This window comes from Corallococcus silvisoli, from assembly GCF_009909145.1.
GTDB lineage: Bacteria > Myxococcota > Myxococcia > Myxococcales > Myxococcaceae > Corallococcus > Corallococcus silvisoli.
This window is the reverse complement of record NZ_JAAAPJ010000008.1, coordinates 1-57,671: the sequence shown is the minus strand read 5'-3', so window position 1 is coordinate 57,671 and position 57,671 is coordinate 1. Positions and strand designations below refer to the sequence as shown.

General features: G+C 70.9%; 36 protein-coding genes and 1 pseudogene. 20 read left to right on the top strand and 17 right to left on the bottom strand.

Translation table 11 applies throughout. The features are described 5' to 3' along the window. Nucleotides 1-22 precede the first annotated feature (22 nt). Genes GTY96_RS16790 through GTY96_RS16780 form a run of 3 tightly spaced genes read right to left on the bottom strand, consistent with a single transcriptional unit; the run spans nt 23 to nt 8,277 of the window. A complete protein-coding gene (locus GTY96_RS16790) occupies nt 23-1,333 on the bottom strand; it encodes an adenylosuccinate synthase (protein WP_143902001.1) in 1,311 nt (436 codons plus the stop codon). A 12-nt stretch (nt 1,334-1,345) separates the two neighbouring features. Beyond that, entirely contained in the window at nt 1,346-5,035 is a 3,690-nt protein-coding gene (locus tag GTY96_RS16785; protein ID WP_161665271.1) for a UvrD-helicase domain-containing protein, read from the bottom strand. After that, the gene (locus GTY96_RS16780; protein WP_161665270.1) at nt 5,032-8,277 is read right to left on the bottom strand and encodes a PD-(D/E)XK nuclease family protein; all 3,246 of its coding nucleotides are present in this window, start codon (nt 8,275-8,277) and stop codon (nt 5,032-5,034) included. Before GTY96_RS16780 ends, GTY96_RS16785 begins: the two co-directional genes overlap by 4 nt. A gap of 448 nt (nt 8,278-8,725) precedes the next feature. Between GTY96_RS16780 and GTY96_RS16775 the strand changes: the two genes are divergently transcribed. The 4 genes from GTY96_RS16775 (at nt 8,726) to GTY96_RS16760 (ending at nt 15,371) form a co-directional block, all read left to right on the top strand. Further along, a complete protein-coding gene (locus tag GTY96_RS16775) occupies nt 8,726-9,634 on the top strand; it encodes a phosphatase PAP2 family protein (RefSeq protein WP_186001911.1) in 909 nt (302 codons plus the stop codon). 162 nt (nt 9,635-9,796) lie between these two features. Further along, the gene (locus GTY96_RS16770; protein WP_161665269.1) at nt 9,797-13,219 is read left to right on the top strand and encodes a response regulator; all 3,423 of its coding nucleotides are present in this window, start codon (nt 9,797-9,799) and stop codon (nt 13,217-13,219) included. Between the two features lie 8 nt (nt 13,220-13,227). Then, nucleotides 13,228-14,055, top strand: a complete 828-nt coding sequence (locus GTY96_RS16765; protein ID WP_186001925.1) for a CheR family methyltransferase — start codon at nt 13,228-13,230, stop codon at nt 14,053-14,055. A 170-nt stretch (nt 14,056-14,225) separates the two neighbouring features. Beyond that, nucleotides 14,226-15,371: a hybrid sensor histidine kinase/response regulator gene (locus tag GTY96_RS16760; RefSeq protein WP_328700913.1), complete on the top strand. Its 1,146-nt coding sequence runs from the start codon at nt 14,226-14,228 to the stop codon at nt 15,369-15,371. Here the strand turns inward: GTY96_RS16760 and GTY96_RS16755 are convergent. Both GTY96_RS16755 and GTY96_RS16750 read right to left on the bottom strand, forming a co-directional pair. Further along, nucleotides 15,361-16,296 (bottom strand): metallophosphoesterase family protein, encoded by a 936-nt coding sequence (locus tag GTY96_RS16755; protein WP_161665268.1) that lies wholly within the window; start codon nt 16,294-16,296, stop codon nt 15,361-15,363. The two genes, GTY96_RS16760 and GTY96_RS16755, sit on opposite strands and share 11 nt — an antisense overlap. 84 nt (nt 16,297-16,380) lie before the next feature. After that, complete coding sequence (locus tag GTY96_RS16750; protein WP_235685669.1) at nt 16,381-19,305, bottom strand: choice-of-anchor D domain-containing protein; 2,925 nt, start codon at nt 19,303-19,305, stop codon at nt 16,381-16,383. Between the two features lie 437 nt (nt 19,306-19,742). On the opposite strand from GTY96_RS16750, the gene uvrA reads away from it, so the two are divergent. Both uvrA and GTY96_RS16740 read left to right on the top strand, forming a co-directional pair. After that, nucleotides 19,743-22,616 carry an excinuclease ABC subunit UvrA gene (gene uvrA / locus GTY96_RS16745; protein WP_143902014.1) on the top strand — a complete coding sequence of 958 codons (2,874 nt, stop codon included), beginning with the start codon at nt 19,743-19,745 and terminating at the stop codon, nt 22,614-22,616. Nucleotides 22,617-22,639: 23 nt separating this feature from the next. Continuing rightward, entirely contained in the window at nt 22,640-24,085 is a 1,446-nt protein-coding gene (locus tag GTY96_RS16740; protein WP_161665267.1) for a POT-type proton-dependent oligopeptide transporter, read from the top strand. Nucleotides 24,086-25,185: 1,100 nt separating this feature from the next. Here GTY96_RS16740 and GTY96_RS16735 read toward each other — a convergent pair. The 4 genes from GTY96_RS16735 to GTY96_RS16720 all read right to left on the bottom strand — a co-directional run bounded on the left by GTY96_RS16735 (nt 25,186) and on the right by GTY96_RS16720 (nt 32,930). Further along, nucleotides 25,186-26,574 (bottom strand): peptide MFS transporter, encoded by a 1,389-nt coding sequence (locus GTY96_RS16735; protein WP_161665266.1) that lies wholly within the window; start codon nt 26,572-26,574, stop codon nt 25,186-25,188. Between the two features lie 169 nt (nt 26,575-26,743). Next, nucleotides 26,744-29,686 (bottom strand): ATP-binding protein, encoded by a 2,943-nt coding sequence (locus tag GTY96_RS16730; protein ID WP_255442180.1) that lies wholly within the window; start codon nt 29,684-29,686, stop codon nt 26,744-26,746. Further along, a complete protein-coding gene (locus tag GTY96_RS16725) occupies nt 29,683-30,468 on the bottom strand; it encodes a methyltransferase domain-containing protein (RefSeq protein WP_186001913.1) in 786 nt (261 codons plus the stop codon). Before GTY96_RS16725 ends, GTY96_RS16730 begins: the two co-directional genes overlap by 4 nt. Next, a complete protein-coding gene (locus tag GTY96_RS16720) occupies nt 30,468-32,930 on the bottom strand; it encodes a PilZ domain-containing protein (RefSeq protein ID WP_235685668.1) in 2,463 nt (820 codons plus the stop codon). The genes GTY96_RS16725 and GTY96_RS16720 overlap by 1 nt, the downstream gene beginning before the upstream one ends. 373 nt (nt 32,931-33,303) lie before the next feature. Here GTY96_RS16720 and nadA point away from each other — a divergent pair, with 373 nt between their 5' ends. Then, a complete protein-coding gene (nadA, locus tag GTY96_RS16715) occupies nt 33,304-34,236 on the top strand; it encodes a quinolinate synthase NadA (protein ID WP_143902022.1) in 933 nt (310 codons plus the stop codon). An 86-nt stretch (nt 34,237-34,322) separates the two neighbouring features. Continuing rightward, nucleotides 34,323-34,934, top strand: coding sequence for a zinc ribbon domain-containing protein (locus GTY96_RS16710; RefSeq protein ID WP_143902024.1), 612 nt, complete (start codon nt 34,323-34,325; stop codon nt 34,932-34,934). Between the two features lie 51 nt (nt 34,935-34,985). Here GTY96_RS16710 and GTY96_RS16705 read toward each other — a convergent pair whose 3' ends face one another. Continuing rightward, entirely contained in the window at nt 34,986-35,360 is a 375-nt protein-coding gene (locus tag GTY96_RS16705; protein WP_143902026.1) for a metallothionein, read from the bottom strand. A 170-nt stretch (nt 35,361-35,530) separates the two neighbouring features. Here GTY96_RS16705 and GTY96_RS16700 point away from each other — a divergent pair, with 170 nt between their 5' ends. After that, nucleotides 35,531-37,093 carry a hypothetical protein gene (locus tag GTY96_RS16700; protein ID WP_328700911.1) on the top strand — a complete coding sequence of 521 codons (1,563 nt, stop codon included), beginning with the start codon at nt 35,531-35,533 and terminating at the stop codon, nt 37,091-37,093. A gap of 23 nt (nt 37,094-37,116) precedes the next feature. Beyond that, on the top strand, nt 37,117-38,295 hold the full coding sequence (locus GTY96_RS16695) for a hypothetical protein (RefSeq protein WP_161665265.1): 1,179 nt from the start codon (nt 37,117-37,119) through the stop codon (nt 38,293-38,295). A 21-nt stretch (nt 38,296-38,316) separates the two neighbouring features. Here the strand turns inward: GTY96_RS16695 and GTY96_RS16690 are convergent, their stop codons facing one another. The 3 genes from GTY96_RS16690 to GTY96_RS16680 form a co-directional block, all read right to left on the bottom strand. After that, nucleotides 38,317-39,123 (bottom strand): hypothetical protein, encoded by an 807-nt coding sequence (locus tag GTY96_RS16690; protein WP_201756142.1) that lies wholly within the window; start codon nt 39,121-39,123, stop codon nt 38,317-38,319. Nucleotides 39,124-39,281: 158 nt separating this feature from the next. Continuing rightward, the gene (locus GTY96_RS16685; RefSeq protein ID WP_161665264.1) at nt 39,282-42,056 is read right to left on the bottom strand and encodes a serine/threonine-protein kinase; all 2,775 of its coding nucleotides are present in this window, start codon (nt 42,054-42,056) and stop codon (nt 39,282-39,284) included. Nucleotides 42,057-42,293: 237 nt separating this feature from the next. After that, entirely contained in the window at nt 42,294-43,382 is a 1,089-nt protein-coding gene (locus GTY96_RS16680; RefSeq protein ID WP_143902032.1) for a hypothetical protein, read from the bottom strand. Nucleotides 43,383-43,541: 159 nt separating this feature from the next. On the opposite strand from GTY96_RS16680, the gene GTY96_RS16675 reads away from it, so the two are divergent. The 3 genes from GTY96_RS16675 to GTY96_RS16665 are packed head-to-tail and all read left to right on the top strand — an operon-like array spanning nt 43,542 to nt 45,675. Next, nucleotides 43,542-44,360 carry a glycerophosphodiester phosphodiesterase gene (locus GTY96_RS16675; RefSeq protein WP_161665263.1) on the top strand — a complete coding sequence of 273 codons (819 nt, stop codon included), beginning with the start codon at nt 43,542-43,544 and terminating at the stop codon, nt 44,358-44,360. Nucleotides 44,361-44,372: 12 nt separating this feature from the next. Then, nucleotides 44,373-45,122 carry a deoxynucleoside kinase gene (locus tag GTY96_RS16670; RefSeq protein WP_161665262.1) on the top strand — a complete coding sequence of 250 codons (750 nt, stop codon included), beginning with the start codon at nt 44,373-44,375 and terminating at the stop codon, nt 45,120-45,122. 34 nt (nt 45,123-45,156) lie between these two features. After that, nucleotides 45,157-45,675 carry an acyl-CoA thioesterase gene (locus tag GTY96_RS16665; RefSeq protein ID WP_143902038.1) on the top strand — a complete coding sequence of 173 codons (519 nt, stop codon included), beginning with the start codon at nt 45,157-45,159 and terminating at the stop codon, nt 45,673-45,675. A gap of 73 nt (nt 45,676-45,748) precedes the next feature. On the opposite strand, the gene GTY96_RS16660 is transcribed toward GTY96_RS16665, so the two are convergent. Continuing rightward, nucleotides 45,749-46,132, bottom strand: coding sequence for a HesB/IscA family protein (locus tag GTY96_RS16660; protein ID WP_143902040.1), 384 nt, complete (start codon nt 46,130-46,132; stop codon nt 45,749-45,751). Nucleotides 46,133-46,232: 100 nt separating this feature from the next. On the opposite strand from GTY96_RS16660, the gene GTY96_RS16655 reads away from it, so the two are divergent. Next, nucleotides 46,233-46,565, top strand: coding sequence for a rhodanese-like domain-containing protein (locus GTY96_RS16655; protein ID WP_143902042.1), 333 nt, complete (start codon nt 46,233-46,235; stop codon nt 46,563-46,565). Between the two features lie 23 nt (nt 46,566-46,588). On the opposite strand, the gene GTY96_RS16650 is transcribed toward GTY96_RS16655, so the two are convergent. After that, a complete protein-coding gene (locus tag GTY96_RS16650; RefSeq protein ID WP_143902044.1) occupies nt 46,589-48,811 on the bottom strand; it encodes a serine/threonine protein kinase in 2,223 nt (740 codons plus the stop codon). Nucleotides 48,812-48,841: 30 nt separating this feature from the next. Here GTY96_RS16650 and GTY96_RS16645 point away from each other — a divergent pair, with 30 nt between their 5' ends. From GTY96_RS16645 to GTY96_RS16620, 6 genes are all read left to right on the top strand, one after another. Next, entirely contained in the window at nt 48,842-49,711 is an 870-nt protein-coding gene (locus GTY96_RS16645) for a hypothetical protein (RefSeq protein WP_161665261.1), read from the top strand. 225 nt (nt 49,712-49,936) lie between these two features. Continuing rightward, nucleotides 49,937-51,211 (top strand): ICP22 family protein, encoded by a 1,275-nt coding sequence (locus tag GTY96_RS16640; protein ID WP_161665260.1) that lies wholly within the window; start codon nt 49,937-49,939, stop codon nt 51,209-51,211. A 13-nt stretch (nt 51,212-51,224) separates the two neighbouring features. Next, nucleotides 51,225-51,944 carry a VTC domain-containing protein gene (locus tag GTY96_RS16635; protein WP_161665259.1) on the top strand — a complete coding sequence of 240 codons (720 nt, stop codon included), beginning with the start codon at nt 51,225-51,227 and terminating at the stop codon, nt 51,942-51,944. Nucleotides 51,945-51,951: 7 nt separating this feature from the next. Continuing rightward, nucleotides 51,952-53,664, top strand: coding sequence for a dTMP kinase (tmk, locus tag GTY96_RS16630; RefSeq protein WP_161665411.1), 1,713 nt, complete (start codon nt 51,952-51,954; stop codon nt 53,662-53,664). Nucleotides 53,665-53,669: 5 nt separating this feature from the next. Continuing rightward, on the top strand, nt 53,670-54,371 hold the full coding sequence (locus tag GTY96_RS16625; RefSeq protein WP_161665258.1) for a DUF4956 domain-containing protein: 702 nt from the start codon (nt 53,670-53,672) through the stop codon (nt 54,369-54,371). Then, entirely contained in the window at nt 54,368-55,174 is an 807-nt protein-coding gene (locus tag GTY96_RS16620) for a hypothetical protein (RefSeq protein ID WP_161665257.1), read from the top strand. Before GTY96_RS16625 ends, GTY96_RS16620 begins: the two co-directional genes overlap by 4 nt. Nucleotides 55,175-55,568: 394 nt before the next feature. On the opposite strand, the gene GTY96_RS38570 is transcribed toward GTY96_RS16620, so the two are convergent. Further along, entirely contained in the window at nt 55,569-55,940 is a 372-nt protein-coding gene (locus GTY96_RS38570; RefSeq protein ID WP_161665256.1) for a hypothetical protein, read from the bottom strand. Between the two features lie 1,222 nt (nt 55,941-57,162). Continuing rightward, nucleotides 57,163-57,671, bottom strand: a pseudogene (locus GTY96_RS16610) (IS66 family transposase); the annotation flags it as partial.

The window sequence follows — 57,671 nt, the reverse complement described above, 5'->3', positions numbered from 1 at the left end:
CGCCGGGCATCCGCGATCCTTCCTAGCTGCGGAAGGGGTTCTGCAGGAGCACCGTCTCGCCGCGATCCGCGCCCACGGAGACGCACACCACGGGCACACCGCTGACCTCTTCCACCCGGCGCACGTAGCGCTTGGCGGCTTCCGGCAGCTCGTCGAAGGTGCGCACGCCGGCGAGCTTCTCGTCCCAGCCGGGCAGCGACTCGTAGATGGGCTTCACGCGCGCCAGGTCCTCGTAGTCACCGGGCAGCTCCGTGACGCGCTGACCATCCAGCTCGTACGCATTGCAGATGCTGAGCGTCTTGATGCCGCTGAGCACGTCCAGCTTGGTGAGCGCCAGACCCCAGAGGCCGTTGACGCGCACCGCGTAGCGCAGCACCACGCCATCCAGCCAGCCGCAGCGGCGGGGGCGGCCCGTGGTGGCGCCGAACTCGTCGCCCACCTTGCGCAGCCGGTCTCCCAGCTCGTCGCTGAGCTCCGTGGGGAACGGACCTCCGCCGACGCGCGTGGTGTACGCCTTGCTGATGCCCATCACCTTGTCGATGGCCGTGGGCCCCAGGCCCGAGCCCACCGCGGCGTTGCCCGCCACGCAGTTGGAGCTGGTGACGAACGGATAGGTGCCGTGGTCCACGTCCAGCAGCGTGCCCTGCGCCCCCTCGAAGAGGATGCGCGCGCCGCGGCGCACCTGCTCGGAGAGGAAGAGCGACACGTCGTGCACGTAGGGACGCAGCCGCTCGCCCAGGGCGGAGAACTCCGCCAGGACCTGCGGCGTCTCGATGCGCGGCACCTCCACACCCGCCTGGGCGCAGAGCTCCTTGAGCTCATCCAGGGCGGCGGGCAGGCGCTCGTCGATGCGGCGACGCAGGCGCTCCGGGTGGAGCAGGTCGCGCACGCGGATGCCCCGGCGGGCCACCTTGTCCTCGTAGGCCGGACCGATGCCCCGGCCCGTGGTGCCAATGGCGCTGCCCCCGCGCGCCTTCTCGCGGAAGCTGTCCAACAGCTTGTGCCACGGGAAGATGACATGGGCGTTGTCGGAGATGAGCAGCTGGGCGTCATCCTTCAGGAAGCCGCGCGGCTTGAGCGCGTCGATCTCCCCGACAAGGACGGCGGGATCCACCACCACTCCGTTGCCAATGACACACGTCTTGCCCGGGTGAAGGATGCCCGAGGGAATCAGGTGCAGGACGGTCTTCTGTCCCCCGACCACCAGCGTGTGCCCTGCGTTGTTGCCGCCCTGGAAACGGACGACCACCTGGGCATGCTCGGTGAGCAGGTCGACGACCTTGCCCTTCCCTTCATCTCCCCACTGCGCTCCGATGACGACGACGTTCGGCATGGTGCCCGCCGCTTAGCACGCGGGAGGGGCCGGGTGACAGTGTTCCGCGAAGCCGCAGTGGAGGGCCTGGCAGGCCGCTTTGTCCCACCCCGGCCAACCTCCCGTGGATTCCTCCTGGACCAGCGCCCGGACGCCCTGGGCCAACCGCCGCACCGCCCCCGCGTCGGCGGATCCGGCCGGGAGGAATTCCGGTTCCGGAGACGGCTCGCCCAGGAAGGCCACGCCCACCCGCACCGGGACCCCCTCCCGCACCATCCGCGCCGCCGCCAGGGCCAGGACTGTCAGCTCGTGAGCGCACGCGGCCGGCCCCAGGGGGTGGCGAGCACCCGGGCGCAGGAGCACCGCCACGGCCTCGCCTTCGGGTGACTCCCACAACAGGTCGACCGCCCCCTCCACGCTGGCGCCGTCCTCCAGGTCCAGCACGAAGTCCAGGCTCCGGTGGATGGAGGACGCGGGCGTGGCCGCGAGCCGCCGCGCGAAGGCCGTGCCCAGGAAGCCCTCCACCGAGGTCAGGACAGCGGACAGGCCCTCCTCCTCCGGATCCCGCCCCGCGTCGCGCAGCAGACCCTCCAGGTGCGCGCGACGTTCCGCTGCCTCCACCTCCGGCCCCGCGAGCGACAAGTCCACCTCTCGCAGGAGCCGACGGACGAGCTGATCCGGACGCTCCACCGGCAGCCAGCTGTCGGGTTCGACGAAGAGCGGCGCCGCGCTCGCGGGTGACTCCCACGGCTCGGATCCGACCGCGAGCCCCAGTCGGTGGAGATGGTGGTAGCGGCGTGGACACGTGAGGAAGTCCTGCACCGCGCGCATGGAGGCGACCACCGGTGAGCCCTCGCCCGCGGGCTCCACGTGGACCAGCGCGGAGTCCTCGCCCGCCGCGTCCGTGGACAGGCGCTCCAGCGCGGACTCGACGCGCAGCCGCGCCTGCTCCCGCTGTTCGTCGGTGGGGGGCTGCGGATCCGCGGGTGGCGGCAACTGCTCCACGTTCACGTCGACGGCGAGCGCTCGCAGCTCCGGATCCACGTCCAGACGGCGATCCACGCGGTGCCACCACGTGTCGGTGCCCGCGCGCTTCTCCTCGCCTCCCGACAGCACCAGCAGGTCCCTGGCGCGCGTGAGGGCCACGTAGAGCAGGCGCAGGTACTCCGCGTCCTCGCGGGCCTTCAGCTCCGCGCGCACCGCCTCGAAGCGCTCGGAGGTGAAGCTGTCCAGCGAGTCCGGCATCCACGGCCGCAGCGCCACCCCGAACGAACGTTCGAAGGACGCGCGGGCCGACGTGACGCGCCTGCGTCCGCCCATCCCGGGCACCACCACCACCGGCCATTCCAGACCCTTGGCCCGGTGGATGGTCAGCAACTGCACGGCGCGAGGGTCGCCTTCATCCAGCAGGTCCGCCTGCGCCTCGTTGGGGTCGGAGTCCGCCAGCTGGCGCAGCTCCCTGGCGAAGGCCACGCACCCGCCCGTGCCGCGCTCGTCCCGGCGCGACGCCAGCGACAACAGCTTCTCCACGTTCGCGCTCGCCTGCTCCGCGTAGGGCGAACCCGCCAGCGCCTCGCGGTAGCCCGTCGCCTCCAGCGCCGCCTGCAACAGGGCGTGCACCCCCAGCCGATCCCGCTCCCTCCGCAGCACGGGGATGAGCTCCAGGAAGCGCGCCAGCCGTGCCTGCTCCCGCCCGGACATCGCGGCGCGCACGTCCGCGTCCACCAGCCGCGGCGACCCGAGCGACAGGGGCAGGTCCCCCGCGAGCCGGAACAGCGATGCATCCGACAAGCCCACCAGCGGCGAGCGCAGCACCGCGGCGAACGCCAACGCGTCATCCGCGTCCGCGAGCAGCGCCAGCAGCGAGGCGAGGTCCCGCACCTCCTGCGCCCCGTAGAAACCACGGCCGCGCAGCACCCGGTGCGGCACGCCGTGGCGGATCAACGCCTGCCGGTACTCCTCCAGGTGGGTGAAGGTCCGGAAGAGGATGGCCACGTCGCCACCGCGCGCGGGCCGCAGGCCCTTCTTGTCCTCCGCCATCACCGTCGCTGGAGCCCCGGGCGCGAGCATCACCCGCAGCCTGCGGGCCACCGCGTCGGCTTCGTACTCGCGCAGCTCCGGCGCGGTATCCGCCTCCGGCAACGCAAGCCGCTCCACCCCGGGGCCCTCCGCCAGCGCCGGACGCGTGGACGACAGGTCGTCCGTCGCCGCGTCGTAGATGACCTCGAACGGACGGGGCTCCGCGTCGCGCGCCACGAGCAGCCCGGCGAACGCGCGGTTGAGGAAGGTCAGGACGCCCGGCAGCGAACGGTAGTTGTTCTGGAGGAAGCCGCGCGCGCCGCCCTCCGCTTCGATCTTGTCCGCCAGCACCTTGAACACGGACACGTCCGCGCCGCGGAACTCGTAGATGGACTGCTTGCGGTCCCCCACCGCGCATAGGAACGCGGGCTCCAGCGGCAGCGCGGCCACCAGGTCGGCGTCCGGCGTCAGCTCGCGAGGACCGCCTTCGCGCCGCTCCGACAGCAGCAGCACCAGCTCCAGCTGAAGCCGGTTGGTGTCCTGGAACTCGTCCACCAGCAGCGCACCCAGCCGCTCCTGCACCTGCTGGCGGAACTCCGGATGGTCGCGCAGCAGGTCGCGCGCCTTCACCAGCAGCGACGTGAAGTCGAACACGTTGCGCCGCGACAGCTCCGCGTCGTGCCGTGCCTCCACCTGCCCCAGGAGGTCGCGGAAGGTGGCCTCGAAGGGCGCCGTGCGCCACGCGGCGTACGCATCCTCCAGCCGCCGCACCGACCCGTCGCTCTTGCCCTTCACCCTCCAGAGCAGCTCCTTCAGGCACGCGCCCGCGCCCTTGCGCAGATGCGCCAGGTTGCGCGGCTCCGACAGCAGCGCGTTGCGGAGCGAGGGGAAGTGCTCCGGCTTCAGGAACGTGTCCGGCGTCATCCCCACCAGCGCCCGCTCGCATACGGACAGCAGGGAGCTCCACTCGACCTTGAGGTCCTGCGCCCGGGCCTCGGCGCACAGCCGGTGGCAGTCCTGGATGAGCCCTTCGAGCTGTGCCTTGTCCGCCGCGCCGTCGCCCACGCGCGCCGAGGCCGCCTTGAGGCCCTCCTCGCGCAGCTTGCCGTAGACGTCCATCAACGCGGCGACGAGGCCGTCGGAGAACCCGGAGCCGGAGAAGCCCAGCTCCGCGCACAGCTCGCGCACGCGCGCATCACCGCCCTCGAGGGCATCCAGCACCACGCGCTCAGTGACGTCTTCCAGCAGGCCCGCGGACTCCAGCTCGTCCAGCACCTCGAAGGCGGGATCGATGCCCACCGAGGGCGGGGCGCGGCGCAGGAGCTGGCCGCAGAGCGAGTGGAACGTGCCCACCGTCGCGGCGCCCAACTCCTCGCGCACCTTGCGCCAGGCGTCCTGCGTGGGGAACGGACGCTCCAGCCGCGCGAGCGACGCGCGCAGGTCCTTCTCCGCGTCCAGCGGGACGTCCCCCTGGGCCAGCATGTCCAGGCGCTCCCGGACGCGCCTGCGCATCTCCGCCGCGGCCTTGTCCGTGAACGTGAGCATGCACAGCCGCGACGGCCGCAGCGCGGCGACCGCCTCCCGCGCCCCCGCGAACAGGTGCAGCGTCATCGTCACCAGGCTGTACGTCTTGCCCGCGCCCGCGCCCGCCATCAGGGCCAGGTTCTTCTCCAGCGCGAGCATGTGGGGCGCGGTGTCGCTCATCCGCTCCCCTCGTCCGTCACGCGCCGCTCGGTGATGCGGCACACCGCGCGGTAGCCACACCGGCCGCAGTCATTGGGCCGCGCCGGGAAGTCGCCCTTGCGCAGGCGCTGGACCAGCGTCTCCACCGCGTTGGGCAGGTTGAGTCCGGCGGCATCCGCCACGCGCTGGCGCACCTCCGGGTCGGTGGACAGCAGGTCCTCCAGCTCCGCGGGAGGCAGCACGTCCGACAGGTGGATGGCCGCGCCCGTGCGCAGGGAGAACCACGCCGCGTTGCGCGCGCCCACGTGGCCCGCCTCGCGCGCGGCGTAGAGGTACAGCGGGAGCTGGAAGTCCGAGCGCAGCAGGTTCTCCTTCAGCGTGCGCTTGTCCAGGCGGCCTGTCTTGTAATCGATGACGCCCACTTCCACGCCGGCCGTGTCCAGCCGGTCGATCTGCCCTTCGAAGACGATGGCGTCGTCCGCCACCATCAGCTTCACGTCGCTCCAACGCGGATCCTTCGCGGCGGGACCGAACTGCAACTCGAAGCCCTCCGGGACCAGCGGGTCGAACGGCAGGCCCCGCCCCTGATCCGCGAGGATGCGCCGCACCATCGCCTGCGCCTTCTCGCCCGCGAGCTTCCACAGCTCGTGGTGGCCCACGTGGTGGAGCTCCGCGAAGTGCCGGCTGGCCTTCTTGACCGCCTTCTCCAGCACCTCCTCGGGGATGTCCTCCGGCGCCTGCCCCAGGAGCTTCTGGTCCTTGAGCGCCTGGAACACCTCCTCCATCACGCGGTGCCAGAAGGTGCCGCGCCCCCGGGCGTCGAAGTCCTCGCCGGGCACCACGGGCTCGGCCACCTTCAGCCCGTACGCGACGAAGCCCTGGAACCCGCAGTTGCCGAAGCGGGCCAGGGCGCTCGCGGACAGCGGGCGCTCCAGGCCGAAGTGGAAGGTCTCCCGCAGCTTCTTCTCCAGCTCCGGCCCCTGCACCCCACCGGTGAACTCCCCGGGCGGCTCCTCCTCGCGACCGAAGAAGCGCAGGCGCGCGGCCTCCATGTGGGCCAGCTCGCGCGCGGTGCGGAACCAGTCGTCCGTCCCGAACTGCTCCTTGAGCAGGGGGCCCGCCGGATCCGGCTCGGTGACGCGGAGGCTGGGGAAGGACAGGCCCGCCAGCGCCTCCAGCGCCACGGTGCGCCGCAGCTCCGCGCGCGTCAGCACCTCATCCAACGGCAGCACCGGCGGCAGCGTGCGCGTCGCCCACGTGTGGCCCGTGAGCCGCCGCACCTCCTCCAGGAACGCGGAGGGCACCTGCTCCTGTCCGCCCGCGGCCTTCGCCGCGAACGACAGGCTCAACGACCCCTCCGCCGCCGCGAGCGCGCTGGCGAAGAGCAACCGGTCCTCGGTGAGCCGCCACGGCGCGCGGTCGTCGAACTCGCCTCCGGTGAGGCGGAACACGTCCCGGCCCAGGTGCTGGTTGAGCGCCACGCGCTCCGCGTCCCCCAGCAGCGGCGACGGCGGATCGCGCCCGGGAAGCCGGCCCTCCGTGAGCCCCGCGACGAAGAGGTGGCGGAAGGTGCGGCCCGGCACATCGCCCAGGTCCAGCACCTCCACCGCGCCCGTGGCCGAGCCCCGCGCGGGCAGGTGCACGTCCCGCAGCGCGTCCGACAGCCACCGGCCCAGCGTGCGGCGAGGGATGCGCGGCCCACCGCCCGCTGCCCGCAGCGAGCGCAGCAGCGCTTCCACCCGCTGGCGGAACGCCGCGAGCGCCGCGTCGTCCCGGGCCCTGGCGTCCTCGATGCGCGCGCCCAGCACGCCCGGCGCACGCGGCTCCCGCGGCCCGGCGGAGTCCAGCAGCCCCAGCCGCTCCACCACCTTCCACCACGCGGAGATCGACTCCGCGGCCGGGGCCTCGTGGGGGATGTGCCGACATTCGTCGATGAGCCGCATCACCCGGTCGCGCAGCGCGCGCACGGCCATCACCTTGACCGCGTCCTCCTTGCGCTTGCCGCCCTGCGCGGCCATCCGGCGCGCGAGCCCATCCAGCCGCACGTCGTAGGCGCCCTTGCCCCGCGTCGCGCCCAGCCGGTCATCCCGCGCGGCGGCGAGCGCGAAGAGCGCCGCGGGCGCGTCCGGCCCTCCACGCGACAGCGAGGGCACGTAGCGGCTGGAGACGAGCTCCGCCACGCGCTCCGCCGGGAAGCCGTCCTCCGTCAGCACCGGCAGCTCCAGCGCCAGCCGCACCGGCCCCGCGAGCGCGAGCGGTTCCCCCCAGGGCAGCCGCACCGGCACGCCCAGCTCCCCCAGCGCCTCCGCCAGCCACCCGGCCTCCGAGCCCAGGTCGCGGTACGCGATGGCGATGTCGCCCGGCGCGCTGCCCGCCGCGATGAGCCGCCGCACGTCGCGGGCCACCACGCGAGCCTCCTCGCGCGCGGACGTCGCGTTCCACACCGACAGCCCCTCCACCGCGCCCTTCAGCACGTCGCGCGCCGCGCGGGGGGAGAACAGGTGCCGCCCCAGGTCCGTGAAGGGCCGGCCCTCGAAGGTGACGTCCGCCTTGAAGAGGTCCACGTGGGGCATCGTCTCGCCCCGGTTCTCGAAGGCCCGGAACAGCGCCGCGAGCGCCGCGTCCGCCACGGGCGAGCCGCCCACCGGCGTCTCCACGCGCAGCGACACCCGCCGCGCCTCGCACGCCGCCGCCAGGCCCATCAGCAGCTCCAGCTTCGACGGCCGCACGTCATAGACGCCGTGGAGCACCAGCCCCGTCACCCCATCCCAGCCGGCCGGCCACGCGCCCCGGGCCAACGCCTCGCGCGCGCCCCGGAGCACGTCTTCCCGGTCCGCGAGCCCCAGCTCCGCCAGCCGCTGCTCATAGAGGTGGTAGAGCCGGGCCAGGACGCGCGCGCGGGTGCGGCGCTCCGGCGGCAGCACCTCCGCGGCATCTTGAAGCTCGCGCGCGGAGAGCCGGCCCGCCTTCAGGTCCAGCAGCACCTCCGCCGCGGCCCGGGCGAACGCGGGCTCGCGCACGTAGTCGCCGAACGGCGTCGCGCCCAACAGGCTCCCCAGGCCCGCCACCACCGCCCGCGCCGTCATCGCCGGACAGGGGCGCCGGTTGAGTTCGCCCGCCCCACCCAACGCGTGGACGAAGTCGTCCCATGTGAGCAGGTGGGTCCCCACCGAAATCCCCCGCGCACGCCCCTCCGCCCGCAGGGCGGCCTGACGGCGCGCGGCATCGGGGAAGACGTGGAGTGTGCGGCCAGGACGGGACATGCGGGGCGAGGACTCTAGAACGGCCAGGGGCGCCGTTTTCATGCTCCTTTCGCTGCATTCCCACACCCTCACCCGTTGTCCGCCCGCCTGCTGCCCTCTGGAACCCGGGAAGTCCAAGGACGCGGGGCTTCCACCCGACCTGGGACAGCACCGCTCAGCCCGGGGTCCTTCCGCGCAAGGCCCGCTTTTTCAGCGCGCGGAGAGGAACGCGTCCACCTCGCGAGCAAGCAGCGCGGGTGCGCGGACGTGGGCCACATGGGGCGCTGTCCCGCAAGCTCGCGCGAGCCCCTTGGGCGCGGCGCCTTCGTCAAGGCGCGCGGGTTCGCGCCAGGAGCACGTGAGGGCGCTGAGCGCTCAGGAGCACGCGGGTCGGCGTGTCCACGATCGCGCTGGGCGCGGATGTTGAGTCCAGGCATCCGGGATTGCCGGAAAGGGTGGGAGCCCCCTTATGCTCCGGCGCCTCATGCGCGCCTCCTGCCGGACCCTCGTCACTCTCTGCCTGCTGCTCCTGACGCCGCTGTCGCCCGCGTTCGCGCAGGACGCGTCGGACACGCCGCGCGCGCTGCGCTTCGACTGGACGCGGGACGGCATCATCACCGGCACCGCCGGCGTGCTGTGGATCTCCAGCGAGACGGTGTTCAAGGACAGCCTGGCCCCGGCGCGGTGCCACTGGTGCGACCGCGCTCCGGACGGCACCGACACGCTCAACCGGCTGGACCGCTGGGGCCGAGGCATCCGGGGAGGCACCGAGGCGTCGCGCAAGCGGGCGAACACCTGGAGCAACCTCATCGGGTTCGCGGGCCTGCCCCTGGGAATGCTCGGAGCGCAGTACGCCGTGGGCCGCTCCAGCAACGCGTCCGGGGAGCTCTTCGCGCAGGACGCGACCATCATGGTGGAGAGCGCCGTCCTCTCCTCCGTCGTCAACCAGGCGGTGAAGTTCAGCGTCGGCCGCGAGCGCCCCTTCGTCCACGCGCTGCCGGAGGCCGAGAAGGCCCTCACCGCCCACCCCAACGACAACAACCTGTCCTTCTACAGCGGACACACCAACCTGGCCTTCTCCCTGGTGGTGTCCGCGGGCACCGTCGCCGCGATGCGCGGCTACAAGCACCAGGGCCTCATCTGGGGCGTGGGGCTCCCGCTGGCCGCGTCCGTGGGCGCGTTGCGCATGGCCGCGGACAAGCACTACCTCACCGACGTGCTCACCGGCGCGGTGGTGGGCTCCGCGTTCGGCGTCGCCGTGCCCTTGCTCCTGCACGGCCGCACGGACGACGCCTCCTCGTCCGCCGCGCGGCGGTCCTCGCTGTCGCTCAACCCGGCCATCGGCCGGCAGATGGTGGGCCTGACGGGCTCGTTCTAGGCCCGCAGGGCCGCCGGCCGCGCACAAGCCGACACTTCGGCCTCCACGCCCCCTGGAGGCACGCGGCCGGCATGGTAGGCGATCCGTTCACCTTCGTCGGACGGGTCCCTCCGTGCGCTCCATCCTGATCGTCCTCCCTCCGTGCTCCTCGGGGCGGTGCCCATGAGCCCGTCCCACGCGAAGGACGCACCGCGCTTCGGGCCGGCCCTGCCCCCATCCACGTTCGCGGGCTTCGCGGTGGCGGCGGTGGCCATCCTCGCCATCGCCTTCCTCTCCTACCGCACCCTCCAATCGCGCGCGGTCGCGGGCGAGCTGGTGACGCACACCCTCTCGGTCGTGGAGCAACTGGAGGGCCTGCTGTCCGCGATGAAGGACGCGGAGACCGGCCAGCGCGGCTTCCTCCTCACCGGCGCGGAGAGCTACCTGGAGCCCTACCTGGGCGCGAAGAAGTCGCTGCCGGGCCGGTTGGAGCGCCTGCGCGAGCTGACCCGCGACAACGGCCTCCAACAGCAGCGCCTGGAGGCCCTGGAGCGCGCCGTCACGGAGAAGCTCGCGGAGCTCCAGCAGACCATCGACCTGCAACGGCGGGGAGAGAGCCGCGCGGCCATCGCCGTCGTGAAGGAGGACCGCGGCATCGCCGCGATGAACGCCCTCCGCGCCGTCGTCCGGCAGATGGCGACCGAGGAGCAGCAGCTGCTCGCGGAGCGCACCGCCGAACTCCAGGCCTCCGCCACGCTGTCCCTCGTCGTCACCTGGGCCGGCTCCGCCCTGCTGTTCGCGCTGATTGGCATGGCGGCGTACATCGCGTCGCGCGACTTCCGGGCCCGGAGCATCGAGGCGTGGGTCCAGGCCGGGCACAACGCGCTCGCCACGCGCATGCAGGGTGAGCAGCGCCTGGACCAGCTGGGCGACAACATCCTGCGCGTCCTCGCCGACACGCTGGATGCCCAGGTGGGCGCGCTCTACCTCGCGGACGCCACGAGCCGCTTCCGCCGCGTCGCCAGCCACGCGCTGCCCGCTGACTTCGCGACGAAGCACGCCACCCTGAGCCCCGGCGAGGGTCTGGCCGGACAGGCCCTCAAGGACGGGCGCGCCATCCACCTGCGCGACGTCCCCGAAGGCTACCTGCCCATCGCCTCCAGCCTGGGCCACGGACGACCACGCCATGTCCTCATCGCCCCCGCCCAGGTGGACGGGCAGGTCAACGCGGTGGTGGAGCTGGGCTTCCTGCACCCGGTGTACCCGTCGGACCTGGAGCTGCTCCGACGCGTGTCCGACTCCATTGGCGTGGCGGTGCGCGCCTCGCATGATCGCACCCGCCTGGAACAACTCCTGGAGGAGACGCGGCGGCAGGCCGAGGAGCTGCAGGCCCAGCAGGAGGAGCTGCGCGTCTCCAACGAGGAGATCGAGGAGCAGAGCCGCATCCTCAAGGAATCCCAGACGCGGATGATGACCCAGCAGGCGGAGCTGGAGCAGACCAACGCCCAGCTGGAGGAACAGGCACGCCTGCTGGAGACCCAGCGCGATGACCTGGCCCTGGCGCAGGTGACGCTCACCCAGAAGGCCACGGAGCTGGAGCGCACCAACCGCTACAAGTCCGAGTTCCTGGCCAACATGAGCCATGAGCTGCGCACGCCGCTCAACAGCTCGCTCATCCTCGCGAAGCTGCTGGCGGACAACAAGGAGGGCAACCTCACCGCCGAACAGGTGACGTTCGCGCGGACCATCGGCTCCGCGGGCGACGACCTCCTGGCCCTCATCAACGACATCCTGGACCTGTCGCGCATCGAGGCGGGCAAGGTGGAGGTGCGGCCGGAGCCGGTCGCGATCCAGCGCCTCGTCGAGAGCCTGGGCCGCACCTTCGAGCCCGTGGCGAAGCAGAAGGACCTGCACTTCTCCTTCACCGTCGCACCGGACGTGCCCCCCACCCTGGAGACGGATCCGCAGCGGCTGGGGCAGGTGCTCAAGAACCTGTTGTCCAACGCCTTCAAGTTCACCGAAGCCGGCGAGGTGGCCTTCACCATCGCCACCGCGGGCCCGGGGCTCGTGGGCTTCTCCGTGCGCGACTCCGGCATCGGCATCCCCCGCGAGCTGCACGACGCCATCTTCGAGGCCTTCCGGCAGGCCGACGGCAGCACGCACCGCAAGTACGGCGGCACCGGCCTGGGCCTGTCCATCTCGCGCGACCTGGCGCGCCTGATGGGCGGTGACGTCACCGTGCGCAGCACCCCAGGCGAGGGCAGCACCTTCACCCTCACCCTGCCCCTGCGCCCGGGCGCCGCCATCCCGGTCCGAGACGCGGCGGCCTCCGCCCGCCCGGCGCCTCGAGCCTCCGCCCCGCTGCCGCCCCCTCCCGCCGGCCTGGAGGACGACCGCGAGCACCTCACGCCCGGCTCGCGCGTGCTGCTGGTGGTGGAGGACGACGCGCGCTTCGCCCGCATCCTGCGCGACGAGGCGCACGAGCTGGGCTTCCAGTGCCTCCTGGCCTCCACCGCCACGGAGGGCCTCGAGGCCGCCGTCGGCCACCAGCCCCACGCCATCCTGCTGGACATGAACCTGCCGGACCACTCCGGCCTCTCCGTGTTGGATCAACTCAAGCGCAACCCGCGCACGCGCCACATCCCGGTGCACGTGCTGTCCGTGGAGGACCAGACGCGCGAGGCCCTGGAGCTGGGCGCGGTGGGCTTCGCGCTCAAGCCCGTGCAGCGCGAACAGCTGCTGGACGTCTTCCGCAAGCTGGAGACGAAGTTCACGCCCGGGACCCGCCGGGTGCTGGTGCTGGAGGACGACGCCCGCCAGCGCGAGAGCATCCAGAAGCTGCTGGAGACCGAGGACGTGGAGGTGGAGGGCGTGGCCACCGCGAATGACGCGCTCCAGCGGCTGCGCGAGCGCACCTTCGAGTGCATGGTGATGGACCTGCACCTGCCCGACCTGAGCGGCCACGAGTTCCTGGAGCGGATGGCCGCCGAGGAGGGCGTGTCCTTCCCCCCCGTCATCGTCTACACCGGGCGCACGCTCAGCCGCGACGAGGAGCAGCGCCTGCGCCGCTTCTCCCGCTCCATCATCATCAAGGGCGTGCGCTCCCCGGAGCGGCTCCTGGATGAGGTGACGCTGTTCCTGCACCAGGTGGAGTCGCGCCTCCCGCCGGATCGCCAGCGCATGCTCCAGGCCGCGCGCGACCGCGAGTCCGCGCTGGAGGGCCGCCGCATCCTGGTGGTGGAGGACGACGTGCGGAACATCTTCGCCCTCTCCAGCGTGCTGGAGCCGCGGGGCGCGAAGGTGGAGATCGCCCGCAACGGCCGGGAGGCCCTGGCGCTGCTCACGAAGAGCCTGGCCCAGCCGCAGCTCGCGGTGGACCTGGTGCTGATGGACATCATGATGCCGGAGATGGACGGGCTCACCGCCACGCGAGAGATCCGCAAGCGCACGGAGTGGAAGAAGCTGCCCATCATCGCCCTCACCGCGAAGGCCATGCGCGATGACCAGGAGCAGTGCCTCCAGGCCGGCGCCAACGACTCCATCGCCAAGCCGCTGGACGTGGAGAAGCTCCTGTCGCTGCTGCGCGTGTGGATGCCCAAGGCATGAGGACGGGCATGCTCGACGTGGCCTCGAAGGACTTCGACATCGAGCTGCGGCTGCTGCTCGAAGCGCTCTACCTCAAATACCACCACGACTTCCGTGGCTACGCGGTGTCGTCGCTCAAGCGACGGCTGGCCCAGGCCGCGGAGCACTTCGGCTGCGCCACGCTGTCCCAGCTCCAGGACCGGGTCCTGCACGAGCCCCCGCTCTTCCCCGCCCTGCTCGACTACCTCACCGTGCAGGTGAGCGAGCTGTTCCGGGACCCGTCCTACTACCGCGCCCTGCGCGAGCAGGTCGTGCCCGTGCTGCGCACCTACCCGTCACTCAAGGTGTGGATCGCCGGGTGCAGCACGGGAGAGGAGGCCTGGTCGCTGGCCATCCTGCTGCGCGAGGAGGGGCTGCTGGAGCGCACGCTCCTCTACGCCACGGACATCAACCCCACCGCCCTCCAGCGCGCGGAAGCCGGCGTGTACGCGGTGGACCGCATCGCGTCCTTCACCCAGAACCACCGGCTGTCGGGCGCGCGCACGTCGCTGTCGGACTACTACACGGCCGCGTACGGCGGCGCGGTGTTCGACCGCTCGCTCAAGGCCCACATCGTCTTCTCGGACCACAGCCTGGCCACCGACAGCGTCTTCGCGGAGGTGCAGCTGCTGTCGTGCCGCAACGTGCTCATCTACTTCAACCGCGAGCTGCAAGAGCGCGCGCTGGGCCTGTTCACGGAGTCGCTCTGCCACAAGGGCTTCCTGGGCCTGGGGGCCCGCGAATCCCTGCGCTTCTCCTCGCACGAGTCCGCGTTCGCCCCCCTCGTCCCCGAGGACCGGCTCTACCAGAAGCGCTAGGAGGAGCCCTTCGTCCATGAGCCCCCCGAGCCACCGCTCCGAGCATCCCCCGGGCCGCGTCGACGCCATGGCCGTGGGCGCGTCCGCGAGGACGCCAGCGGACGCCGTGCTTCCTCTTGAACAGATGCCCGACGTCCTTCAGGCAGGGGGAGCGGGTGGTGCTATCTGACGTGTCCGTCCTCAGCAAGGAGTCGCGGCCCGTGGCCTCCCGGGTGAAGTGCCTGGTCGTCGATGACCTGGAGGAGAACCTCCTCGCGCTGTCCGCCGTGTTGCGGGGCGACGACGTGGAGGTGCACTGCGCGCGGTCCGGCGCCGAGGCGCTGGAGCTGCTGCTGCGGCACGAGTTCGCGCTCGCGCTGCTGGACGTGCAGATGCCGGAGATGGATGGCTTTGAACTCGCGGAGCTGATGCGCGGCTCGGAGCGCACCCGCGACGTGCCCATCATCTTCGTCACCGCGGGCACGGGCGACCCCCGGCGCGTCTTCAAGGGCTACGAGGCCGGCGCGGTGGACTTCCTCTACAAGCCGCTGGAGGCGCACGTCCTGCGCGGCAAGGCGGGCGTCTTCTTCCAGATGCACCGGCAGAAGCAGCAGCTGGCCCAGCAGCTGGACACGCTCGCGGAGACCCTGCGCCTCAACGAGATGTTCACCGCGGTGCTGGGCCACGACCTGCGCAACCCGCTCTCCGCCATCCTCACCGCGGCGGACCTGCTCCAGCGCCGCTCGGAGGACGAGGCCGTGAAGAAGACGGCCACGCGGATGCTCGCCGCGGGCAAGCGCATGGGCCGGATGATTGAAGACGTGCTGGACCTGGCCCGCGCGCGGCTCGCGGGCGGCATCCCCCTGAGCCGGGGCGAGACGGACTTCGGGCAGCTGCTGCAGCGCATGGTGCAGGAGCACCAGACGGCGTGGCCCCGGCACCGCATCGAGGTGCAGCAGGACGGCGACCTCGTGGGGGACTGGGACGCGGACCGGCTGGCGCAGGTGGCCTCCAACCTCATCGGCAACGCGCTCCAGCACGGCGACGCCACGGAGCCCGTGCGCATCCGCGTGGACGGCACGCGCGACGACGCCCTGCGCTTCACCGTCACCAACGCGGGCGTCATCCCGCCCGGCCTGCTGCCCTTCCTCTTCGATCCCTTCCGGGGAGGCCAGCAGCAGCGGGGGCGCAAGGGCGGGCTGGGCCTGGGCCTCTACATCGTCCAGCAGATCATCCAGGCCCACCAGGGCGGCGTGGAGGTGCACTCCGGCACCGGGCCCTACACGGAGTTCCGCGTGGAGCTGCCGCGCAAGGGCGTGGACGTCGTCAAGCTGTAGCGCCGTCGCCCCGGGGCTCGCTGTCCGTCCCGTTGCCGGGCCCGGACTCCGGCACTCCCGGGGGCAGCGTGTGCAGCCCCCAGCGCTGCCCCGCCTCCCAGGCGGTGACGCCCGTGATGCCCCAGCCGGCACGCTGGGCCTCGCGGCGCTCGAACTCCAGCCAGAACACGGAGGTGTCCGGCCGGGACGCCTGGTCCATGCAGGCCACGCGCGACGGCGCGCGCCCGTGCGACTCCAGCGACACGGCGAAGGGCTTGTGGGAGTGCCCGCAGAGCACCCACTTCGGTTGCACCGCGTCCACCAGCTTGCGCGTCACCGAGTTGCCAATCCACGGCGACGGCAGGGGGCGCGGCGGCGAGGGCGGCTCGTCGCGGGCCTTCTGCACGATGCCTCGGGGCCACTCGTGGACGAGCAGCAGGTCCACGTCGCGCGCGGCGGACACCCGCTCCACCTCGGACGCGCGGAAGTAGCCCGCCTGCTTCGAGGTATCCAGCGACGTGGGGCGCCGCAGCGGCTGATCGATGAACCGCGGCGCGTGGATGCCGGACAGGTACGCCACCCGCAGGCCGTCCAGCTCCCGCAGGCCCGCGCGGCCCAGGTAGTGGACGTCCGGGGCCAGGTCTCCGCCGTCCTGCAGGTCGTGCAGCGCCTCGAAGTCCTCGTTGTTGCCGCCAATGAAGTACAGCGGCCGCTTCACGCGGCGCAGGCCGTCCGCGTACTCGGCGAACTCCGCGGGCATGGAGCGCTTGGCGGCCTTGCGCCGGTGGTCGTCCGCGCGCCGGAAGGCCTCCACGTCCCCCACCGCCAGCACCAGGTCCACCCGGCGTCCGCGCGCCTGCTCGAGCGCGTCCAGCCAGGCCTCCACCCGGTGGAAGCGTCCGTGGATGTCACCCAGCGCGGCGACGAGGAGGGAGTCCTGCGGCATGCCCTTCACTCAAGGCCCCCCGCCGCGCGCTGTCGAGTCATCCCCCGCCGTGTCTTTCCAATGACGGACGATAGGCCGTCCAGGCTACGGGCATCCCAGCGGATAGGTGATTTCCACCAGGGCCCCGGGGGCCGGCGCGCGCGACCGGTCGAAGATGACGGCGTTCGCGCGCCCGTCGTAGGACCACCCGCCCGTCGCCGGGACGCCGTCCACCCGGACGGAGATGGCGCCCGGGTTCGCGGGCGACTCCGACAGGGGGAAGGTGCGGTTGGGGCCGAAGGCGCTCTCCGACAGCTTCTCCAGCGACGTGGCCCAGTTGGGCGTGCAGATGCTGTCCACCACGCCGCCCAGCTTCCGGGCGAGCTCCATGTAGCGGGTGCCGGAGCTGCTGGAGGTGGGGCAGGTGGACAGGTCCTCCGGGCCCACCACGGCGTTGAAGGTCACCTTGGAGGGGTCGTTCCCCTTCAGGGCCAGGAAGTACGTCTCGTAGAAGTCCACCGGCTGCGAGCTGAAGTCCTCCTCGTCCGACAGCGCGATGATGGCCAGCTTCGCGTCCTCGCGCAGGAAGCCGCCGTTGCCGTCGTTCGGCTGGGGCGTGCGCGGGTCGTCCAGGTTGTAGAGCAGCGGCTCCGACAGGGCGCGGTACGCGGCGTCCAGGCCCTGCTCGTTCCAGTGGCACACGCCCACGTGCGTGTTGTTGGCGAAGACCTGCGCCGCGTTGGGCGTCTGCGGCGTGATGATGCGCGGGCTGGAGTTGTCCACCGGGAACAGGCGCCCGTTCTCACCGCCCTGGGCGCCGCCGGGGCACTCGGACCAGCCGCCCGGAGAGGGATCCAGGCCGGTGGTCGTCACGCCGATGCGGTAGTCCACGTGCGCGGCGGAGGCCGCGGTCAGGAAGGCCGCGAAGTTCTCCCCCAGGCTCTGCTGCTCCTCCATCATGGAGCCCGAGTTGTCGACGACGAAGAGCACGTCCACGCGCGCCTCCGCGTCCTGGATGAAGCGGTCCGTCTGGTTCGTCTTCGCGAGCCCCCGCCCCACGAGCCCCGCGTTGAAGACGGAGCCATCCTTGAGCGTGAAGCGCACCGTGGCCGCGTCGTCCCCCTCCTCCGCGGGCGTGTACTTCGCCGTGAGCTTCGCGCGCCCGCCCGCCGGAATCGTGGCGGGCAGCGGCCCCGCCACCGAGAACTCTCCGCCGGGCTGCGACAGCGTCATGCCCGCCACCGTCACGGCGTCCGTGCACTGGTTGTAGGCCACCAGCTCGCGGGTGCGCGCACCGCACGCCAGCCGGGCGGTGCCGAAGTCCACCGTGGTGGGCTGCACGGAGAAGCACCCGTGCACGCCCTGGCCTGACAGGTTCACCAGCGGGTGGCCCCGCGTGGGGTGGCTCACCCAGCCCTCCGCCAGCCCCTGGAAGTCCCCGTCCGCGGGGGGCTGGAAGCGCACGACGAGCGTCGCCTTCTTGCCGGGCGCCAGCACGCCGTTCGCCACGGGCTCCGCGCGGAACGCGGGGTCCGACCCGGACGCGAGCTGGAGGGCCGACAGGTAGCAGGGCTCCACGCCCGTGTTGCGCAACGTCACGCCCAGCGCCATCTCCGACCCCACCGGCACCCGGCCGAAGTCCAGCGACGCGGGCAGCAGGTACTCACACGGAGGGAAGGTGCGCCCCTCCCCGGACAGCGTCACCCCATCCGTGGCGCTGGAGCCACCCTGATGGGTGGTGACGGCCAGCTGACCGCCGCTCGCGCCCGTGACGCCCTCGCGCGGGCTGAAGGTGATGCCCACCTTGAGGTTGGCGCCGGGCGCCAGGGGCTGGCTCGCCGGCGGCTGCGCGAGCGTGAAGTAGCCCCCCGTGTGCGTGGTGAGCACCAGCTGGCTGACGGCGACCTCCTCGCGGCAGCGGTTGTGCACGGTGACGTTGCGCGTGGCCGTCATCCCGAAGGCCACCTGCCCGAAGGACAGGTGCGCGGGCGTCACCTCCACGCACGACGCGCCGCCCTCCCCCGTCAGCGAGACCTTGGGGCCCGGCGTCGTCGTGGACGGCTTGCGCACGGCCACCTCCACGCGGCCGTCGCGCACCCGGCCCGTCGCCACGGGCTTGAAGGCCACGCGCAGCTCCACCATGGCCCCTGGCAGGAGCGCGTCGTTGGGGAGCACCGGCGCGCTCACCACCTGGAACACGCCCGACGGATCCTCCAGCAGCGACGCGCCTTGATAGCGCAGCATCTCATTGCCCTGGTTGCGCACGGTGATGCGCGCCTCGGCGGTGGCGCCCACCGCCACCCGGCCGAAGTCCACGCGCAGCGGCGTCACCTCCAGCATGCTGGCGACCCCCGTGCCCGTCAGCGTCACCAGCGCGGGCTCGCAGCCGTCGCACACCGTGACCTGCAGGGCCGCCTGCGCGGTGCCCAGCCGCACCGGGCTGAAGGCCACCGGGACCTTGCGCGTCTCATGCGGCGCCAGCGAGGACGGCAGCCCCGCCCCCGCGGAGAATTGATCCGCGTCCGCGCCCGCCACGGACAGCACCAACGGGCTCTCCACGTCGGAGGGGTTGCGCACCGTCACCTCGCGCATCTCCACCAGCCCCAGGTTCACGTTGCCGAAGTCGAGCGCCGACTCCGTCACCTCCACCAGCGCCTTCACGCCGCGCCCGTTGACGGGCACCTGCGCGGCCGCTTCACCCGAGGCGTCGGTGAGCACCTCCACCTGCCCCTGCACCGCGCCCTCCACGTCCGGCGTGAAGCGCACCTCCAGCTCGTGCTCCGCGCCCGACGACAGCGTGAAGGGTTCGAAGGCGGGGATGCTCACGTTGGCCAGCGACGAACGGGCCCCCTCCACGCGGTACGACGCGCGTCCCTGGTTCGTCAGCCGCAGCGTCATCGTCTTCGTGCGGCCCACCGCGGCGGCGCCGAACTCCAGGACCTCCGGCCGCGCGGCGAACCCCGTATGGGCTTGCTGGAAGGTGGGCCGCTCACACGCCGTCCACGCCGCCACCGCCAAAGCCAACGACATCCATCGCAGTCCACGCATACGGAGTCCCGTCTTTCCCACATACGGCACCGGTGTCCCCCCACTCAGCCCTGCACGTGGATCCGGCCGTCGTGGAAAGGTGCAACCCAGGTGCCTGGGCGCTCCAACGAGGCGACGTCACACCGCCAACACGGCAAACAGGCGCCCACTCAAGGGAACGACCCTAAACAAGCAAAACGTGCGATTCGACATTTCGTGGAATCGACTGAAAAAGCTTCACAAACGGTGGCTGCTTCACCGACCTCCTGCCCTCGTGTGCCGTGAGACGGCTGGGAGGGGGCGGTGGTGTGTGCAGGACGGCCGCGCGCTGGCCTGGACGGAGGGATGCGGGGGGCGGCGCCCGGTGTTCCCCCAGAATCCTCCCGGGCGTACGCCTTTGCGTGCACCGGAACACCCTTTCAGTGATAAAGCGCGCCCCCATGTCCGAGCCCGACGTCATCTCCATCCGTGGTGCCAGGGAGCACAACCTCAAGACCGTCTCCCTGGACATCCCGAAGAAGAAGCTCGTGGTGTTCACCGGCGTGTCGGGCTCCGGCAAGAGCTCGCTCGCGTTCGACACGCTCTATGCGGAAGGCCAGCGCCGCTACGTGGAGAGCCTCTCCTCTTATGCCCGCCAGTTCCTGGGGCAGATGGAGAAGCCCCGCTACGACACGCTGCGGGGCCTGTCGCCCACCATCTCCATCGAGCAGAAGGCGGCCAGCAACAACCCGCGCTCCACGGTGGGCACGGTGACGGAGGTGCACGACTACCTGCGCGTGCTCTACGCCTCCATCGGGGTGCAGCACTGCCCCAACTGCGGCCGCAAGGTGGGCAAGCAGAGCGCGCAGCAGATCGTCGATGAGATCATGAAGCTGCCCGCGGGCACCAAGCTGCAGGTGCTGGCGCCCATCGTCACGAACCGCAAGGGCGAGCACAAGGACCTGCTCGCGGAGGCGCAGAAGCGCGGCTTCTCCCGCGCGCGCGTGGACGGGAAGCTGCGGGAGCTGGAGGAGCGCATCGAGCTGGACAAGAAGTCCAAGCACGACATCGCGCTCGTCATCGACCGGCTGGTGCTCAAGCCGGACCTGCGCACGCGCCTGACGGACTCCGTGGAGACGGCGCTGCGCGAGGGCAAGGGCACGCTCATCATCACGGATGAGAAGGGCACGCCCGCGTCCGACCGCGTGATGAGCGAGCTGAACGCGTGCCCCGCGTGCGGCCTGTCCTTCGGGGACCTCACGCCCGCGTCGTTCTCCTTCAACAACCCGCTGGGCATGTGCACGGACTGCAACGGCCTGGGCACCCGGCCGGAGATGGACGCGGACCTGCTGGTGCCGGACCAGGGCCGCAGCATCCGCGACGGCGCCATCGAGCCGTGGGCCAGCGGCATGAACCGGGGCGAGGGCTGGACGGCGGACTTCGTGGAGAGCCTGGCGGGGGCGTTCAAGATCGACCTGGACGTGCCGTACGCGAAGCTGTCCAAGCGGGAGAAGGACGTCCTGATGAACGGCGTGAAGGGCAAGTCCTTCACCGTGCAGTGGGGCGACAGCGGCCAGTACACCATGGAGTGGGAGGGCCTGCTCGCGCGCACCATGCGCAACTTCAAGACGACGACGTCGGAGGCGCGCAAGGCGGAGCTCCAGAAGTACTTCAGCGACAAGCCCTGCCCGTCCTGCAAGGGCGAGCGCCTGCGCCCGGAGAGCCGCGCGGTGAAGGTGCACGAGCGCACGCTGGTGGAGCTGAGCCGGCTGACCATCACGGACACGCGCGCGTTCCTGACGAAGCTGGACTTGAGCAAGCAGGAGGAGAAGATCGCCCAGGAGCTGCTCAAGGAGATCCGCAGCCGCCTGTCCTTCCTGGTGGACGTGGGCCTGGGCTACCTCACGCTGGACCGCACCGCGTCCACGCTGTCCGGCGGCGAGAGCCAGCGCATCCGGCTGGCGTCGCAGATGGGCAGCGAGCTGACGGGCGTCATCTACATCCTGGACGAGCCCTCCATCGGCCTGCACCAGCGCGACAACGGCAAGCTGCTGACGACGCTCAAGCGGCTGCGCGACCTGGGCAACTCCGTCATCGTCGTGGAGCACGACGAGGAGACGATGGAGGAGGCGGACTACCTGGTGGACTTCGGTCCCGGCGCGGGCGAGCTGGGCGGGCAGGTGGTGTCCCAGGGCACGCCGAAGCAGGTGATGGCGGACGAGAACAGCCTCACCGGCGCGTACCTGTCCGGGCGTCAGGAGATTGAAATCCCCGAGTCGCGCCGCGAGCCGAACCCGAAGCATCAGATCTCCATCGTGGGCGCGACGGAGAACAACCTGAAGAACGTGGACGCGGACATCCCGCTGGGCATCTTCACGGCGGTGACGGGCGTGTCCGGGGCGGGCAAGTCCACGCTCATCAATGAAATCCTGTATCCGGCGCTGGCGCGGGCGCTCTACGACAGCCGCGAGCCCATGGGGAAGCACAAGGCCATCAAGGGCCTGGAGCACCTGGACAAGGTCATCGACATCGACCAGCGGCCCATCGGGCGCACGCCGCGCAGCAACCCGGCCACGTACACCAAGGTGTTCGACGCCGTCCGCGAGGTCTTCGCGATGACGCCGGAGGCGCGCACGTTCGGCTACGGCCCGGGCCGCTTCAGCTTCAACATCAAGGGCGGCCGCTGCGAGGCGTGCGAGGGCGACGGCGTGAAGCTGGTGGAGATGCACTTCCTGGCGGACGTGTACGTCCCGTGCGAGGTCTGCAACGGCAAGCGCTTCAACGAAGCGACGCTGCGCGTGCGCTACAAGGGCAAGAACATCGCGGAGACGCTGGACCTGAGCGTGCGCGAGGCGATGGACCACTTCAGCGCGCACAAGGACATCATGCGCGTGCTCCAGACGCTGGGTGACGTGGGCCTGGGCTACCTGCGGCTGGGCCAGCCCTCCCCCACCCTGTCCGGCGGCGAGGCGCAGCGCATCAAGCTGGCGCGCGAGCTGGCGCGCGTGGCGACGGGCCGCACGCTCTACATCCTGGATGAGCCCACCACGGGCCTGCACTTCGAGGACATCCGCAAGCTGCTCTCCGTGCTCAACCGGCTGGTGGAGGCGGGCAACAGCGTGCTCGTCATCGAGCACAACCTGGATGTCATCAAGAGCGCGGACTGGCTCATCGACCTGGGGCCGGAGGGCGGCGCGGGCGGCGGGCAGGTGCTGGCCACCGGCACGCCGGAGCAGGTCGCTCGGGTGGAGGCCAGCCACACGGGCCGCTACTTGAAGCACGTGCTGGGCAAGGCGCGCCGGGCCCGCATTGGCAAGCGCGTGGACGCGGCCTGAGGGGCCCCGGTAGGGTGGAGGTCATGGCCGAGACCTCCTCCCCGACCAACCGCTTCCCGCCCCAGATTCCCTACATCATCGGGAACGAGGCCTGCGAGCGCTTCAGCTTCTACGGGATGCGGAACATCCTGACGGTGTTCTTCATCGACTACCTGTTGCGCACGCACGTGCCCGACGTGGGCGCGCGCGAGGCGCAGGCGAAGGGCCTGTTCCACCTGTTCATGGCGGGGGTGTTCTTCTTTCCGCTCATCGGTGGCTACCTGGCGGACCGCTTCTTCGGGAAGTTCCAGACCATCTTCGCGCTGAGCCTCGTGTATTGCGCGGGGCACGCGTGCCTGGCGTTCTTCGAGGACAACGCCACGGGCTTCTACACGGGCCTGACGCTCATCGCGGTGGGCAGCGGCGGCATCAAGCCGTGCGTCGCCGCGATGGTGGGTGACCAGTTCACGGCGGGCAACAGCCACCTGGTGAAGAAGGTCTTCGCCATCTTCTACTGGACCATCAACTTCGGTTCGTTCTTCGCGTCGCTGTTCGTGCCGCTGTTGATGACGAAGTTCGGGCCGGCGGTGGCGTTCGGCGTGCCGGGCGTGCTGATGTTCCTGGCGACGGTCATCTTCTGGGCGGGCCGCAAGCACTACGTGCTGGTGCCGCCCACGGGCCCCAACCCGCACTCCTTCCTCAAGGTGGTGGCCAGCGCCTTCAAGGGCGACGCGCCCCGGGGGGGCCACTGGCTGGACCGCGCGAAGGCGACGCACCCGGCGGAGGCGGTGGAGGGCGTGAAGGCGGTGTTCCGGGTGGCGGGGCTGATGCTGCCCTTCATCCCCTTCTTCTGGATGTTGTTCGACCAGAAGGCGTCCACCTGGGTGGTGCAGGCGCGCTCGATGGATCCGCACGTGGGCAGCCTGGTGTTCCAGCCCAGCCAGATGCAGTTCATCAACCCGCTGCTGGTGATGTTGCTGATTCCGTTCCTCACCGCCGTCATCTACCCGCTCTCCCAGCGGCTGGGCTGGGAGCTGACGCCGCTGCGGCGCATGCCCCTGGGGCTGGTGTTCGGCGCGGTGTCGTTCCTCATCGCCGGCTTCTTCCAGGTGGCGATGGAGGGCGGAGCCACGCTGAACATCACCTGGCAGTTGTTGCCGTACATCGTGCTGACGGTGGGGGAGATCCTCGTGTCCACCACGGGCCTGGAGTTCGCGTACACGCAGGCGCCCCGGGAGATGAAGGGCACCGTGCAGAGCGTCTGGCTGGTGACGAACACGCTGGCCAACGTGGCGGTGGCCATCGCCGCGGCGCTCAACGTCTTCACCGGCGCGGGGCAGTTCTTCTTCTACGCGGGCATGGCGCTGGTGGCCGCGGTGGGCATGGCGCTGGTGGCACGCCGCTTCGTCGTGCACGACTACTTCCAGACGGACGCGAGGGCCCCGGTGGCTGGCCACGCGCCGGCGGCAGCCGCGAAGCCCGCGGCCTGAGACAGGGCGAAGAGTCCCTCCGAGGCATCGTCCCCGGGTGAGCATGGGGCGAAGGTTCTCCCCGTGCTCCTGCTCCTCTGCCGCGGCTGTTCATCACGCCCGACGAGCGGCGGCGTCACCGCGCCCAGGCGGGCCTGCGACCCCGGGGGCTGGTCCTTGGTTGTTCTTGGGAACAGCGAAGCACCGTCGTTCCCGTGACATGAATTCCTCATCGCCGGCCTCGCGGAGTTCGAGCGAGAGCTGATCCGCGACCGGGTGCGCGCCACTCTGGCCAGGGTGAAGGCCACCAGGAACGCCCGCGGCAGCAAGGCCGTGGGCAGGCCGAGGCGGGAGGTGGACGCGCAGTCTATCCACCAGTTCCGGGCTGCCGAGGGGAGCCGCAGCACGGCACCTCAAGCCTGAAGCCTTCAACCCAGTTCTGCGATCCACGATGCGACAAGCTGGCGCATGGGCGAATCCGAGACGCTCTGAGCATAACGGGTGAGATACCAGTGAACCCGAGAACGAAGCCCGGGATGCTCCCTCGCGCACAGGCCGAGCAGATCGACGCAGTAGCTCGCTTCTTCGTCGGATCCAGTCTCCAAGAGCGCAAGGAAGCATCCTGCGGCGAGAGACAGCTCACGACCACACTCCCTGGCGACAGAATCGTTCCCCCGAGCCACCTCGTCTGGCGAGGGCTCCCCCCCAGCCAGCTGAACAAGGAGCTCCAGAACTCGGGGACGGGCTGCCGCGGTACATTGCGGCAGTCCGATGACGAGGCACCTGGCTGTCGGCACGGCTGATTCGTGCAATGCGCCCTGAACAACAACCGTGTTGTCGATCTTCCAGTAGGCGCCTTCCGCCTCCTCCTGGGTCTTGGCCCGGACCAGCTCCATGATTGCTTCGGGAACACGATCGGCCGTTCCCTGAGCCCGAAGGCTTCTCCAGTCGTATCTATTAAGTTCCCACATCACGGAAGCAACTCCAGTGGACGGCCGCACGCCCGCGGTGGAGCCCAAGCCGGCGTAACGCGGGCCCCCAGCCAGCGACGGGCAAAGGAAAACGCCGGAGCGCCCCAGGGGCGCTCCGGCGTTGGTGTTTCAGGCGGTGTCCCGCCCGGCTCAGGTGGCCGCGTGCGCCGCGCCGCCGTGCTGCGGGTCGGCCGGCACGGGCGTCACTTCATCCGTGCCGTGCATCATCCGCTTCAGCATGGGGGCGAGGAACAGCAGGATGACGCCCGCCAGCCCCGCGCCGATGACGATGGTGAGGAACACGCTGAACTCACCCATCTTCTCCGAGTAGCCACCCAGCACGCCGGACAGCTTGTTGGCCACCGCGTTCGCCAGGAACCACACGCCCATCATCGCGGAGGTGACGCGCTGGGGCGCCACCTTGCTCACCATGGAGAGGCCCACCGGCGACAGGCACAGCTCGCCCATGGTGTGGAACAGGTACGCCATGATGACCCACCACGCCGCCGCCTTGCCGTCGCCCGCGCTCTCCTTGGAGGCGCCCAGCATGAAGGCGAAGCCCACCGCCACGCAGATGAGGCCCAGCGACATCTTCACCGGGATGCTCAGGTCCTTGCCTCGGGCCGCCAGCGCGCCCCACAGCATCGCGAACAGCGGCGCCAGCCCCACGATGAAGAAGGAGTTGAAGTTCTGGAACCAGGTGGTGGGCACCTCCCAGCCGAACATCACCCGGTCCACCTTCTGGTCCGTGTAGAGGTTCATCAGGCCGCCCGCCTGCTCGAAGCCCGTCCAGAACGCCACCACGAACAGCGCGATGATGAAGATGACGATGATGCGATCCCACTCCTCGCGGGAGAAGGTGTGGCGCTTGCCATCCGACGTCGCCGTCACCGACGGGGGCGGACGCGGCGCGGGCTCCAGGCCCACGTTGCCCAGCAGGCGGCGGGAGAAGGCCATGAAGATGATGACGCCCAGGGCCATGCCCACGCCCGCGGACCCGAAGCCCCAGTGCCAGCCCACGCGCTCACCCAGCGTGCCGCAGATGAAGTTGCCCAGCACCGCGCCCAGGTTGATGCCCATGTAGAAGATGGTGAAGGCACCGTCGCGCCGGCCGTCCCCCGCGGGGTACAGCCCGCCCACCATCGTGGAGATGTTCGGCTTGAAGAAGCCGTTGCCGATGATGAGGAAGCCCAGGCCCGCGTAGAAGATGGAGACGCCTGGCAAGGCCAATAACAGGTGGCCGATGATCATCAGCACACCGCCCAACAACACCGCCTTGCGCTGGCCGATGTAGCGGTCCGCGATGTAGCCGCCCAGGATGGGCGTCAGGTACACGAGGCCCGTGTACGTGCCGTAGAGGCCCAGCGCATCCGCCGCGGACCAGCCAAAGCCGCCCCGCACCTTGTCGGTGAGGAAGAGCACCAACAGGCCGCGCATGCCGTAATAGGACATGCGCTCCCACATCTCGGTGGCGAACAACAGGTAGAGGCCCGGGGGATGCCCCTTGCGGGCCTCGCCCGCGGCGACGGTGCTTTGCATGCCGTGAGTTCCTCGAACGGATTCTTGTGAGGGGGAACGAAAGACGCGCGACTGTAACAGAGTCATGCCAACAGCGAGGACAGAGGACACCGCGCGTGCAGGGGAATTCCCGCTCCCTGCGCGAGCAGCCCCTCGGGCCCCCGTGTCTCCCGTCCCGTGGCCGCGTGCGTCAGCTGATGCGCCGCGACCAGCGCCCCCAGCCTGACGTCCCGGCACCCGCACCAAGGGTGGAGGTCGCCGCCAGCGGCTCCGCGTGCGCCGGGCGCAGGGGCAGCCGCACCTCCACCCGCGTGCCCTGCCCCATCTGGCTGGAGATGTGGATGCGTCCGCCGTGCTGCAGGACGATGCGACGGCTGAGCGCCAGCCCCAGGCCGGTGCCCTCACCGGCCGCGCGGGTGGAGAAGAAGGGCTGGAAGAGCCGCTCCAGGTCCTCCGGGCGGATGCCCACCCCGGTGTCCACGATGGTGACGCGCGCCTCGTCGCCCTCCTGCGCCGTCTCCACCAGCACGCGACCGGTGGAGCCCACCGCGCGCAGGGCGTTGTCCAACAGGTTGAGCCACACCTGGTTGAGCATGCCGGGGTCGCCCCAGATGGGATCCGCGCACTGGTAGGCGCGCTCCACCACCACGTCCGGGGGGATGCGCCAGCCCAGCACGCTGAGCGTGGAGTCGAGCGCCTGATCCAACCGCACCGCCACGGGCTTCTCCGCCGTGCGCACGAAGGACAGGAGCGACTCCGCCAGGTGGCGGATCCGCTGGCCGCACTCCTCCATCACCTCCAGCATCGCCGGCCCCATGTTCGGGTCGCCGCCGGACTGCCGGCCCTGGAGCACGTCCTTCAGCGGGATGAGCGCGTTCATCAGCCCGTTGAGCGGGTTTCGCACCTCGTGCGCGAAGCCGGAGGTGAGCAGGCCGATGGCCGCCAGCCGCTCGTTCTCCGCCGCGCGCACCGCCGCCTCGCGCAGACGCAGCTGCGTCTCCACGCGCGCCAGCAGCTCTCGCGGGCTGAAGGGCTTGCCCAGGTAGTCATTGGCGCCCGCGCCCAGGGCCTCCACCTTGGCGGCCACCTCCTGGCGCGCGGTGAGCAGGATGACGGGCAGGTCCACCGTCTGCGCATGGGCGCGCAGCTGCACCAGCAGGTTGAGGCCGGACAGCACCGGCATCATCACGTCCGACACCACCAGGTCCGGCCGCTCCTCCAGCGCCCTGCGCACGCCCTCCTCGCCGTTCGCCGCCTCCAGCACCCGGTAGCTGGGCGCGAGGATGTCCGCGATGAAGGCGCGGATCTCCGCGTCGTCCTCCACCACCAGGATGCGGGGGGCCTTGGAGTCCGCGCGCGTGTGGTCCTGCGGCTCCGTGGGGCGCTGCGTCCCCGCGACGGTGGCGGCCAGCACGGTGGCGAAGCGGCCGGAGCTGCGGCGCTCCCGGCGCGCGGGCAGGTCCGTGACCCGGCGCTCGCGCAGGTCCTCGCGCAGGTGCTGGGTGCCCTTGGGCAGCCGCACGCGGAAGCTGCTGCCCTGGCCCGGCGTGCTCGACACCTCGATGCCGCCCGAGTGCAGCTCCAGCGTCTCCTTCACCAGCGCCAGGCCAATGCCGCTGCCTCCGAAGCGCCGCGTGCCGGACGTGTCCGCCTGGGCGAAGCGGTCGAAGATGACGGACAGGTCCGCGGGCGCCATGCCCTGGCCGGTGTCCACCACCTCCACGTGCACGCTGGCCTCGTCCTCGCGCAGGCGCACGGCGATGCTGCCCCCGGGCGGCGTGAACTTGAGCGCGTTGGACACCAGGTTGTGGAACACGCCCTCGATGCGCTCCACGTCCACGTGCACCGGGGACAGCGGCCCGCCCTCCAGCGTGAGGTTCAGCCCCTGCTTCTCCGCCACGGAGCGGAAGGGCAACAGCTGCGACGTGAGGAAGGCGTGCAGCTCCAGCGGCTGGTAGCGCAGGCGCACCTTGCCCGCCTCCAGCTGCGCCAGGTTGAGCAGGTTGTCGATGAGGCGCAGGAGCCGCTGCGTGCTGCGGTCCAGCGTCGTCAGCTGCTGGCGCACCGACGTGGGCAGCGACTCCGGCTCCTTCTGGAGCGCGTCCAGCGACAGGAGGATGAGCGTGAGCGGGGTGCGCAGCTCGTGGCTCACGTTGTCGAAGAACTCCGTCTTCAGCCGGTCCTGCTCGCGCTGCTTGATGAGCGCCGCCTCCAGCTTCGCGTTGGCTTCCGACAGCTCCCGCGTGCGCGCCGCCACGCGGTCCTCCAACGCCACGTTGCTGCCGAAGACCTCGTCGTAGCGCTGCTGCAGCTCGCGCAGCGAGCCCATGTTCGCCTGCGCCTGCGCGGCGAGCAGCTCGTCCTTGCGCTTGAGCTCGCGCCGCCGGTCCAGCCACCCGCCCAGCGCGAAGCCGCCCACGCCCAGCGACGTCACGGAGAAGAGCGCGTCCCCCCAGCCCAGGTGCGTGGCCAGCAGCCCGCTCACCATGCCCAGCAGGAGGCCCAGGTAGTGCCCCCAGAGCGTGGGCGGATCCGTCCAGGTGAGGTGATAGCGGCACGCCTCGCCGCCCAGCACCTGGCACTCCGTCTCGCGCACCTCCGCGGGGGCCAGGCCCCAGATGGTGGGGAAGGACGCGAACTGCCCCATGCGCAGCTCGCAGATGTTGCGGGTCTGCTCCGGGGTGCTGCTGCGGTAGGACAGCTTGAGCCGCTTGTGCTCCAGCAGGTCCACCGTGAACATGCCCACCCGGTTGTAGCTGGGGGAGAAGTCGATGGTCTGTTTGTAGCAGGCCTTGGGGGAGCCGAAGGCGCGCAGCATGTAGAAGACGAAGCCCAGCGCCTGCGGTGACGCGGTGAACAGGCCCGCCTCGCGCATGAAGCGCGAGTCGCCGGACTCCTCGCGCAGCGCCGCCGCGGCGCGCTCCAGGAAGCGCAGCGAGACGTAGTTCGTCGGCGTGCGCATGTAGTCCAGCCCCAGGCTGAACCCGTGCTCGCGCCACACCTTCGCCAGGCGCTCGGCGCCGTAGCGGTGTTCGAAGTACAGCAGCAGCGTGGACGTGGCGCGGACGCTCACCTCCGGGGCGTTGTCCGGCGACACGTCCTGCACCTTCACCGCCGGCAGGCGTCCACTCACGTTTTGGTTCCTTCGGTGACCAGCGTCACCGCATATTTCAGTCCCTCCGGGTCCGCCAGCATCTCCAGGAACGCCTCGCAGTGCGCCTGATAGGCGGCGGGGCCGCCCAGGGCGGGCACGGCCACCGGCGCCAGGGCCTCGAAGCGCGTCTTCCAGTCGCGCAGCAGCCGCGCCTCCGCGGCGCCCGGCGCCAGGTAGAAGGGCATCAGGTGCACGCGCAGGTCGGTCAGCCCCGCGCGGCGGAACTCCGAGTAGAGCTTGCGCCCCACGTACAGGTCGAACCCCCGCGCCTCCAGCGCCTCCACGATGCGCTGCGTGCCTTCGCGCAGGGCCTCCGGGAACGGCCAGTTCTGGAAGCCCAGCCCGTCGATGTCGGACACCACGACCCGGCCCCCCGGCCGCGTCACGCGGACCAGCTCCGCGAGCGCCACGCTCCGGTCCGGCAGGTATTCGAAGACGTACTGACTCCACACGTAGTCGAAGGCGTCCGAAGGCAGGCCCGTGGTGCGCACATCCGCCTGGACGAAGGACAGGTGGGGCCGCTGGCCATTGCGCGCCCGCGCCTCGTCGATGCGGCCCGCGTGAAGGTCCACGCCGGTGACATGGCCGCCCTCCCCCACCACCTCCGCCATCAACTCGGCGATGCCTCCCGGGCCGCAGCCCGCGTCCAGCGCCCGGTGCCCCAGCTTGAGGCCCGTGCGGTGGAGCATCGCGCGCGTGTCCTGGGCCTGCTGCTGCTCCCAGAGGCGGCGGGACTCGTCAGCGGATTCCATCAGGTACATCACCGCGCCTCCTGATCATGCGCCGGGACCGGGGACGGGGACGGGGACGCGGCCGGGACCGGGGACCGGTGCGGCGCGCGCCGGGTGGGCACCTGCCGCTCGAAGAGCGAGCGCCAGGCCTCGCACCAGCGCCGCACCATGGAGCGGTGGAAGGTCCACTCGGAGAAGCAGCCCTGGTCCACGAACCCCGCCTCGCGCAGCACCGGCACGTCCAGCGCGTCCACCATGCCCAGCGCCGAGCGCCGGCCCCGTTCGAGCGCGTGCGCCATGCACCGCCCCGCCAGCGCCGCCACCGCGTCGCGCGTCAGGGGGTGCTCGCGGTCCGCGACCACCAGGTTGAACCCGTTGGTGACTTCGATGAGGCTCAGGCCGGGCGTCGCCTCCTCCTGGAGCGCCATCGCGACCGGCCCCGCCGCCCCGTCCACCACGAACATGCGCCGCTCCCGGTGCAGCCCCGCCCTCCGGAAGCGGTCGCCCAGGGCGGACTCGGCGCCCGGGTCCGCGCGCAGGTCCTCGCTGAGCAGGCGCACCATCTCCCCGCGACGGCGCAGGTACGACTCCAGCCACTGGCGATCCTCCGGCCCCGCCTCGCGCACGGCTGGCAGCACCCGCTCCGCCGCGACCGGCCTGGGCCCCAGGTCCGCGCGCAGGTAGTGGAACTGGCGCAGGTGACACAGCCCCTGGCCCTCCAGCACGCGCGCCAGCCAGGTCCCCAGCCGGTGCGGCCAGCGGTTGTCGGTGCGCCACATGTAGCGGATGAACTCCACGTCCTCCATCGCCTCGCCCACCTCCACCGCCAGCGACGTCAGCTCACTGGAGATCTGCTCGCCCCGCCGGACCCCCGGCAGCACGGCCAGGTGCTGCACCAGCCAGGTGCCGGAGTACATGCGCAGGCCGTTGACGTGCCCCAGGAGCCGGTGCGGGTCCGTGAAGACGAGCGAGCGCCCCAGGTCGCGCGCGCGGCCCAGTCGTTCGTGGGTGGCTTCCAGGACGGGCAGGACGCGGGACTCCTCGCCGAACGGGTGGTCCGGGTGGAAGGTGTAGCGGGCGTCCTCCATCATCCGCCAGAGGTCCGGGAAGCGGAACTCCGTGCCGTCCTTCACCTGGGGCGCCCGCGCCGACACGAACGCGTCCACGATGGCGTCGCGCACCGTCCGCGGCATGTCCAGGATGCGCACCCCACAGCGGTAGGGCCTGAGGCGCTGATCATGCCGGGCCTCGAAGGGGACGACGTCCACCGAGCGCACCTCCACCCGGCACGCCACCTCCGTGCCGTCCGGCAGCAGCAGCGTGGTGTCCAGGTGCGAGCCCGCGGGCAGCACCTCGCACGACGCGTCGATGGGGAAGGCGAAGCCGCGCGCGCCCAGGTCCAGCACCGCGCGGGTGATGCGCTGGCCGCCGAAGGGCGAGGTGAAGCGCACGAGGAAGCGGTGGTGCGCGCTGGGGCGGAAGCGCTGCTGGTCGCGCCGGTTCTCCACCGACAGCGAACGGGGCAGCCCCAACACCACGCCGTCCCGCGCGACGTGGAGCATGCTGGTGACGCCCGTGTAGCGCTGACCGCCCATCTCGAAGGAGAGGTGGACCACCTCGCCCACGCTCGTGGGCATCGCCGGGGAGACCTGACCGCGCAGGTGCCCGCGCTCCTCCGACGCCTCCACCGCGGCGGACTCCAACCGGAAGTGCGCCGCCTGGCGGTCCGGAGGGTGCAACCACAGGGGCAGCTCCCGCCGGAGCGCCTTGCGCAGCGCGGCCTGCACGGCCACCGGGTCCCGCAGCGTGCGCGGCGGGGCCGCCGTGGCCTCGCCGGGTCCGGGCCGCCAGGAGAGGCCCACGCGAAGGAAGGCCTGTGGCCCCTGCTGGACGGGCGTGGCGTGGCGCACGTACGCGCGGGCCACGTGCAGCACGGGGCGTCCGTCGCGAACCATGGACAGCCCCTCCAGGGGCGTCCCCGGAAGGAAGGCCGCCATCGACGCGTCCATGGGCACGAGCAGCGCGGCGCCGAAGTGGCCCAGGTCCTGGCACTCCGCGACGAAGGACCGCCCGTGCAGCAGGAAGTCCACCCGCATGCCCGCGTCCAGCGACACGCGCGTGGAGGCGCGCAGCTGGAGGATGTCCCGCAGGCGCGCGCTCAGCTCCCCTTCCGTCAGCGCGTCGTCCACGGTGCTGAAGACGTGGCCCTCCGCCGCCGTCTCCACCAACTCCTCCAGCCCCTGCTGATCCGACCGCGCGCAGACGAACACGCAGACGGCCTCCGGCGCGGCCCGGTCCACGTGGCGCAGGAAGCGGCGCGCGTTGTCCGCGGGCGCGATGATCAACGTGGGCACCGAGGACTCCATGCGGCGCGTGGCCTCCAACTGCGAGCCCACCGCCGCGACCCGGTGCGCGCCCAGCGCCGCCACCAGCGCGCCACGGCGCGCTTCGTCGGGGTGGACGATGAGGACTTCGTGAGTCGGCACGCTCATGGATTTTTCCCGACGCGCAAGAGCCACTCCGGCGCCCGTGCATGGCGCCATTCCCGTCGACGCGGGGCTCGCACGCGCCCCGTTCCCGCCATCCGCATGTCTTGAGTGTCCGAGCCCGGTGCTCTTCCGCTGCCAGCGGCCACGCTGCGACGCCCTCCCGGTGAGCCGCCGGCAAACAACCACCGCGTACTTTACCTGCTCCCATGGATTAGGTGATGTACGCGGGGGTGAGAGACTTTTCGGAATAGGTTAAAGCCGCGGAGTCATCCGGGACCCCCTACTGGGTAGGCCGGACGGCTGGGGTGTGGTGGAGCGCGCTGGCCCCCGCGTCGGGCGGCGGTTACAGAATGCGCGGGCGACGAGGAGGCCCCCCATGGGCGAGACGGTGGACTACGAGGCCGGCATCCGGGAGCTGAAGCGCTCCATGAACGCGGTCATCCTGGCGCACTACTACCAGGAGAGCGAAGTGCAGGACGTGGCTGACTTCGTCGGCGACAGCCTGGCGCTCGCCCAGGCCGCGGCGCGCACGGAGGCGGACGTCATCGTCTTCTGCGGCGTGCACTTCATGGCGGAGACCGCGAAGATCCTCAATCCGACCCGGCAGGTGCTGCTGCCGGACCTGAAGGCGGGCTGCTCGCTGTCGGACCGGTGTCCGCCCGCGGCCTTCAAGGCCTTCAAGGACAAGCACCCGGACGCGTTCGTGGTGTCGTACGTGAACAGCTCCGCCGCGGTGAAGGCGATGAGCGACGTCATCTGCACGTCGTCCAACGCGGTCCGCATCGTGAACCAGATTCCGAAGGACCGGCCCATCCTCTTCGCGCCGGATCAACACCTGGGGCGCCACGTGATGAAGGAGACGGGGCGCGACATGGTGCTGTGGCCGGGCAGCTGCATCGTCCACGAGATCTTCAGTGAGAAGAAGCTGGTGGGGCTGAAGGTGGAGCACCCGGACGCGGAGGTGGTGGCCCATCCGGAGTGCGAGCAGCAGGTGCTGCGGCACGCGGACTTCATCGGGTCCACCAAGGCCATCCTGGACCACGTGGTGAAGAGCCCGAAGTCGAAGTTCATCGTGGTGACGGAGGCCGGCATCCTCCACCAGATGAAGAAGAGCGCGCCGGACAAGACGTACATTCCCGCCCCCCCGGACAACGGGTGCGCGTGCAACGAGTGCCCGTACATGCGCCTCAACACGCTGGAGAAGCTCTACCGGTGCATGCGGGACCGGACCCCGGAGCTGGTGCTGCCGGCGGACCTGCAGCACGCGGCGCTCGCCCCCTTGCGGCGCATGCTGGAGTGGTCGGCCTGACGAGGCGTCCAGCGGACTGTCGTCCGCGTCCCAGGTTTGGAAACTCGCGTCTTGCGGATGGCGGGCCCAAGTGCCATGGAAGAAGCGTGGCCTTCCGATTCCTCGCAATTCCTGCCCACCGGCTGGTGGACTTCCCCAAGACGCTGCCGGACGACGAACGCCTCGAGCCGGACCTGCCGCCGGTGCTCGAGGCGGTGGAGCGCGCCCTCGCCGGCGCCGAGTTCCGCGACCTGAAGGCCAGGGACCGCATGCGCGCCCTGCTCCAGGGAGACCGGCCGCCCGCGCTGGGTTCGCCGGGCAAGGGCTTTGGCCCCAGCGCCGTCTTCGCCCAGCCGCCCCAGGACCTGCCGGCGCTCCTGCGCATGGCGGACGAGCTGGAGCAGCTGGCGCGGCGGGAGGCAGGCGAGCGCGCCCTGGTGTGGAAGTGCGGCGAGTGCAGCGCCCGCTACGCGGTGCCGGTCGCCCTGGTGCGCCAGGTGTCCATCCGCTGTGAGCGCTGCGGCCACCCGGTGCAGCTGTCCTCGCAGCAGAGCCTGGGCGAGGAGGCCCTCATCGACCCGTTCCAGGGCGCGGTGAACACCAGCCGGTACGAGCTGGCGGCCTTCTTCCGCGAGGCGATGGCGCGCGGCTGGCCCGTGCTCGTCGCCGAGGGTGGAACCCCCGCGCCGCGCGGCCGCTCGTCCAGCACCGCGGCCTGAAGCCGTCCGGGGCCCACGCGAGGGCCCCGGTGACGCACCTTCACTTCAACTTCAGATGAAGACGCCCGCGGACGCGTCGTAGCGCGCCTGCTGGAGTTCCTGCGTCGCGGGACGGCCGCGCAGCGCATCCGTCACCTGACGCGGCGCGGCGCGGCCCGAGCACTTCGAGCATTCGCACTTGCCGCGCTTGCAGGTGCAGTCCGCCTTGCTGCCGCACGAGCACTTCGCGGTCAGCAGCTGGTCCAGCTCCTCCAGGGGGCGGGGCGCCTCGTCCTGCTTCGCCTGGGGAGGCGTCGCGGAGGGCGGGGCCTTGTCCTGGGAGGCGGTCGCCTTCGCGTGGGCCTCGCAGGCATGGGCGGTGGCGGGCAACAGCCACAGGCCGCCCAGCAGCAATCCCGCGGTCATCAACGTCGCGCTGCGTGCCATGTCCGCTCTCCTTCGCGAGGACCGGTGAAGGCCCCCGCGAGTCCGGCCTATACCCCAGCCCACTCCCCCTGCCAAGGCATTCGCGCGCACCTTTACCCACCTATCAACAGAGCACACGGTGCGCTCGCCCGGCGCGGGGGCGCGCGCATACAGTCCGCGCCCTCCTGCCCGTGACGAACCGAACCGCCCGCATCGCCTTCGCCGCCGCGCTCGTGCTGGGCGCGCTGCCCCTCTGGGTGTCGCGCGTCCTGCCCATGGTGGACCTGCCGCAGCACCTGTACCTCATCTCCGTGCTGCACCGGCTGGATGACCCGACGACGCTGTACCCCTCGTTCTTCGAGGCGCGGCACGCGCTGACGCCGTACCTGGGCTACTACTACCTGGTCAGCGCGCTCAACTGGCTGCTGCCGCTGGAGGTGGCCAACCGCGTCTTCCTCACGGCGTACGTGGTGGGGATGCCGCTGGGGATGGCCTTCCTGCTGCGCGCCCTGGGCCGGCCGTCCTGGCCCGCGCTGCTCACGCTGCCCCTGGCATACGGAGACAGCTTCGGGTGGGGCTTCATCAACTACCTGGCGGCGCTGCCGCTGACGCTGGTGTGCTGTGGCCTCTTCGTGCGGACGCTGACGGACGTGCCGCGCCGCCGGGCGTGGGGCGTGGGGCTCGCGGCGTGCCTGGTGGCAGTACTGCTCTTCCACGTGCAGGCGTTCGGGTTCCTGGCGTTCGGGCTGCCGTGGCTGCTGCTCACCACGCCGGTGCCGGAGGACGCGGGGGCCACCACCATGGGGGCCCGGCTGAGGGCCCGCGTGCCAGCGCTGGCGGGCGTGGTGCCCGGCGTGACGCTGTTCCTGGCGTGGGTGGTGCTGCGCTTCGGCGACCCGCCGGACATCCAGCCCGGGGCGCCGTGGAAGGCGTGGGGGCCCACGTTCTCGCCGCAGAACCTGGCGTGGAAGGGCTTCGCGCAGAACCGCGCGGAGTTCCTCCAGGTGCTGGCCAACACCTTCCACGACGGTTCGGACCGGTGGCCGCTGTACGCCGTGGGCGCGGTGGCGGTGGCGGGCTGGGTGCTGGGACTCTTGCGGCCGGGGACGCGCCGCGAGGGACCGGTGGCGCGCTGGCGGCTGCTGGGGCTGGGGGGGCTGGCGCTGGCGCTGTTCTTCCTGCTGCCCTTCGACATCCGGGGGTACGTCTACTACCTCAACACACGCTACGCGCACCTGGCCGCGGCGCTCCTGGTGGTGAGCATGCCGGCCACGCGCGTCGAGTGGCGGCGGCCCCTGGGGCTGGCGGCGGCGGCGAGCGCGCTGCTGCTGGCGTTCGTGATGGGCCGGGGCTTCCGCGACTTCGCGGAGGAGGCCCGCGAGTGGGACGCGCTCGCCGACGTCACCGGCGCGCGGCCGAAGGTGATGGGGCTGGTGTTCGACGCGGGCTCCCGGGTGGTGCGCTTCCCCGTCTTCCTGCATGGCGCGGCGGTGCTGGCGCGCGAGCGTGGTGGCGTGCCCAACTTCACCTTCGCCAGCACGCCGCATTCGCCCCTGCGCTACCGGGGCGAGGTGCCCCCCACCTTCCCCTCCGAGTGGCGCCCCCAGGAGCTGGACTACGCGACGCAGGGCGTCTGGTACGACCACTTCCTCGTGCGCGGAGCGCATCCCTCCCGCGTGTTCGGAGGACGACTCCAGTCGGAGTTGGTCATCGTGGGACAGTCCGGGAGGAGCTGGCTGGTGCGGCGGCGGTAGCGCGTGAAGTAGAAACCCGGCGCATGAGCCCTGTCTCCACCGAGCCCCGCCCCCTGCTGGACGCGCTGCGCGCCGGCACGCCCCTGCCCTCCTTCCCCGAGGCGGACGTCGAGCAGGCCCGCAGGCTCGCGAACGACGTGGCCGCCGCGTCCGCCGCGTCCGTGGAGGCCCTGCCGGAGCCCCTGGCGGGCGCGGTGCTGGAGGCCGCCGTGCTGGCGGGGCACGCGGCGCTGCCGGAGGCCCTGTCCGCCTCGTCGGTGAAGCCGCTGGCCAAGGCGGCGAAGAAGGCGCTCTACCGGCTGCGCTCGCGCGGCGTCACCCCGCCAGAGGCGCCCAGGGAGGCGCCGCCCTCCGCGGCTCCGGAGACGCTGCCAACGCTGGTGACGGTCATGTCCTCCACGGGGCAGTACGGCCTGCTGCTCACCCGCGTGGTGCGCGGCGGCGTGGAGCTGCTCCAGGTCATCGCGTCGGATGAGCAGGGGGTGCAGGAGCTGACCCGCACGGAGCAGAGCCGGGGCGACATCCGCCGCATCCTCAAGCACGGCCTGCGCAACGGCTTCGGCATGGAGGTTTCCCGGGAGGAAGGGGCCCGGCTGCTCGCGGAGGCCGCGGCCCTCAACCTGCGTACCCGCACGCCCTTCCCGCCCGACCTGGAGGCCGCGCTGCGCCACCACGGCGTGCAGCCGCTGGAAACGCCCGAGCCCCTCCCCCCCCCCGAACCCGAGGACGCGCGCCGGGTCCTGGAGGGCGATCAGCTCCACGCGACGGCGGAGATCGCGGAGTGGCTGCCGCCCGACGCGCAGGTGCGCGGGTTGATGGATCAGATCCAAGCGCTGGCCACGAGCCCGCTGTCCTTGAGCGCCGCGCAGCGCCAGGAGCAGGTGCGGCAGCGGGTCCAGGACGCGGCGCGGGCCTTCTTCACCCCGGAGGTGCGCCAGCGCTACGCGCGCCGGCTGTGGCGGATGGCGGCCTTCTTCGACGCCACCCAGCGGGCCCTCCAGGCGGACATCGCGAGGGGCGAGGCCCGCCGGCTCTTCCACGGGCTCGACGAGCCGTTCTCCCGCTTCGCGGAGACGCTCTTCGCCAAGGTCGTGGCCCTGGCCGCGGCGGGCGCGCAGGCCCAGGCGGCCCCGTCCGCCGGAGGGCCGCAGGCCGCGCCCTCGGACGAGCGGCGCGGCCCGGGCGGCCTCATCCTGCCCTGACGACCCCGGGCTGGGCCTGCCTCAGGCCTGCTCCGTCCGGGCGCACAGGAGCAGGTCCAGGTTCTCCCGCTCCCAGGCGAGCGCCCGCTGGTAGTCGTGGAAGCGCTTCTCGTGCTCCATCAGCTCCGGCGGGTGGATGCAGCGCCGGCCGTCCTCCCCCCGGCGCGCGCGGTAGACGTGGTGCAGCATCTCGTGGAAGACGATCCACTCCACGAAATAGCGGGGCACCAGCGGCTGGTCCAACGCCGGGTGGATGCGGATGACCTTCGAGTCCGCCGAGTACGAGCCCATCTTGATGCTCTTGCGCGGCCCCTTCACCCGGGGCGCCGGCCCGTAGGTGATGGCCGCGTCGATGCGGCTCTGGAAGTAGCGCTCGTTGAGCTTCTCGTAGATGCGCCCCAGGTCATGGTAGCGCCCCACCGGCGACAGCCGCAGCCGCTTGCGCATCTGCGCCGGTGACAGCCGGCGGATGAAGATGCGGTTGCGCTCGATGTACCGGTCCAGGAGGGCGCTGGCATCCGCGTCCCCCTTGCGGACGAAGCTGGCGAGCGCCTGGAGCACGTCATCCGGCGCGGCCAGGAACATGTGGTGCAGCCGCAGCCGCCACAGCGCCCGCTGACGCTGGAAGGTCAGCATCGTGTGCGTGTTGTCGTGGATCTCCACCGCCACCTTGCCCCGCAGCCGCGTGCGCAGCCTCCGCTCCAGCACGCGCCGCCACACCTTCACCAGTCGGTTGGGCTCGGGGGCGACCGGGAGCTGCCGGGCCACCCTCCCCGCGGGGTAGGTCCTCTGTCGGTTGATGTTCTTCTGCTTCTTCGCGCGAGCCATAGAGGGGGCGGAGTCTACGGACCCCTCTGACATGTGTAAACGCGCCCGCCTGGTGGAAAGCCAAGGAATTCCAACGACTTAAGGGCACTCAAGCTTACCCGGTCCTACGTGTCCTCCGCAGGGTGCGGATGCCGCATACGAGCAAGTGGCCGTCCTGATTAGCGTCGCCTCCGGCAGGGGACCCGGAGCGTCTGGAGTTCCCCGGCTACAGGTCGGACATTGTAGGTCTCAATCCCCCGAGGTGCCCGCTTTCCCGGACATGTGTACTGGACGCGGAGCGGGCCGGGGGCCAGGGCGACGACCTCGTTGATGGGCAGCTTCCCGCCCCCCGGGCGGCCCAGCACCGTGCGGACCGGGGCCTCGAAGCGGACGTCCACGGTGGTGGGGGGGACGGGCGTCTCGGTGGGAGCCGCCGGTTCCGGGGCCGGCGGGACCGGCACCTCCGGAGCGCTGGTGGCCACCGCGAGCCCCGCATCCGGCGCTCCGGCGGTGTCCGCGAGGACGGGCTCGGAGGGCGGCGGTGTCGCGGCCTCGCTCGGGGCGGGAACGGGCGCGGGCGGCGAGGGCGGATTCGCGGGCGCGGCGCCGGTGGGGCCGGGGCGCGGCGAGCCTCGCATCGCGGGCACCTTCGCCGGCGCGGGAGGGGCCTGGGCCTCCGGGCTGAAGACGCCCATCAACCAGGCGACACCCACGCACAGCACGGCGAGCAGCAGCGTGGCCACCACCAGCACCACGACGGTGCGCGAGCGCCGGGGCGGCGGGGCGGCATCGTAGGTGTCGAGGCCCTCGTCGTCGTCCGCTTCGTCCTGTACGGGGGCGCGCACGGGCCTGCGGGGCGGCCGGCGCGGCGCCTGGAAGCCGACGGTGGACTCGTCGTCATCGGGATCCAACGACTGGACGGGCGTCGGGTCCGTGAGGCTCACCCCGGACGCCCCCGGGTCGGTGGAGAAGCGCTCCTCGTCCTCGGGCGAGGGACGCGGCGGAGGGCGGACGTTCCGCGGCCCCACGGGTGGCGCGGAGCGGTTCGCGTCGCTGGAGGGAGTGCTCTGACGCCTCGGGCCCGATGCCTGCGGCCCACGGCTGTCCTCCCCCGTGCCCCCCATGCGGCGGGGCCCGGACGACAAGGGCTCGGAGCGGCCGTCCTCGGCGGGCGCCATGCCCGACCGGCGCGGGTTCGAGGGCGGCGGAGTGTCGCCGTCCTCCTGCGCGTAGGACGGTGTCCGGCGGGGTGAGGGCGCGAACGGATCGTCCGCGCCCCCGCGCGGCAGGGCCACGCTCGACGGCGAACGACGCGCACGATCTCCCGCGGGGCCAGAGCGCGCGGTGGGCTCCGGGGGACCGCCTCGCCGCACCGGCAGGGGCGCGGGAACGACGGCCCGTGGGCGGCGCGCGCGCTGGGGCACGGTGGAGTCAGCGTCGTCCTCCTCCGCCTCGTCCCAGACCTCTTCCTCCAGCACGGGCTCCAGGTTCCGGCGAGGCGTGGGCGCGCCGGGCATCGTCCCCACGGCGGTGGACTCTCCGAAGTCGTCGTCCTCGTCGTCGCCCTGGCCCGTGGGCAGGTCGCGCGGCAGCGCCATCTGCGTCTCGGGCTCCCCCTCCTCCGCGTCCCAGGTGCGCAGCGCCGCGGCCTCGCTCGTGGGCCTGCGCGAGGGAGGCCGCGCCACGAGCCCCACGGGCGTCAGCGGCGATGCCCCCCGGCCCTGCGACCCGGAACCGGCCAGCGGCAGGGTGCGGGCCCCGGTGTCCTCGTTCAGTGGCAGGGTGCGGGACGCGGTGTCCTCCGCCTCGGCCAGCGGCAGCGTCCTCGCGGCCGTGTCCTCGAGCCCCGCCAGCGGCAGGGTGCGCGCGGCCGTGTCCTCCGCTCTGGCCAGCGGCAGCGTCCTCGCGGCCGTGTCCTCCGGCAGGTCGGGCACCGGCGGCGGCGGAGGCGTCCGCAGGGACGGCAAGGGCACGGTGGGCTCGTGCCGGCCCGCGCGCTTCGCCGGGGGGATGTGGAGCACGGTGCGCTCCTCCGCCTCCCCCAACAGGCGCGCGATGTACTGCGCGACGTCCAGGCTCTGCTTGAGGACGCCGGAGGCCAGGAAGGCCTCCAGCTCCACGCGAACATCGGAGGCCCGCTGGTAGCGCTGGGTGCGGTCCTTCACCAGGCAGCGCATCACGATGCGCGACAGGGCCGGCGGATAGTCCGGGCGCACCAGGTGCGGCGGCGTCGCCTCCTCATGCCGGATGGCGTAGAGGATGCCTTCCGTGGTGGGCCGGTGGAAGGGCTGCTTGCCGGTGGTGATCTCGTAGAGCATCACCCCGAGCGCGTAGATGTCCGCCCGGTGGTCCAGCCGCTCCTGCATGATCTGCTCGGGCGACAGGTAGAGGAACTTCCCCTTGATGACGCCCGGCTTGCTGCGCTCCATGAACGCGCCAGCCTTGGCGATGCCGAAGTCGACGAGCTTCACGCGCCCGTCGTAGGCGAGCATCACGTTCTGCGGGCTGACGTCCCGGTGGATCAGCTCCAACGGGCGGCCATCCACGCCCCGGCTGAAGTGCGCATGGTCCAGGCCCGCGGCGATGCTCGCGCAGATCTTCGCCGCGACACCGTACGGCATGGAGGCGCCGAACTTGGCCTCCTCCACGAGCACGCGGCGCAGGTCGACGCCCTCCACGTACTCCATGCAGATGAAGATGTTGTCGCCCTCCTTCCCCAGCTCGTGCACCTGCACGATGTTGGGGTGGTGCAGCTGGGCGGCGATGCGCGCCTCGTCCAGGAACATCTGGACGAACTCCGGCTCCTCGGAGAGGTACGGGAGGATCCGCTTGATGACCACCAGCGTGGGGTCCGGCGGCTTGTGCGCCAGGAACAGCTCCGCCATCCCGCCCAGCGCGAGGCGCTTGATGAGCAGGTACTTTCCGAACGGGGTGGCCGTCTGAGGCGAGCTCAAGGACGTGGAAGGTGTGGGCCGCGGGTGGAACTTTGAACTGTGTCCGGAGCCTACCTGCATTCCTGGCCCGGGGGGAGCCGTCGGACCCGCCCGGGCGAGGACTGTAGGCAACCCGGAGGAGCCACGCGAACTTTCGCGCCTCCCCTCCCCAGAAACACGACCGCCCCCCACGGACGGGCCGTGGGAGGCGGAGGGCCAGGCGGACCGGGGACTGCCCCCGGCCGGAGAGGCGGACGGCTACGGCGCGGGGGTCACGACGCCCGGCAGGTCGTCACAACCCTGCGGGATGATCGTGTAGGTGTAGCGCAGGTTGGTGCCCGGCACGCCGCTGTCGGAGGTGTTGTTGCCGCAGCCGGTGATGTCCGAGCTGCCGTTGGTGCAACCCGCGAACGTGTAGGTGTCCCAGACGCCGCTGATGCCGTTGGGGAACGTCACCGTCCCGCCATCCAGGGCCGCCTTCTGGTAGTCGCAGCCCACCCTCGAGCCGCCGTCGCTGTAGGTCTCGTCGCGGGTCTTGTCGTGGTAGACGAGGATGCCGTCGCCGACCTCGAAGCCGTAGTAGATGGTGCCCGCGTCCTCGTTGTCCAACCGCATGAAGGCGGTGGGCGTGGGGTTGGTCAGGGTCAGCGGACCCGCCAGGTGGACGCGGGTGCCCAGGAAGGGCGCGGCGTTCTGGGCCAGCGCGACGGAGGCCTTCAGGGCCTCCACCGTCACCTCGTTGGCCGCGGGCCGGGCCTCCACGCCCGCGTCACCCTTGACCGTGACGATCAACTTCTTCGCGTTGCGGTAGTCGTTGGCCAGGTGGTGGCGGCGACCGGTGAACGGCGAGTAGTTCGGCTCCGTGCCGAAGTAGCCCTCGATGTCGAGGGTGTTGCCCGGCAGCGGCCGGTACATGTCCGGCGTGTCGTCATAGAACTTGCTGATGTAGAGGCCCTCCTTCGGGAAGGCCGGATCCGTCACCCAGAAGAACGAACGCCACTGGCCGGTGCCCTGGTCGCTCAGCTTCTCGTAGTGGATGTCGGTGACGACGACGTTGCGCAGCGTGACCAGGGTGTTGAACGGCACCTTGCGCGCCGCGGCGATCTGCCCCGTCGTGCCCGCATCCGTGCCCGCGTCCGTCCCCGCGTCCGTGGTGGGGCCCGCGTCCGTCCCCGCGTCCGTGGTGGGGCCCGCGTCCGTGCCCGCGTCCGTGCTGCAGACGCCCGTACATCCAGCGTCCGACGAGGGGGTCGGATCTTCCGTGTCGCGACCGCCACAGCCAGCGGCAGTCACCATCGCCGCGGTGGCCAGGAGGGCCATGGCGCCCAGCTTCTTGCGCAGTTCCATTCGTATCTCTCCGGGGGTTGAGGGGCGCCGCGCTTCTTGAAGTCCGACGCCAGTCGGGCTGAGGATTCGGGCCCTTATACCGGTGGCTCACCAGGGCCGGCAAGGAACGGACAGCGGCCCTGCCTGTGACATCGTGGTGAATTCAGGAATAGGTGGATCATGCTGCCGCGCGACACGTTCTTCCAAGGGCTGAAGCCCACACTGCACATCGCGCACCGCGGCGGAGCGCTCGTCGCGCCGGAGAACACACTCGAGGCCTTTGGACTCGCGGTGCAGGTGCACCGCACGGACATGCTGGAGCTGGATGTGCACCTCTCGCGCGACGGCGAAGTCGTGGTGGCGCACGACGAGACGCTGGAGCGCTGCACCAACGGCGAGGGCCCGCTCGCGGCGCTCACGTTGGAGGAGCTGCGGAGGCTGGACGCGGGCTACCGCTTCACGCCGGACGAAGGACGCACCTTTCCCTTCCGGGGCCAGGGCGTGCGCCTGCCGACGCTGCGCGAGGTGCTGCGCGCGTTTCCCACCTTGCGCATCAACGTGGAGCTCAAGCCCGACGTGGCCCACGCCGAGGACGTGCTCGCTCGCCTGCTGACCGAAGAGGCGGCCCTGGGCCGCGTGTGCCTTGGCAGTGAACAGGACGCCATCGCGGAGCGGCTGGTGCGCGTCCTGCCCGACGCGTGCCACTTCTACCCGCGCGACGCGCTGGCCGCCTTCGTCCTGGCGCTCAAGGCGGGCGAGGCGCCGCCGGAGGACGCGCGCTACACGGTGCTCGACATGCCGCTGTACTTCGGCGAGGTGCGGCTGGTGGACGACGCGCTCCTGAAGGCCGCGGCCGAGCGCGGCAAATGGATCAACGTGTGGACCGTGGATGATCCGGCGGAGATGGACCGGCTCCTCCGGGAAGGGGTGGGCGGCATCATGACCGACCGGCCGGATCTGCTGCGCCAGCGAATGGACGCCTCTGGAAAGCCGGGTTAAGCCCTCGGCTCCATGCCCCGCACCACCGCCCGCGCGCGTCCGGCGACCCGCACCGAGCCGCCCTCGTCCAAGGCGCCGCCCCCGGCCAGCTCCGAACCGAAGCCCTCCGCCCGCAACCGGCTCAAGGTGAAGGTGCCCCGCGCGAAGCGCTTCGTGGCGCTGGCGGGCAACATCGGCGCGGGCAAGACGACGGCCGCGAAGCTCATCAGCCAGGGCTTCGGCTTCGAGCTGTTCGACGAGCCCGTCATCGACAACCGCTTCCTGCGGGACTACTACGGCGACATGTCGCGGTGGTCGTTCACGCTGCAGTTGGAGTTCCTCATCCGGCGCGTGGAGCACCACGAGCTCATCCACTCCGTCAGGAAGAGCTGCGTGCAGGACCGCACCCTGTACGAGGATCCGGAGATCTTCGCCAAGTACCTGCACGGCCTGGGGCACATGACGAACGCGGAGCTGGACCTGTACTACGAGTACTTCCAGCGGCTGTCGCGCCACATCGTCCGGCCGGACAAGGTCATCTGCTTCGACGTGCCCTCCGAGGATGTGCTCCTCCAGCGCATCCGCACGCGCGGCCGGGCGGAGGAGAGGGGCATCGGGCGGCAGTTCCTCAAGGGCCTCAACGGCTACTACGCGGGCTTCCCGCAGGTGCTCCAGGAGAAGTACGGCGTGGACTGCCTGGTGGTGGACGTCTCCAAGCAGGACATCCGCCGGGGCCCGGGCCGCGAGGAGTTCATGGACCGCGTCTCCGCATTCCTGGCCTGACGCCGCGCCGTTTCGTGCGACGCTGCCAAGCGCCATGCACGACCTCAGCCCCAAGAGCCCGCGCGACTCCGAAGTGGTGATGACGCAGCTCATCCTCCCCCCGGACGCCAACAACCTGAACGCCGCGTTCGGCGGGAAGGTGATGCAGTGGATCGACATCTGCGGCGCCGTGGCCGCCCAGCGCCACTGCCGTCAGGTCGTGGTGACGGCGTCCATGGACGACCTGCACTTCCATGCCCCCATCCGCGTGGGATGGATCGCCCTGCTGCACTCGCGCGTGCTCGCGACGTTCCGCACCTCGTTGGAGGTAGGCGTCACCGTGCACGCGGAGAACCCGCTCACCGGTGAGCGGCACCTGACCACCAGCGCGCTGCTGACGTTCGTGGCGCAGGGCCAGGACGGCAAGGGCGTGCCGGTGCCGCCCCTGCTCCTGGAGTCGGAGGCTGAGCGCCAGGCCTTCCAGGAGGCCGAGGCCCGCCGGGCCCAGCGCCGCGGCCGAGGCCAGGAGGAGCAGTCCTGGATGAAGGTGATGAAGCCCGTGGCCGGCGCCTGAACGCACGAAGGGCCGGGGGCACGCCTGTCTGGCGTCCCACCCCGGCCCTTGGGTCCCCCGTCGCCTGGAAGGCTCAGGTGGTGAACGACGTGCCGCAACCGCAGGACGACTTGGCGTTGGGGTTCTCGAACTTGAAGCCCGCGCCGGTGATGCTGGTGACGTAGTCGATGTGCGTGCCCGACAGGTACTGGGCGCTCAGCGCGTCGGTGGCGATCTTCACGCCGTCCTGCTCCCAGAGCTGATCCCCGGCCTTCGTCTCCTTGACGAGGTTCAGGTCGTAGCCCAGGCCACTGCACCCGGAGGGCACCACGCGGATGGAGAAGAAGTAGCCCTGGAAGCCCTGGGCCTGGATGACCGTCTTCACCTGGGCGAGGGCGGCGGCCGTCAGGACGACAGGCGCGGTGGCGGCGGGCTGGGAGGCCGGCGTGGAGTCGGCGACGACGGTAGAAGTATCCATGTGCTTCAATCTCCTCGTGAACAGCGCCTCATAACGCCCTGGCGCCCGAAAAGCCAAGGGACCTCAAGGGCCCGTCCTGGCACAACACAAGATAGCCCCCATGCCCATCCCTGAAATCACCCCCGCCGAGCTGGCCCGGCGCCTGGCCGGCCCCCCTGAGTCGCGCCCCGTCCTGGTGGACGTGCGCTTCGCGCACGAGCACGAATGGGTGGCCCTGCCCGGCTCGGTGCTGATGCCCCTGCCGGAGCTGGAGGACTTCCACGACGCGCTGGAGGCCCTCAAGGGCCGCCCCATTGTCGTCTACTGCCACCACGGGGTGCGCAGCCTGGACGGCGCCGCGTACCTCCTCGACCAGGGGCTGGAGGCGGTGTCGCTCCAGGGCGGCATCGACCTGTACTCGCGCACCGTGGACCCGTCCCTGCCGCGTTACTGACCGCGCCAGGAGACGGGCCGGAACTACAGCGACGTGTCCAGGTTCAGCGTCTGGTCCGTCACTTCGTTGGGGCTGACCTTCGCCTCGAACGTCACCGGCTCCTTCAGCTTGGCGCCGCGCAGCTCCAGGATGTGCTTGCCCTCCATCAGCTTGAGCGTCGTGCTGGCGTTCCCGATGAGCTGGTTGTTCCGGTAGACGGACAGGCCCGTCACGCTCTTGGGGAGGATCTTCAGCTTGAGGGTGCCCTCCTTGAAGCTGCGCTCGAAGGTCTTGAGCTCTCCGGGCTGGCCGAACGCGAGCTCCTCCGAGTCCTCCAGGTAGATGCCCTGGGCGTCGTTCTCCAGGATGAGCGTGTCCTGCAGGTGGGCGCCCGCCACGCGCGTGAGCGGCGCGGTGCCCAGCACCGTCACCGGCTCCGGGCTGTTGCAGCGGTCCGTGTGCCGCACCGACACCTTCACCGGCTGGTTCGTGTTCACCGTGAGCCACACGCCCTGCGCGTCCGCGGCCTTGGAGGTGAGCGCCAGCATGATGGGCTCGCGGAAGAGCACCAGCACCGCGAGCAGGCCCACCACGAAGCCCACCATGGCCACCGTGCGCACGCTCCCGCTCTTGGGCTTCGGCGGCTCTGGCAGCGCGGGGGCGCTGGAGCGGGACGGACGGCGCTCGCCGGAGTCGTCTTCCTCCACCGGGGCTGGGGGACGGGCCCGCGGGGCATCCACGCGGCTGGAGGTGCGGCGGCGCGGCGCCTCCACGGCGGACGGATGGCTGCTGCTGGTGCGGCGGCGCGGCGCGGGCGCGGGCACCGTGTCCGGGTCATCCTCCGGCGGAGGCAGGCGCGTGCGCTCGTCGTCCTCCAGGTCCATGCGGTGCACGCCCGAGCGCGAACGCACGGGCGGCTCCGACACCGGCACGGCGCGCGACATCGTGCGCCGGGGCGGCGGGGGCGCGGGGACGTCGTCGTCCAGGGACTGGCTGCGCAGGTCCGAGCGCGAGTTGGTGCGCGCCACCTGCGTGACGCCCGGATTGCTGGAGGACGTGCTGCGGCGCACCGCCGGCTCCGACGCGCTGGAGCGGCGCCGGGGCTGGGACTCCACGCCGGTGAGCGACGGCGCGTCGTATTCGTTCGGGTCATCCACCAGCGCGGGCGCGATGCCCGTCGCCCGGCGGGGCGCCGAGCCCGTGCGGGTGTTGCCGCGCGAGCGCTCGCGCTGCTGGGACGACTCGCCCGGCGGCGCCTCCCAGCTCATCTCCGGGGGCGGCCGGGGCGGCGCCGTGTTGGAGTCCTCGCCCACCGGCACGAACTGGCCCTGCCGCAGCTCCTCCTCCAGCCGCTCCGCGAAGAGCGTCTTCATGAGCTCGGAGATCTGCCCGGACGTCACCAGCCAGCGCTCGTTGACGAGCAGCTCTTCCAGCGCGGTCTGGAACTCCCGCGCGTTGTCGTAGCGATCATCCGCGCTCTTCGCGAGCGCGCGCATCACCACGTGGTCCATGTCCCGGGGCACGTCGGCCACCTCGGACGGGGACGGGATGGAGCACTCCATGGCGGCCTGCAGCGTCGCCAGCTCCGAGTCCTTCTTGAGCGGCCGGTGCCCGGTGAGCATCTCGTACAGCACCAGGCCGATGGCGAAGATGTCCGCGCGCCGGTCCAGGTGCTTGCCCCCGGCCTGCTCGGGCGCCATGTACGCGAACTTGCCCTTGATGGCGCCGGACTTCGTCATCGACGCCTGGTCCGCCGCCTTGGCGATACCGAAGTCCACCAGCTTCACCGAACCATCGAAGCTGATCAGGATGTTTTGCGGAGAGATGTCCCGGTGCACCACGTTGAGCGGGCGCCCCGCGTCGTCGGCGCGGCTGTGCGCGTAGTAGAGGCCTTCGCACGCGGACGCGACGATGCGGATCGCCAGCGGCCGGGCGATCCACTGGTTCATCCCGCTGGCCTTGCGCATGACCCGGCCCAGGTCCTCGCCGTGGATGAACTCCATGGCGATGTAATAGGTGCCGTTGGCCTCTCCGAACTCGTACACCTGCGCGATGTTCGGGTGGTTGAAGCGCGCGGCGATCATCGCCTCGTTCTTGAACATCTCCACGAACTCGCGGTCTTCGGCGAGGTGCGGGAGGATGCGCTTGACGACGACGTCCTTCTGGAAGCCCTCGATTCCGGTCTGACGCGCAAGCCAGACTTCGGCCATGCCGCCCGTGGCGAGCTTCTTGAGGAGCTGGTATTTCCCGAATGCTTGAGGGTTCATCCCGGGTACTCCCCGGGGGGAGCGGGCTCAGTGAAGGGTGACAGGGCAGCGCATCTTAGGGGACAGCGGCCGTCGAGGCAAAGGCGCCGGGCCTCCTTCCTGGGGTGGGTCGTCGCGACCTGCCTGCTGGCCCTGCATGCCGCCGCGGCTCCGGCGCCGGATCAAATCCAGGTCGAGCGGAAGGGCGAACTGCTGTCGCTGTCCTGGAGGGACGCCGAGGACCAGCTGACCGGCCTCCTCACCCCCGCCCTCCCCCGCCCCGGCGAACCGCTGCGGCTGACGCTGTCGGTGGGAAACCTCCAGGGGCCCCCCTTCCAGGGCGCCGTCACGGTCGCGTTCTCCCGGGAAGGCGTGCCCGGTCAGGAGACGCGGACGCTGACGCGTGACGCGGTGGGCTGGAGCACCGAGTTCGTCCCCGACGCGGCTGGCACCTGGGACGTGGACGTGCGGTTTCTCACCACGAGGCCGAAGGCCCTTCACGCGCGGTTCACCGTGAGTGAGCCCCCGGTGCCCACCTTCGTCTGGCGCACCCTGCTGGCGATCGCGGCGGCGGGACTCCTCGTGCGAGTGCTGCGCGCCGTGACGCGGCGCGAAGGGAACGCGGAGCCGCCCCCGGCCGAGCCGGCCTCTTCCGCGCCGGTGGCCCCCGAGCCGCCCGCGTCTGATCCGGTGGCCGCCGAGTCGCCCGCGCCTGCGGCCGCCGAGCCGCCCGCAGCCGAGCCGGCCTCTTCCGCGCCCGTGGCCCCCGAGCCGTCCGCGCCTGCGGCCTCCGAGCCGCCCGCAGCCGAGCCGGCCTCTTCCGCGCCTGTGAGTCCCGAGCCGTCCGCGTCCGCGCCGATAGGAGCTTCGCCCGGGGCCCCTGCTGTAGCCCCGCCGGTGGATCCACCAGTGGATCGGTAACACCGGCTTTCTTACAGGCCGTCCCTACAGCCCTCCCCCACCCCGCGAGAGAAAAAACCTTCTCACGGTGGGTCACGTCACATCCATGTCACGAGGCATCCGGGCCGACAGGCGCGCCTGGGTGTCCGGCAGTGCACTTCCTCGCGTTGGGCACCGGGGTTGCACGGGTGGGCAGCCAGCAAGCCGGACGGCGTGGGCATTCCTCGGGCGGGGGAGACAACGGGCATGGGCGGGAGGGGGCTGGAGGAAAAGAGGTGGCGGCGGGGACTGCTCGTCGCGGTCCTCCTCGGCCTGCCGGCGGTGGCGGGCGCGGAGCCGGTTCCGGACGAGGACGCGGAGCCGGAGAACGTGGAGCCTCCGCGACGCATGTCCGAGGAGGACGACTCCTCCAACAAGGACGGGCTGGACGGCGCGGTGGCGCAAGCGTTGCCCCCCGGTTCGCGGCAGGGGCCGGTGATGGGCGCGCCCGATGAGGTGGGCGACCCGAGCGCTCCGGTGCCGGACGCGGCGGTGCCAGGCGCGAAGAAGAAGCCGAAGAAGGACACCAGCCCCAAGGCGGAGACGCTGGGCGAGGCACCGGACGAAGCGGACAAGGCGGACGACAAGGGCGCGCCGAGGCAGCGCATCCGAGTCTTCGGCCGCGTGTTCGCGCAGGCGCGCGCCGACGAGCGCGTCCAGTACGCGCGCAACCTGGGCATCGAATCGGCGCGAGTGGGCGTGGCCGCGTCGCTGTCCAACCTGGATGCGGAGGTCAGCGCGGATCTCGCGTCCAAGACGATCCTCAAGGACGCCTTCGTGCGGCTAACGGACGACGCCAAGCGATTGCGGCTGTACGCGGGGCGCTTCAAGTCGCCCTTCCTCCAGCGGTCGCAGGAGTCGGCCTGGCTGCTGCCCATCCAGTCGCGAGGGCTGGTGGAGGACTACCTCACGGAGACGAACGGGCTGGGCGGCCGGCGGCTGGGGTTGATGGGCGAGGTGCGGATCAAGGAGGCGTGGGGCCTGAAGCTCTCCACGGGGCTCTTCGAGGGCGGCAAGGACGCCGGAGGGAAGCGGCTGAGCGAGGACGCCTCCGCGCGACTGAGCGCGCAGCCCTTCAAGTTCCTGACGGTGGGGACCAGCACGTACCTCACGCAGGTGCTGGACGGGACGCAGCAGTACGCGACGGCGGCGGACGCTGAGTTCGAGCGGTGGGGACTGGCGTTGACGGCAGAGGTGGCGGCGGGACGGCTGGCGTTGGGACCGTTCCGCTCGCAGTCGGTGCTCGCGTCCTGGACGGTGCCGGTGGGCCATCAGGGCTGGGCGGTACAACCCGTGGTGGGAGCGGAGGCACTGCAGTTGCACGGTGGAATCCAGGCACAGGGGCATTCGGTGACGGGGGGCCTCAATGTGTTGCTGGCGGACTCCTTCAAGGCGCAGTTCCAGGCCGAGCGAGCGCTCCGTCCGGGGGACGTGGCGCCCGCGCTCGAGCTGTCGGTCCAGCTCGCCACCCGCTTCCGCTGAGGGGAGGTCGGAGATGATCTCATTCGCTGAGGGCCAAGTGACCAAGCTGCGCCGCGAGTTCAAGCGCGTGCTGGAGGGCCCCGAGGCCAAGGGGGTGTGCACGCGGCTGTCGCAGGAGCTGGGCGGATACCTGCCACCGCCGACCCGCATCGTGTCGGTGTACTTCGACAAGGAGGGCTTTCCTCTGGCGGAGCGCGCGGTGCTCACCCCGGACAACTGCATCAAGGTGAGGACGAAGGAGTACTCGCCGGACGTGGGCGCGGCGGGCCGCGAGCGCGTGGTGTTGGAGGTGAAGCGCGAGCGCTCCGGGCTCACGCAGAAGCGGCGCGTCTGGGTGCCGCGCGCGGAGCTGAGCCGGGCGCTGCACGGGGGCGTGAGCCTGTTGCCGCTCATCGCGGGAGGAAGCCTGTCACCGGTGCTGGCGGTGACGTACCGGCGGCACGTGTATCAGGTGTCGCGGACGTGGCGAGTGACCGTGGATCGGGACATCGGCTTCCACGAGGTATCGCCGGAGCTGGCGCTCGCGCCCACGGCCTTGACGGTGGAGCGGCTGGGCCTGCCGGCGTTCGAGGACGCGCGGGTGGTGGTGGAGGTGAAGCACCTCGGGGCGGAGCTGCCCGAGTGGCTGGCGGCCCTCAATCCGGGGGGCACGACGGCGTACAGCAAGTTCGCGGAAGGCATGGCGAGGGTGCATGGCTTCGCCGCGGATGGGGTTGGGGCTGCGAGGGGATAGAGGCACCGTGTTCATCGACTTCGAAGGCATTGACGGCAGCGGCAAGACGACGCTCTCCAACCTGCTCGCCGCGAGGCTGAAGCGGCTGGGTTACAAGGTGGCGCACGCGCGCGAGGGTGGCGAGCTGCAGTCGCCCACGGCCCGGCGCATCCGCGAGCTGACCCGCGACGCGCGGCTGTTGGAGATGGGCCCGCGCGCGGAGTTCTTCCTCAACCTGGCCCGCGACGCGCAGCAGTTGGAGGAGGTCATCGCGCCGGCGCTGCGAAGGGGCGACGTGTGCATCTCCGACCGGTACCTCTACTCGCAGCTGGCGCTGACGGGGGGAGGCCGGGGTGTGAAGGAGGAGGCGCTGTGGTCCGCGTGCGAGCTGGCATCGCAGGGGCTGTGGCCGGACCTGGTCGTCCTGGTGGACGTCGACCCCGACCTGGCGCGCCTGCGCAAGCGGCTGGGCAAGGTGCAGAGCGGGAAGACCCACGACACGGACAGCCGCAAGGGACTGGCGGGCGCGGGGCTGGCGGTGCGCGTGCGCGAGGCGTTCCTGGCCCAGGCCCGGAGGGACCCCGCGCGGTGGATCATCCTGGAGAACAATGATCAGCCGCTGCGCGTGCTGGAGCAGCGGCTGGTGGACGCCGTGGTCGCGAGGCTGGAGGGGCGTGAGCAGCCGGTGCAGCGGCTGGTGCCCGCCCCCACGCCGCCGCCGCCAGGGGTGGCGTCGGTGGACGACGTGGAGGCGCGCTTCTTCCATGCGCTGGATGGGCTGGAGGTGCGCGAGCCGCAGCTGGCGGTGTGGTTGCTCAACGGCATCCCGGGCGTTCCCGCGCACCAGCGCAGGCTGGCGTACGCGGAGCGGTTCCCGGGGCTGGTGGCGCGAAGCCTGATGGGACTGGATGACGAGACGGCGTGGACGCTGCGCGACGTGCTGTCCGCGAGCGTGCCGGTGGATGTCGCGGAGGGGCTGGGCTTCGTCGCCTCGCCGCGTTCGCACGCGCTCCGTCAGCGGCTGTATGCGCAGGCGCCAGAGGCCGTGCTGGAGGGACTGAAGCGACAGGACTCACCCGCGTCGTGGGCGCTGCGCGAGCGGGGCCTGAAGGACGGCCATCTAGGCGCGGTGCTCCTGGGACTCCTGGGAGTAGACGGTGAGGAGTCGTGGGTGGTGCGCGAGGCGGGCATGCAGCGGAAGCGCTACGCCGAGGTCGCGCGAAGCCTCGGGGGACTGGCCACGGAGCGCGCGGACGCGCTGCGCGAGGCGTTGCTCAAGCATGACCGGCTGGCGGTGTTGAGGAGCACCACGGGGCTGGAGACGCCGGTGGCGGTGGGACTGCGCGAACAGTTGGAGAAGGGGGCGCTGAAGCTGGTGCTGCGTTCGCTCACCGGGGTGGACTCGCCGCGCGCCTGGGCGATGCGCGAGCGGGGCGCGAAGCTCACGAAGGAGGCGCTGGACTCCGTGGATGGCATGGCGGATCCGCGCGCATGGAAGCTGCGGGCGCAGTCGGCGGGTCGGTGGCCAGCGACGGTGGTGTCCTCGATGCGCGGGCTGCCGCTGGTGGCGGAGACGCGGGCGCTGCTGGACCGGGTGTTGGCGGAGCAGGCCGGGAAGCTGCCGGTGCTGCGCAATGCGTACGCGGTGGTGGCGCAGGCCCGGGCGTTGGAGCAGGCGCAGCGCGCGACGAGACCGTTGTTGGAGTCGTCTGACGCGGATGAGGGGCGGAGGGAGGTATGACGCCCATGGACGGTCCGTTCGCGGCGTTGTTCCAGGACGTGGAGCAGGAGCTATCGGCCCTGTCGATGGGGGCCCTCCTCCCCCGGCTGGTGGCGTCGGCGCTCATCGGGGCGCTGCTGTCGTCGCGCCCCTGGCGGCGGGTGCTGGGCAAGCCGCTGCCGAGGGTGGAGATGGTACAGGCGCAGATCCTCCTCTGCGCGGCGGCGGCGGTGATCACGGCGGTGATTGGCAACAGCGTGGCGAAGGCGTTCGGGTTGGTGGGCCTGGGCGGGTTCGTGCGGTTCCGCTCGGGGCTGAAGGACCCCCGGGACGCGGCCATCCTGTTCCTGGTGATTGGCCTGGGCATGGCGTGTGGCCACGGGAACCTGGTGGTGGCGTTGGTGGGCACGGGCTTCGTGGCGGCGCTGCTGCTGTTGCTGGACTTGTTCGAGAAGAAGGGGGTGGCGGCGAAGCAGCGGTTGGTGTTGTCCGCGCAGTCGGACGATCTGGTGCGCGCGGAGGCGGCGCTGCGCAGCGCGCTGGGGGAGCGCAACGTGCTGGTGAAGAGCTGCGCGTTGGACTTCTCCGCGAGGCGGTTGGAGTTGGAGGTGGAGGAGGCGGAGCCCGGGACCCTGGCGGCGGCGTTGGGGCGGACGGAAGGGGAGCCCTTGCGAGGGCTGCGGTGGACGGCGGTGAGCGCCAAGGGCGCGCGGGAGGAGATGGCATGAAGTTCAGGAAGCGGGTGGTGCTGTTCGCGGCGTGCGGGGCTCTGGCGGCGTGCGGTGGCGCGGGAAGCCTGCCCACGGGGAACAACCCGGGCGCGCCCACGACGAATCCGGACGGCTCGGTGGACCTGCCGGGAAACCCGGTGGATCCGGGCTCGGGGACGACCAAGCCGGATCAACAGGCCGAGTCCACCTCGCTGTGGCCGCTGACGACGGGCTCGACCTGGACCTATCGCATCACGGACCCGGCGAACGGGGTGTTCAACAAGGTGGTGACGGTGCGAGGCCCGGAGACGGTGCCTGACACGTCGATGACGGCGGTCAAGGTTCACAGCAAGCAGGACCGCACGGCGACGACGGGCACGGTGTACGAGGAGAACTCCTGGCAGTTGGAGCTGACGAATGGGCTGGTGGTGAGGCTGCGCGAGGAGGACGTCACGGACGGCCTGCCGACAAAGACGACCACGTGGTCCCCGGCGATGATGAAGTCCCTGTCCGCGACACCGGCCTCCGTGCCCTGGGAGCACCAGGACAAGGTGCGGGAGCTGATCACGTATTCCGCGGGAGGAACGGAGGGGAAGGAGCCCGTCTACGTCTGGAAGGTGCTGGAGAAGGACGTGACGGTGACGACGCCCGCGGGCACGTTCACCAACGCCATCAAGGTTCAGCGCGACAAGCTGAACAAGAGCGGCGAGGTGAAAGAGGAGAAGCAGCGCCTGTACTGGCTGGTCCCCGGAGTGGGCAAGGTCCGCGAGGAAGGGGAACGGACGGAGGAGCTGGTGTCCTACGACGTGAAGAAGCCGTAGGCCGGTTCAGCGGATGGCTTTCGAGCCCGGGTTGGCGCGTCAGGAGCGCTGGCCTGGGCTTTTCAATTCGCCGAATGATGAGCAGAAACTGAAGCACCCCGGCTGAACCCTCGCACCAGACAACTACCTTGAAGCTCACCACTCGCCCATCGTAGCCGTCCGGATAGCGACGTGCCGGGACGATTGAAGACAGGCTCGGGCCGTGCTCAGCGAGCGCCGCGAGGAGTACTTGGCCGACATGCTGCTGCGTGTGCCGACGCATCCCCTCTCGCGCATCGGTGAGCTGCTACCTCCACGAGTGGATGCGCTGACGCACCGCCGACCCGCCCGAGGCACCCCTCCAGCCCAGTCCCTGAACACCTCGCCCCTCGCCGAGCACGATCCGCGTCTGTCATCAAGCCTCCCGGCACGACGTCCACCGGACGGTTACGTGGTTCGCATCCACCTGCGTGGACACGCCCCCACTCCACGTCGTCAGCCACGTCGACGTCCCTCGCGTCCGCTGCACCTGACGCCCCAGGGCGTCATAGGAGAAGGTCTGCGCTGGCGTCGGGCTGCCCGTCGGAGGCTTCACCTCCGTCAGCCGCAACAGCCCGTCATACCCATACACAAAGGCACCCACCGCGGGATGCTGCGCCCGCAGCAACTCACCTCGCGCCCCTCGCGAGTACGTCCACGTCTGGCGCTCTCCGAGAGTCTCCGCCCCGTACGTCACCGTCTCCAGCGTCCCGTTCGCGTCGTACGTATAAGTCGTCGCATTCCACACGCCGGCCTTCCCGTCTTGGGACTGTCAACAGGAGAAGGATTCCGGCCTCTTCTGACCTACGGATGCAGAGCCACGCATCTCAAGCACCAATCTCAATAGATAAATCTCAACAAAATCCTCCAACTCATCAGCCCCACAAACCCGCCCCACGGCAGCATGGGAGCTACCCGCCTCAAAGTAGCAAACAGAGAACCCCCGACGCTCCATTTTCACACAAACGCCATCACCTCTCTCTACAACACCTCCTCCTGGAGACCCAGTTAACCACAACGCCCCCATAGCAGTCACAACGTACACCCTCCCTTCCAAGCCCAGCCTCTTAATCCTCAACAAACAACCAACAACCTCCGAGGGGGCCTTCCCATCAGAAAACTCCCTCCCATACGCACCCACGAGTTCAGGATCTTCAATCGGCCGCCACATCATCCCACTCAACATTCACTTGAAGTCCAGGCAACCGAAGACTGAATTTCTCGACCGCATATCCACCATTACGAGATCTCAACACAGCCCAGCGAACACATTCCCCCTCCATGCGTGGATACAGCTCCTCGATGCGCCACCCACGCCGAGACAACACATCCCCAGCAATCCCTCCCTGCTCAACCATGACTCCACAACCAAAATAGCAGAAAAAAAACCATAACAGCAGACAAAAAGTCGGCTTCAAACGCCCCCTCAATTTCGACCCCAGCCTTCGAACAGAATTCCGATAAGTCTCCAATCGCCTCAAAAGCATCTTCCACTTCCGACATTCTGAAATACCGAGAAAGAACATTCTCCGGCTCGTCATACCCACGAACACGGTCCTCGACATCATAGCAACAAGCCAGAACCCAACCACCCCAACACACCCGAGCAAGCTCAGCAGTCCTCACCCTCATTTCCTAGATGCCCTATTCATCGCCCACTCCATTTCAGCCTGCGTCAACCTAGAAAGCGCCCCACCGTAACCCGGACCATCAACAATATCAATCGTCACCCCCCCCCTCGACTCAAAGCAATAGCCATACACACCAGCATCAATCAACTCATTAAGACAAGCATGCTCGGTCGCGGCACGATGCGCCCTCAACTCAGCCATCAACTCCACCTTCCCACCAGGATTCGAGGCCAGTATCAGCTTCCTCTTGATATCGGCAACCGTCCGGCGGACGTCGTGCCGGAAGGATTGAAGGCGGACCTCGGCCGTGCTCGGCGAGCTCCGCGAGGGGCGAGGTGTTCAGGGACTGGGCTGGAGGGGTGACTCGGGCGGGTCGGCGGTGCGTCGCCGCATCCACTCGTGGAGTAGCAGCTCACCGATGCGCGAGTGAGGGTGTGTCTGCACGCGCAGCAGCACGTCAGCGAGGTAGTCCTCGGGATTGACCTGGTTGGCCTCGCAGGTGGCGACGAGTGCGTAGAGGCCGGCGAGGTTCTCCCCCGCGGACGCATGGCCGACGAAGAGGAAGTTCTTTCGGCCCAGTGCCGCCTTGCGCAGCGCGGCCTCGGAGCGGTTGTTGTCCAGGGGCAGGCGCGCGTCGGAGACGAAGCGCGTGAGGGCATCCCACTGCTTCAGCGCGTAGGAGAGGGCCTGGCCCATGGGGCCCTTGGGCAAGTGGCGTGGGGCCTGTGCTTCCATCCACGCGCGCAGTGCCGTGAGGATGGGGAAGCTTTACTGCTGGCGCAGCTCGCGGTGCGCGTCCGTGCGTACGACGCCCGCGTCACGGGCCAGCGCCTCCACCCGGTAGAGGG

Coding starts and splice junctions, on each gene's coding strand:
- GTY96_RS16790 (WP_143902001.1), bottom strand. CDS start 1,333: ATGCCGAACGTCGTCGTCATCGGAGCGCAGTGGGGAGATGAAGGGAAG.
- GTY96_RS16785 (WP_161665271.1), bottom strand. CDS start 5,035: ATGAGCGACACCGCGCCCCACATGCTCGCGCTGGAGAAGAACCTGGCC.
- GTY96_RS16780 (WP_161665270.1), bottom strand. CDS start 8,277: ATGTCCCGTCCTGGCCGCACACTCCACGTCTTCCCCGATGCCGCGCGC.
- GTY96_RS16775 (WP_186001911.1), top strand. CDS start 8,726: ATGCTCCGGCGCCTCATGCGCGCCTCCTGCCGGACCCTCGTCACTCTC.
- GTY96_RS16770 (WP_161665269.1), top strand. CDS start 9,797: ATGAGCCCGTCCCACGCGAAGGACGCACCGCGCTTCGGGCCGGCCCTG.
- GTY96_RS16765 (WP_186001925.1), top strand. CDS start 13,228: ATGCTCGACGTGGCCTCGAAGGACTTCGACATCGAGCTGCGGCTGCTG.
- GTY96_RS16755 (WP_161665268.1), bottom strand. CDS start 16,296: ATGCCGCAGGACTCCCTCCTCGTCGCCGCGCTGGGTGACATCCACGGA.
- GTY96_RS16750 (WP_235685669.1), bottom strand. CDS start 19,305: ATGTCGTTGGCTTTGGCGGTGGCGGCGTGGACGGCGTGTGAGCGGCCC.
- uvrA (WP_143902014.1), top strand. CDS start 19,743: ATGTCCGAGCCCGACGTCATCTCCATCCGTGGTGCCAGGGAGCACAAC.
- GTY96_RS16740 (WP_161665267.1), top strand. CDS start 22,640: ATGGCCGAGACCTCCTCCCCGACCAACCGCTTCCCGCCCCAGATTCCC.
- GTY96_RS16735 (WP_161665266.1), bottom strand. CDS start 26,574: ATGCAAAGCACCGTCGCCGCGGGCGAGGCCCGCAAGGGGCATCCCCCG.
- GTY96_RS16725 (WP_186001913.1), bottom strand. CDS start 30,468: ATGTACCTGATGGAATCCGCTGACGAGTCCCGCCGCCTCTGGGAGCAG.
- GTY96_RS16720 (WP_235685668.1), bottom strand. CDS start 32,930: ATGAGCGTGCCGACTCACGAAGTCCTCATCGTCCACCCCGACGAAGCG.
- nadA (WP_143902022.1), top strand. CDS start 33,304: ATGGGCGAGACGGTGGACTACGAGGCCGGCATCCGGGAGCTGAAGCGC.
- GTY96_RS16705 (WP_143902026.1), bottom strand. CDS start 35,360: ATGGCACGCAGCGCGACGTTGATGACCGCGGGATTGCTGCTGGGCGGC.
- GTY96_RS16695 (WP_161665265.1), top strand. CDS start 37,117: ATGAGCCCTGTCTCCACCGAGCCCCGCCCCCTGCTGGACGCGCTGCGC.
- GTY96_RS16690 (WP_201756142.1), bottom strand. CDS start 39,123: ATGGCTCGCGCGAAGAAGCAGAAGAACATCAACCGACAGAGGACCTAC.
- GTY96_RS16680 (WP_143902032.1), bottom strand. CDS start 43,382: ATGGAACTGCGCAAGAAGCTGGGCGCCATGGCCCTCCTGGCCACCGCG.
- GTY96_RS16675 (WP_161665263.1), top strand. CDS start 43,542: ATGCTGCCGCGCGACACGTTCTTCCAAGGGCTGAAGCCCACACTGCAC.
- GTY96_RS16670 (WP_161665262.1), top strand. CDS start 44,373: ATGCCCCGCACCACCGCCCGCGCGCGTCCGGCGACCCGCACCGAGCCG.
- GTY96_RS16665 (WP_143902038.1), top strand. CDS start 45,157: ATGCACGACCTCAGCCCCAAGAGCCCGCGCGACTCCGAAGTGGTGATG.
- GTY96_RS16660 (WP_143902040.1), bottom strand. CDS start 46,132: ATGGATACTTCTACCGTCGTCGCCGACTCCACGCCGGCCTCCCAGCCC.
- GTY96_RS16655 (WP_143902042.1), top strand. CDS start 46,233: ATGCCCATCCCTGAAATCACCCCCGCCGAGCTGGCCCGGCGCCTGGCC.
- GTY96_RS16650 (WP_143902044.1), bottom strand. CDS start 48,811: ATGAACCCTCAAGCATTCGGGAAATACCAGCTCCTCAAGAAGCTCGCC.
- GTY96_RS16640 (WP_161665260.1), top strand. CDS start 49,937: ATGGGCGGGAGGGGGCTGGAGGAAAAGAGGTGGCGGCGGGGACTGCTC.
- GTY96_RS16635 (WP_161665259.1), top strand. CDS start 51,225: ATGATCTCATTCGCTGAGGGCCAAGTGACCAAGCTGCGCCGCGAGTTC.
- GTY96_RS16625 (WP_161665258.1), top strand. CDS start 53,670: ATGGACGGTCCGTTCGCGGCGTTGTTCCAGGACGTGGAGCAGGAGCTA.
- GTY96_RS16620 (WP_161665257.1), top strand. CDS start 54,368: ATGAAGTTCAGGAAGCGGGTGGTGCTGTTCGCGGCGTGCGGGGCTCTG.